55 protein-coding genes and 2 pseudogenes (2 of these 57 cut by a window edge) are annotated in these 56,682 nt (G+C 57.9%); 37 read left to right on the plus strand and 20 right to left on the minus strand.

Translation table 11 applies throughout. The features are described from left to right. Together ACA054_RS14930 and ACA054_RS14935 are read left to right on the plus strand one after the other, a co-directional pair. Positions 1-1,179 carry the 3' portion of a carbohydrate porin gene (locus ACA054_RS14930; protein WP_497690083.1) on the plus strand. Its footprint begins 387 nt before the window's first position, so the window shows 1,179 of its 1,566 coding nt (coding positions 388-1,566); its start codon lies beyond the left edge, outside the window; the stop codon is at positions 1,177-1,179. A gap of 134 nt (positions 1,180-1,313) precedes the next feature. Continuing rightward, the gene (locus ACA054_RS14935) at positions 1,314-2,222 is read left to right on the plus strand and encodes a carbohydrate kinase family protein (protein WP_497690084.1); all 909 of its coding nucleotides are present in this window, start codon (positions 1,314-1,316) and stop codon (positions 2,220-2,222) included. A gap of 301 nt (positions 2,223-2,523) precedes the next feature. On the opposite strand, the gene ACA054_RS14940 is transcribed toward ACA054_RS14935, so the two are convergent. From ACA054_RS14940 to ACA054_RS14955, 4 genes are all read right to left on the minus strand, one after another. Next, positions 2,524-2,982 (minus strand): hemerythrin domain-containing protein, encoded by a 459-nt coding sequence (locus ACA054_RS14940; RefSeq protein WP_497690085.1) that lies wholly within the window; start codon positions 2,980-2,982, stop codon positions 2,524-2,526. 491 nt (positions 2,983-3,473) lie between these two features. Next, positions 3,474-4,016: a histidine phosphatase family protein gene (locus tag ACA054_RS14945; RefSeq protein ID WP_497690086.1), complete on the minus strand. Its 543-nt coding sequence runs from the start codon at positions 4,014-4,016 to the stop codon at positions 3,474-3,476. 17 nt (positions 4,017-4,033) lie between these two features. Then, positions 4,034-5,122: an SDR family oxidoreductase gene (locus ACA054_RS14950; RefSeq protein ID WP_497690087.1), complete on the minus strand. Its 1,089-nt coding sequence runs from the start codon at positions 5,120-5,122 to the stop codon at positions 4,034-4,036. 3 nt (positions 5,123-5,125) lie between these two features. Beyond that, a complete protein-coding gene (locus ACA054_RS14955) occupies positions 5,126-5,545 on the minus strand; it encodes an ester cyclase (RefSeq protein ID WP_497690088.1) in 420 nt (139 codons plus the stop codon). A 116-nt stretch (positions 5,546-5,661) separates the two neighbouring features. Here ACA054_RS14955 and ACA054_RS14960 point away from each other — a divergent pair, with 116 nt between their 5' ends. Further along, on the plus strand, positions 5,662-6,597 hold the full coding sequence (locus ACA054_RS14960; RefSeq protein ID WP_497690089.1) for a LysR family transcriptional regulator: 936 nt from the start codon (positions 5,662-5,664) through the stop codon (positions 6,595-6,597). A 121-nt stretch (positions 6,598-6,718) separates the two neighbouring features. Then, entirely contained in the window at positions 6,719-6,829 is a 111-nt protein-coding gene (locus ACA054_RS14965; RefSeq protein ID WP_497690090.1) for a helix-turn-helix domain-containing protein, read from the plus strand. Between the two features lie 1,355 nt (positions 6,830-8,184). On the opposite strand, the pseudogene ACA054_RS14970 reads toward ACA054_RS14965, so the two are convergent. Both ACA054_RS14970 and ACA054_RS14975 read right to left on the minus strand, forming a co-directional pair. After that, positions 8,185-8,334, minus strand: a pseudogene (locus ACA054_RS14970) (integrase); the annotation flags it as partial. A 258-nt stretch (positions 8,335-8,592) separates the two neighbouring features. Then, positions 8,593-9,240, minus strand: a complete 648-nt coding sequence (locus tag ACA054_RS14975; RefSeq protein WP_497690091.1) for a TetR/AcrR family transcriptional regulator — start codon at positions 9,238-9,240, stop codon at positions 8,593-8,595. A gap of 125 nt (positions 9,241-9,365) precedes the next feature. Here ACA054_RS14975 and ACA054_RS14980 point away from each other — a divergent pair, with 125 nt between their 5' ends. The 10 genes from ACA054_RS14980 (at position 9,366) to ACA054_RS15025 (ending at position 18,291) form a co-directional block, all read left to right on the plus strand. Beyond that, on the plus strand, positions 9,366-11,402 hold the full coding sequence (locus ACA054_RS14980) for an oxidoreductase (RefSeq protein ID WP_497690092.1): 2,037 nt from the start codon (positions 9,366-9,368) through the stop codon (positions 11,400-11,402). 126 nt (positions 11,403-11,528) lie between these two features. Next, a complete protein-coding gene (locus ACA054_RS14985) occupies positions 11,529-12,836 on the plus strand; it encodes a M24 family metallopeptidase (RefSeq protein ID WP_497690093.1) in 1,308 nt (435 codons plus the stop codon). A 13-nt stretch (positions 12,837-12,849) separates the two neighbouring features. Next, complete coding sequence (locus tag ACA054_RS14990; RefSeq protein ID WP_497690094.1) at positions 12,850-13,659, plus strand: amino acid ABC transporter ATP-binding protein; 810 nt, start codon at positions 12,850-12,852, stop codon at positions 13,657-13,659. After that, positions 13,659-14,300 (plus strand): amino acid ABC transporter permease, encoded by a 642-nt coding sequence (locus ACA054_RS14995; RefSeq protein ID WP_020800490.1) that lies wholly within the window; start codon positions 13,659-13,661, stop codon positions 14,298-14,300. Before ACA054_RS14990 ends, ACA054_RS14995 begins: the two co-directional genes overlap by 1 nt. Continuing rightward, positions 14,297-14,956: an amino acid ABC transporter permease gene (locus ACA054_RS15000; RefSeq protein WP_497690095.1), complete on the plus strand. Its 660-nt coding sequence runs from the start codon at positions 14,297-14,299 to the stop codon at positions 14,954-14,956. Before ACA054_RS14995 ends, ACA054_RS15000 begins: the two co-directional genes overlap by 4 nt. A gap of 58 nt (positions 14,957-15,014) precedes the next feature. Next, positions 15,015-15,848 (plus strand): substrate-binding periplasmic protein, encoded by an 834-nt coding sequence (locus tag ACA054_RS15005; protein WP_497690096.1) that lies wholly within the window; start codon positions 15,015-15,017, stop codon positions 15,846-15,848. A 103-nt stretch (positions 15,849-15,951) separates the two neighbouring features. After that, positions 15,952-16,959, plus strand: a complete 1,008-nt coding sequence (locus ACA054_RS15010; protein ID WP_497690097.1) for an Ldh family oxidoreductase — start codon at positions 15,952-15,954, stop codon at positions 16,957-16,959. Between the two features lie 195 nt (positions 16,960-17,154). Beyond that, the gene (locus ACA054_RS15015; RefSeq protein ID WP_497690098.1) at positions 17,155-17,457 is read left to right on the plus strand and encodes a transposase; all 303 of its coding nucleotides are present in this window, start codon (positions 17,155-17,157) and stop codon (positions 17,455-17,457) included. Next, positions 17,454-18,053 carry an IS3 family transposase gene (locus tag ACA054_RS15020; protein ID WP_497690099.1) on the plus strand — a complete coding sequence of 200 codons (600 nt, stop codon included), beginning with the start codon at positions 17,454-17,456 and terminating at the stop codon, positions 18,051-18,053. Before ACA054_RS15015 ends, ACA054_RS15020 begins: the two co-directional genes overlap by 4 nt. A 1-nt stretch (position 18,054) precedes the next feature. Further along, the gene (locus tag ACA054_RS15025) at positions 18,055-18,291 is read left to right on the plus strand and encodes an integrase core domain-containing protein (protein ID WP_438666194.1); all 237 of its coding nucleotides are present in this window, start codon (positions 18,055-18,057) and stop codon (positions 18,289-18,291) included. Positions 18,292-18,479: 188 nt separating this feature from the next. On the opposite strand, the gene ACA054_RS15030 is transcribed toward ACA054_RS15025, so the two are convergent. The 12 genes from ACA054_RS15030 to ACA054_RS15085 form a co-directional block, all read right to left on the minus strand. After that, positions 18,480-19,235: a bestrophin-like domain gene (locus tag ACA054_RS15030; RefSeq protein WP_497690100.1), complete on the minus strand. Its 756-nt coding sequence runs from the start codon at positions 19,233-19,235 to the stop codon at positions 18,480-18,482. Between the two features lie 186 nt (positions 19,236-19,421). Further along, a complete protein-coding gene (locus ACA054_RS15035) occupies positions 19,422-20,099 on the minus strand; it encodes a DUF3313 domain-containing protein (RefSeq protein WP_497690101.1) in 678 nt (225 codons plus the stop codon). Positions 20,100-20,285: 186 nt separating this feature from the next. Continuing rightward, entirely contained in the window at positions 20,286-21,428 is a 1,143-nt protein-coding gene (locus ACA054_RS15040; protein ID WP_497690102.1) for a formylglycine-generating enzyme family protein, read from the minus strand. A gap of 132 nt (positions 21,429-21,560) precedes the next feature. Next, a complete protein-coding gene (locus tag ACA054_RS15045) occupies positions 21,561-24,095 on the minus strand; it encodes an arylsulfatase (RefSeq protein ID WP_497690103.1) in 2,535 nt (844 codons plus the stop codon). A gap of 463 nt (positions 24,096-24,558) precedes the next feature. Further along, complete coding sequence (locus ACA054_RS15050) at positions 24,559-25,830, minus strand: OprD family porin (protein WP_497646072.1); 1,272 nt, start codon at positions 25,828-25,830, stop codon at positions 24,559-24,561. A 72-nt stretch (positions 25,831-25,902) separates the two neighbouring features. Next, positions 25,903-27,111: a 3-(3-hydroxy-phenyl)propionate transporter MhpT gene (gene mhpT / locus ACA054_RS15055; protein ID WP_497690104.1), complete on the minus strand. Its 1,209-nt coding sequence runs from the start codon at positions 27,109-27,111 to the stop codon at positions 25,903-25,905. A gap of 85 nt (positions 27,112-27,196) precedes the next feature. Beyond that, on the minus strand, positions 27,197-28,216 hold the full coding sequence (gene dmpG / locus ACA054_RS15060; protein ID WP_497398784.1) for a 4-hydroxy-2-oxovalerate aldolase: 1,020 nt from the start codon (positions 28,214-28,216) through the stop codon (positions 27,197-27,199). Between the two features lie 10 nt (positions 28,217-28,226). Next, positions 28,227-29,162 (minus strand): acetaldehyde dehydrogenase (acetylating), encoded by a 936-nt coding sequence (locus ACA054_RS15065; protein WP_497690105.1) that lies wholly within the window; start codon positions 29,160-29,162, stop codon positions 28,227-28,229. 32 nt (positions 29,163-29,194) lie between these two features. Then, a complete protein-coding gene (gene mhpD / locus ACA054_RS15070; protein WP_497690106.1) occupies positions 29,195-30,001 on the minus strand; it encodes a 2-keto-4-pentenoate hydratase in 807 nt (268 codons plus the stop codon). 14 nt (positions 30,002-30,015) lie between these two features. Next, on the minus strand, positions 30,016-30,879 hold the full coding sequence (locus ACA054_RS15075; RefSeq protein ID WP_497690107.1) for an alpha/beta fold hydrolase: 864 nt from the start codon (positions 30,877-30,879) through the stop codon (positions 30,016-30,018). Positions 30,880-30,896: 17 nt separating this feature from the next. Continuing rightward, positions 30,897-31,850 (minus strand): 3-carboxyethylcatechol 2,3-dioxygenase, encoded by a 954-nt coding sequence (gene mhpB / locus ACA054_RS15080; RefSeq protein ID WP_497690108.1) that lies wholly within the window; start codon positions 31,848-31,850, stop codon positions 30,897-30,899. A gap of 1 nt (position 31,851) precedes the next feature. After that, positions 31,852-33,510, minus strand: a complete 1,659-nt coding sequence (locus tag ACA054_RS15085) for a bifunctional 3-(3-hydroxy-phenyl)propionate/3-hydroxycinnamic acid hydroxylase (RefSeq protein ID WP_497690109.1) — start codon at positions 33,508-33,510, stop codon at positions 31,852-31,854. Positions 33,511-33,644: 134 nt separating this feature from the next. Between ACA054_RS15085 and ACA054_RS15090 the strand changes: the two genes are divergently transcribed. The 3 genes from ACA054_RS15090 (at position 33,645) to ACA054_RS15100 (ending at position 35,393) form a co-directional block, all read left to right on the plus strand. Then, positions 33,645-34,421, plus strand: coding sequence for a DNA-binding transcriptional regulator (locus tag ACA054_RS15090; protein ID WP_497398772.1), 777 nt, complete (start codon positions 33,645-33,647; stop codon positions 34,419-34,421). Positions 34,422-34,523: 102 nt separating this feature from the next. Further along, positions 34,524-34,655, plus strand: a complete 132-nt coding sequence (locus tag ACA054_RS15095; RefSeq protein WP_497690304.1) for a hypothetical protein — start codon at positions 34,524-34,526, stop codon at positions 34,653-34,655. 111 nt (positions 34,656-34,766) lie between these two features. Beyond that, on the plus strand, positions 34,767-35,393 hold the full coding sequence (locus tag ACA054_RS15100) for a methyl-accepting chemotaxis protein (protein WP_497690110.1): 627 nt from the start codon (positions 34,767-34,769) through the stop codon (positions 35,391-35,393). Positions 35,394-35,860: 467 nt separating this feature from the next. Here ACA054_RS15100 and ACA054_RS15105 read toward each other — a convergent pair whose 3' ends face one another. Continuing rightward, complete coding sequence (locus ACA054_RS15105) at positions 35,861-36,436, minus strand: TetR/AcrR family transcriptional regulator (protein ID WP_497458300.1); 576 nt, start codon at positions 36,434-36,436, stop codon at positions 35,861-35,863. 330 nt (positions 36,437-36,766) lie between these two features. Between ACA054_RS15105 and ACA054_RS15110 the strand changes: the two genes are divergently transcribed. The 20 genes from ACA054_RS15110 to ACA054_RS15205 all read left to right on the plus strand — a co-directional run bounded on the left by ACA054_RS15110 (position 36,767) and on the right by ACA054_RS15205 (position 55,741). Continuing rightward, entirely contained in the window at positions 36,767-37,582 is an 816-nt protein-coding gene (locus tag ACA054_RS15110) for an alpha/beta fold hydrolase (RefSeq protein WP_497690111.1), read from the plus strand. Positions 37,583-37,588: 6 nt separating this feature from the next. Beyond that, entirely contained in the window at positions 37,589-37,885 is a 297-nt protein-coding gene (locus ACA054_RS15115) for an extradiol ring-cleavage dioxygenase (RefSeq protein WP_497690112.1), read from the plus strand. A 4-nt stretch (positions 37,886-37,889) separates the two neighbouring features. After that, entirely contained in the window at positions 37,890-38,744 is an 855-nt protein-coding gene (locus tag ACA054_RS15120; RefSeq protein ID WP_497690113.1) for a DODA-type extradiol aromatic ring-opening family dioxygenase, read from the plus strand. Continuing rightward, positions 38,741-39,082, plus strand: a complete 342-nt coding sequence (locus ACA054_RS15125) for a non-heme iron oxygenase ferredoxin subunit (protein ID WP_497458296.1) — start codon at positions 38,741-38,743, stop codon at positions 39,080-39,082. The genes ACA054_RS15120 and ACA054_RS15125 overlap by 4 nt, the downstream gene beginning before the upstream one ends. Before the next feature lie 52 nt (positions 39,083-39,134). After that, a complete protein-coding gene (locus ACA054_RS15130) occupies positions 39,135-40,484 on the plus strand; it encodes an aromatic ring-hydroxylating oxygenase subunit alpha (RefSeq protein ID WP_497690114.1) in 1,350 nt (449 codons plus the stop codon). A gap of 11 nt (positions 40,485-40,495) precedes the next feature. Beyond that, positions 40,496-41,026 carry a 3-phenylpropionate/cinnamic acid dioxygenase subunit beta gene (locus ACA054_RS15135; protein WP_497458294.1) on the plus strand — a complete coding sequence of 177 codons (531 nt, stop codon included), beginning with the start codon at positions 40,496-40,498 and terminating at the stop codon, positions 41,024-41,026. A gap of 10 nt (positions 41,027-41,036) precedes the next feature. After that, positions 41,037-41,849, plus strand: coding sequence for a 3-(cis-5,6-dihydroxycyclohexa-1,3-dien-1-yl)propanoate dehydrogenase (hcaB, locus tag ACA054_RS15140; RefSeq protein ID WP_497690115.1), 813 nt, complete (start codon positions 41,037-41,039; stop codon positions 41,847-41,849). 41 nt (positions 41,850-41,890) lie between these two features. Beyond that, positions 41,891-42,868, plus strand: a complete 978-nt coding sequence (locus tag ACA054_RS15145) for an NAD(P)H-dependent flavin oxidoreductase (RefSeq protein ID WP_497690116.1) — start codon at positions 41,891-41,893, stop codon at positions 42,866-42,868. 32 nt (positions 42,869-42,900) lie between these two features. Continuing rightward, on the plus strand, positions 42,901-43,683 hold the full coding sequence (locus ACA054_RS15150; RefSeq protein WP_497690117.1) for a 2-keto-4-pentenoate hydratase: 783 nt from the start codon (positions 42,901-42,903) through the stop codon (positions 43,681-43,683). Positions 43,684-43,807: 124 nt separating this feature from the next. Continuing rightward, the gene (locus ACA054_RS15155; RefSeq protein WP_497690118.1) at positions 43,808-45,667 is read left to right on the plus strand and encodes a feruloyl-CoA synthase; all 1,860 of its coding nucleotides are present in this window, start codon (positions 43,808-43,810) and stop codon (positions 45,665-45,667) included. Beyond that, positions 45,664-46,605 (plus strand): acetaldehyde dehydrogenase (acetylating), encoded by a 942-nt coding sequence (locus ACA054_RS15160; RefSeq protein ID WP_497690119.1) that lies wholly within the window; start codon positions 45,664-45,666, stop codon positions 46,603-46,605. Before ACA054_RS15155 ends, ACA054_RS15160 begins: the two co-directional genes overlap by 4 nt. Before the next feature lie 10 nt (positions 46,606-46,615). After that, entirely contained in the window at positions 46,616-47,644 is a 1,029-nt protein-coding gene (gene dmpG / locus ACA054_RS15165; protein ID WP_497690120.1) for a 4-hydroxy-2-oxovalerate aldolase, read from the plus strand. Positions 47,645-47,675: 31 nt separating this feature from the next. Beyond that, positions 47,676-48,680, plus strand: coding sequence for a CDP-6-deoxy-delta-3,4-glucoseen reductase (locus ACA054_RS15170; protein WP_497690121.1), 1,005 nt, complete (start codon positions 47,676-47,678; stop codon positions 48,678-48,680). 142 nt (positions 48,681-48,822) lie between these two features. Next, positions 48,823-50,106: an OprD family porin gene (locus ACA054_RS15175; protein ID WP_497690122.1), complete on the plus strand. Its 1,284-nt coding sequence runs from the start codon at positions 48,823-48,825 to the stop codon at positions 50,104-50,106. 236 nt (positions 50,107-50,342) lie between these two features. Continuing rightward, positions 50,343-51,380: a branched-chain amino acid ABC transporter permease gene (locus ACA054_RS15180; protein ID WP_497690123.1), complete on the plus strand. Its 1,038-nt coding sequence runs from the start codon at positions 50,343-50,345 to the stop codon at positions 51,378-51,380. Next, a complete protein-coding gene (locus ACA054_RS15185) occupies positions 51,380-53,146 on the plus strand; it encodes a branched-chain amino acid ABC transporter ATP-binding protein/permease (protein ID WP_497690124.1) in 1,767 nt (588 codons plus the stop codon). The genes ACA054_RS15180 and ACA054_RS15185 overlap by 1 nt, the downstream gene beginning before the upstream one ends. Then, positions 53,143-53,907, plus strand: coding sequence for an ABC transporter ATP-binding protein (locus ACA054_RS15190; protein WP_497690125.1), 765 nt, complete (start codon positions 53,143-53,145; stop codon positions 53,905-53,907). The genes ACA054_RS15185 and ACA054_RS15190 overlap by 4 nt, the downstream gene beginning before the upstream one ends. Positions 53,908-53,971: 64 nt before the next feature. Next, the gene (locus ACA054_RS15195; RefSeq protein ID WP_497690126.1) at positions 53,972-55,108 is read left to right on the plus strand and encodes an ABC transporter substrate-binding protein; all 1,137 of its coding nucleotides are present in this window, start codon (positions 53,972-53,974) and stop codon (positions 55,106-55,108) included. 228 nt (positions 55,109-55,336) lie between these two features. Beyond that, entirely contained in the window at positions 55,337-55,510 is a 174-nt protein-coding gene (locus ACA054_RS15200; protein WP_497690127.1) for a hypothetical protein, read from the plus strand. 36 nt (positions 55,511-55,546) lie between these two features. After that, complete coding sequence (locus ACA054_RS15205) at positions 55,547-55,741, plus strand: hypothetical protein (protein WP_497690128.1); 195 nt, start codon at positions 55,547-55,549, stop codon at positions 55,739-55,741. 30 nt (positions 55,742-55,771) lie between these two features. On the opposite strand, the pseudogene ACA054_RS15210 reads toward ACA054_RS15205, so the two are convergent. Next, positions 55,772-56,682: pseudogene (locus tag ACA054_RS15210) on the minus strand (transposase) (it continues 462 nt past the right edge of the window).

Here is a 56,682-nt window from a genome sequence, read left to right on the forward strand (position 1 = left end):
GGCGGCCCTTATGCAACCCCAGCCGGTTCAGTCGGTGGTGCAGTCGGGCGACTCGGCAACGAAGACGACACCTACATGCGCATAGACCTGTCGAAAGAAACCTATGCGCAGAACGGCACCCGTTCCAAATTCACGGTGTCCATCGCCGATGGTGTGGAAAGCTCCAATGACTGGACGGCCGACGAGAGTAATCTGAACGTGCGTCAGGTCTTTACCGAACTCGATCATCTCGCCGCCTTCAAGGGCAACTCAGTGTTCGAAAACGCCACGCTGTGGGCAGGCAAGCGATTCGATAGAGACAATTTCGATATCCATTGGCTGGACTCAGACGTGGTCTATTTGGCCGGCACCGGAGGTGGCATCTACGATGTGCAGATGAACAAGAATTGGCGCTCGAATTACTCCCTGATCGGGCGTAATTACGGGGATTTCAGTGAAGGCGGTATCAACGCCGATGTGGAAAGCTACATCCTGACCTCCAACCAGTTCTTCGACAGTGGTCATTGGCAGTGGATGTTCAACGCCGTTGGCTCAAAGAAAAACGACATTGGCACTCGCAGCAATGAAGCAGGTCTGACGCCTGCGGATTCCGGCTTGCACAGCATGCTGGCCAATCATCAGAAAAACTTTTTCGGCAGGGAAGGCTTCTTCAAAACGGCGCTGCTCTATGGGCAAGGTCTGGGAGCAGAGGTCAAGAACGTCGGCTCGGATGGTGAACTGATTGAAGATGCCCGCGCTCTGCGTCTGGCACTTTACGGCGAGACACCCATTGCGCCTGGTTGGCGCATCGGCCCCAGCTTGCTGGCCGAACAAAGCAAGGATAGATACGTCAAGGGTGACAATTACCGCTGGATGACGCTGAACATGCGTTTGGCCAATGCAATCACCAGCAATTTCGAGATGGCCTACGAAATGAGCTGGCAAACCATGAACCTCGACCCCAAGGACTATCTACAACGTAATGCGGTCGACGGTAACTACTGGAAATTCACGATCGCCCCGACATTCAAACCTGACCTTGGAGACCTGCTCACTCGTCCCGAACTGCGTGTGTTCGCAAGCTTCATGAATTGGTCTTCGGACCTGGACAGATACAGTACCTCAGACGCCTTCGGCAAGACGGACTTCAACGCCGGAGGTGTATGGCAATACGGTATACAAATGGAAACCTGGTTTTAATGTTTGAACGCGTCGGCCAACACGCCTTCAGCTCATCGATCCCTGCTTTTCACCAAGCGTATTGAGTAATTGATTACCGGTCAAAACTGATCAGCCAGCAGTTATCCCAACGACAAAAAAATGAGGAAATGACGATGGTATTGCCTCGCGCAGTAGTATTTGGCGAAGCCCTGACCGACCTTGTCCAAGGCACTCCTGGACAGTGGAAGGGCTACCCGGGCGGTGCTCCTTGGAATGTTGCACGAGCGCTAAGTCGCTTGGGTGTTAGCTGCGCTTTTGCTGGGGCGGTGAGCATAGATTCAATGGGTGACGAGATAGCCTCGCAGTCAAAAGCCGCCGGGCTGGATATGAACTTTATCCAACGGGTAGATCGAGACCCTTTGGTCGCCATCGTTCCATCGAGCCGTCCTCCAAGATACTTTTTTGCTGGAGATGCCGATCTTTTTTTTGATCCAGATCAGATGCCCGAAGGATGGGTCACCCAAGCAGAGCTGTGTCATTTCAGCTGCATCAGTTTGGCTCGACAACCACTCGCAGACAGGCTGGTTAAAATTGCTCAGGAGGCCAAAGGAGCCGGTAAACGGATTAGCTATGATCCGAATTGGCGCAATTTAATGGATAGCCATTATCGGGAGCAGACCTTCCCTACGATGACCACCCTTGCTGACATGATTAAGCTTTCCGATGAAGACCTTCGGCATATTTATCCAGGGTTGACCGAACACCAGGCAATGGATGAGCTTCGCGCACTTAATTCTCAGGCGCAGATCCTTTTTACCCGAGGGGAACACGGGATGATGCTCCACACCCCGGACAACCAACTCGATCAGCCGGCTATTGCCGTGAAAGTGGTAGACACGGTTGGTGCAGGAGACGCTTGTATGGCTGGTTGGCTGGCGGCGGAGTTGCTGGGGATTGCAGACTTGAGAGAACGCCTGCGATTTTCAGCAGCTTGCGCATCCATATCGTGCCGCTATGCCGGAGCCCATGCTCCTGCGCTAGCTGATGTAGAAGGTTTACTGAAGCTGCAAATACATACCTGACCGTGGTTGCCGGCGCTGCAAGCTGGAAGCCAGGTTCAAGATACACAAATTGCGCCGACTGCTCGACGAAGCGGCACCAGACCACGACCGGAGGTACATCGATACACCTCCGGCAATGAGTTTCTTTGTGTTCAGTGCACTGATAACGAGTACTCGACGAAGGGACTTACAACGAAGAACAGTCGATATACGGACACGCCGGTGAGTCAATGAAGTGGGGGGGACTTGGTATCCACATAATAACTTCGTTTGGTCACGGATAAGTAGTAGCTAAATTTTGAAGTTGTGCGGTGAGCTCCAATTAATGCCATTGACGCTTTATTTCCTGCCACTGCTCGTCTGACAGCCACTTATCTGCCACCGGAAAGAAAATATTCTCCTCAGAGTCCATATGATCGAAATATTTTTTGATGAAGTCATCGATAGTGTCAGCAATTACTCTCGTTTCCTGAGTTGTGTCCTCCAACATCTTCAATTGTCCAGCAATGCGCCCAAATGCTTGATGATCTCGCTCGATATCCTTGACCCGTTGGTGGATCGGTGCCTCAGTCGCTAGCAATGCCAGCCGAATAAGCTCTTCATTTTCATGGTGGTGTCGTTCTGCATCACCATGCATGGCTTCCAGCATCTTGAACAACAGCTTGCAGTTTTCAGCACCATCGGATTCATGCCTCATCTTCCTCAGCAACTCTTTGATCTGAGTGATTTTTATAGCCACCTCATGATGATAGGCCTGAAGCTCTTTCAACAAGACGTTCATATCAAAACCTCGTCACGACACCAACCCATCACAGGGAAATATTGGTTAATCAACAATCTCCAAGGCAACCCATACCTTTAAATTTTCAAGTTTATCAATGCCTTGCCAAGCGAGCTTACCAGCATGATTTACATTTTCAGTATAGGCGAGCACAGAGCTCACCCCCGAAAATTTGCCGTCCTTTGAAGAAAAATATCAAGTGAATTTTCATATTCACCATTCGTGAATTCGCTCAGGGGTTGTGGAAAAGGGGACAGATTTATTATCCCCTCCCAAAAGACCGTTTTTGGCCGTTTTCAGCCTGTCGCCACCAGCAGCAATAGGTATCTGTCCAGCGAGACAAATCGCCAACCTACACTCCTGGCCCCGGCCTTTGTGCGGGGCTGAGCGGGTAGAAAACGCGGTTTTCGCGTCCCAAAGAATGGATCTCTACAAATGAACGACCACACTGAACTTTCTCTTCGTTTAATCCCCGCGCAAGATGGCACCTTTTAAACACCGCTATATTGATACACCGTCGCACTCCAATACTGGCTGCCGTTACGTTTTTGGCGAACCCATCCATCTGCTACCAGTTGTTTGGCGATCATTCGATTCATAAAGCCATGACCGAGCAGCAGAACCGGTCCTTCGCTGGCAAGGGACTGAAGTCGTCGAGCTGCCGTGCTGGCGCGCATCCTCGCAGTGCCGGCGGATTCGACGCTGCGTGAGTAACCGCACAACCATAAGGCTCGAAGGATAAAAGCCCAGGTAAACGGCGATAGCCGTGGCAGCTTCCAGTGACCATAAGGCAGTTGCGCTTCACAGAAAAGCGCGTCGACGAGGGCGGGCTTCAGGCCAAGAGCCTGGACGGAGGTGAGCGCACGAGGCGCGCTGCTTGAGACGATCACCGTGGCGGTTGCGGCGAGCTGCATGCTGACATCCGGGACGGGTTGGTTGGTTATTTCGGACCGGTTGTAGTGCTCGATCCAGTCTTTCATTTCGAGCGCTGACATTTTGTCGGTTGTGACCAGCTTTGGCTGGCCGTGACGCATCAGGATTATTTCCCTACTCACAGTATGTTTACGTCCTTGTTCAGGTGTGCGGTCAATGTGGAAGGAGTGCGGTTCCGGCAACTTAAGGTTTGACTCTCAAACCAATCGTGATCGCGGTACCACGCCACGGTGTCGGCGATTGTCAGCTCTAGCGACCGGAAACTCAGGCCAAGCTCTTGTTCACTCTTGCTGTGGTTGAAACAGGTGCGGTCCTTCTCTCGTACCAACAGGCGCAACGTGGCCATGCTCAGCAGAATGGGCTTGCCGGAAATACGCGCATAGATCTCCTGCACAGCCGCCAAGGTGTATAGAAAAGGGAGCGGTAGTTGTCGAACGGGGGTCCTGACGCCCGCTATACGTCCAAGAATAGGCACCAGCTCACGCATTGTCATATGCCGGCCCGCCGCGAGATAGCGCTCACCTCGCCGCCCATGTTTGGCTGCGGCAATCTGCGCCAATGCCACATCGCGGGCATCGACAACGGAGAAGCTACCGGGGATCAGTCCGGGCAGTTTGCCGTGCACGACATCGTTAACCAACTGTCCCGAGGAGGTCGGGCCAATGTCGGCAGGGCCCCACATCCAGCCAGGCAGAACCATGCAGGCATGCATCTCGGGATGGACCTCCAGGAACGACAAGACGACACAGTCGGCGAGAATCTTGCTACGGTAGTAGTCATCCGCATCGGCGTCGGCCCGCAGACATGTCTCATCGATGGACGTGCCAGGTGCGCCGTCGAGCACGGCAATGGAAGACGTATGGATGAACCGTCGTATACCGGCGCGGTAGGCCTTGTTTAGCAGGCGCCGCGTACCAGACACATTTATCTTTTCGAGTTCCTTCCAGTGGCTGCCGCCCTTGTAGTTGTCGCGAAAGAACGCCGCGGTATGAAACACCGTATCGCAGCCTTGCAGCGACGCTGCAAATGCGTCGACATCGGCCATGTCCCCAACGACCAGTTCCACACCCGGCACATTGTTGAACTGCTGTTCACCTTTGGCTCTTGAACGGACCAGGGCTTTGACCACGCAGCCACGAGCGACCAGTTCACGCACCAGGTTGTTGCCCAACAAACCGGTCGCGCCAGTAACGAATACACTGTGCATGGCTCAACCCTCAGCCGGATAGGCTAACGGCATCAACACCGCACTGTCGAAGAAGGCCTCTTCACGGATGGCCAGCCCGTCTCTGAAGGTGAAGTGTGCAGCGTAGTACGCGGTAATATGGCGTCCATGAGGTGGAATCACCCGGCCGGGCAGCACCAAGGGTGCGGCGAATGTGCCGGTCAGGAAGGCAGTCAGCGCCAAACGATCGTTACCGATGGCGAATGGGCTGAAGATCACTTGGGCATCGGGGAGCGCTTCGAACAATGCGGTCTCTCGTTTGCGCATGGCTTCGCGACCGGTTTGTATCCCCGTGCCATCGAGGTAGATGAAGTCTTCGCAAACCAGCGCAAGCATCGCCTCCACATCACGGCGATTGAAGGCACTGGCGGCGCGTTCCGCATAGTCGTTGGGGCCAGTAGTCATACAGTCCATTCCATTCTTTTCGAGGGCCTGTAGATATACCTTTGAGGCCTCTCCCGAAAAACAGCGACTCCTGCATAATGGCTTTGCACATATGCAGATCAGGGAGGATATGACGCATGGCGTTGCAGGCAAATTGGGACGATCTTCGTCTGCTGTTGGCAGTCTCGCGGCGTGGCAGCTTTCTGCAAGCTGGCCAATTGCTGGGTATCGCGGCGTCTACCGTGTCCCGCCGGCTGACCCAACTTGAGGTTGCCTTGGGCGAGCCACTCGTCGAGCGGGGCGTTGAAGGATGCTGGTTGACCTCGCGGGGCCAATCCCTCGTGGAAGTTGCCCTGGCGGCGGAAGCAGGCTTGAGGCGTCAAACCGTTGCCGGCATGTCCGGGCTACACACAGAGCTATTTGGCAGTGTCCTGGTCAGTGCAGGAGAGGGATTCTCGTCTTGCGTGCTGGAGGCTGCGAGTCGCTTCACCTCTCTTCACCCGCGTTGCTCGGTGGAGTTACTGGTAACAGCCGACTTTCACAAGATCGTCCGCGGCGTGGCAGACATTGCTGTACGCACAGCTCATCTGGGCGAGCCGTCGCTGATTTATCGACCAATAGGCAGGCTCGCTTACGGTGTCTTCGCCGATGCAGGTTATCTGAAGCGGTATCCAGGGGTGACTCCAGCCACTGCGGTCAATATTGCCTTGCTTCCTCCGCTGGACATGTTGCCGCAAATGCGTGCGGCAAGGGCCGCGGGTGTGGAACGCGCGCAGATCAGCGTGAACTCGTTCGCGGTTCAGCTCGAATCGGTGAGGCGAGGAATGGGTGTGGCAGTACTGCCCCGTATTCTGGCAAAGGACCTGATCGAGTTGTTCCCGGATCTCCAACTTCCAGATATGGAAGTCTATCTGGTGACCCGGCCTCAGGCATTGAAACAGGCTCACATTAAATGTTTTTTTGCCCTCCTGGAGCAGGTGCTGCTCGAAGCCCTTTCGATAGAAAATGTGGAAGGTTACCTCTTGGGGGGCGAGCTGAAATGGGTGCATGGGGGCGCTAGCCAAAATAATTGAGATTGGTTCAGTCATGGCATCAGCTCACGAAGTTAGCAATGAAACCATGACCGGCAGAGATCGACCCAAAACAGGGCATCCACGAAATTGCTGACCTGGCCATCACACGATCCTGGCGCCGGTGCCTGGTTCAGTATCAGCTCGATCCTGCCAGTCGCCGCGCACCTTAGGGATCAGCCGCAATACGCTCTATCGAAAACTGCGTCATCACGGTATTTCACGACCCGGTTGAATGCAGAATGACATAGTCGTGTTTCCTTCCGCGGTGGACTTGGACTGAGGCAATAGATGTCGAGCAGGAGAGGGCGCTAGAAACCATGTGTTTGAGCACGACACGATGCCAGCTCCGTATGATACATATGGCCAGCGGCGCAGGGCCGACTTACGAAAATGTCCGCTTTATTTTGACTTCCTGCTTTCTCGTTTTTTGTCCAGGTTATTGCAAACTGGCTGGAGCCTGAAGAAACGGGCTTATATCTGCGTGTGAAGTAGCCAGGGTTTCGGATTTTGTCTTGAATTTTGTCGCTTTATAGGAAAAGTCTTCCTTTGGCACCATCCAGGGCCAGCATGAACGCTGTAAGCAGGGTGGTTCAAGGGTTGCGGGGATGTAGGGGGCGGTAGTGTCCGAAAATCGCGACGATGACAACAATGCTGGAGGCCCCGAAAGCAGGAGCTATCAGAACTAATAAGTAAAATTTTAGCTAGGAAGAAAAGCAATATAATTCAATGACATCCTACAGCCTGATTGTCGATTTTTCGAATAATTAGTTCGTGACATTGCGCATCTCCAAGGGGGGCGCTTTTGTCTATAACTAAAGTTTCAGAAATGTTCAATTGAAGAAGGAATACTTTGACACTTTCTAATTATAAATTATCCTAAACTACTTTATATATTCCTCTCTCAATGATGGAGGTCAGGGTCGAAAGGTCTGCGGAGCAGATCGTGGACAAGGGCTTACACGGTGGAACGTCCATTGCGATTCGCATCGATAATGGGGCGAAGCCCGAGTCTTGCTTCATAAGTGAAGTAAATTCGATCTAGCAGGCCTAGATTTGTCATCACTCTAAGTATGGAACTCACGCTTTCCAATGACTCGCTTAGTCGGTAAATTGCTTGCTCTAATGTATTTTTAGATAAACTCGAACTCACTAGGCGCGTAGATTTATGCAGCCCCGCGCAAATATATATAGAGTCGGATGCATCGCCTTCAGAATACACGCTGGTAAGTGACGAGTCATGATCGATGGGTGGCGGAAATCTATTAAAAGGACTATATGTTTGTGCAATTACACGAGTTGGCTCATATGGATTTATCCCGCCATCCTCAATAAGATGAAAGTCTTTATGCTTCCATGAGATCTGCCCTTTTTCCGGTCTTGATTTAGGCTTTCGGAATGTATTTGCAAGGAAACTGAGAATCTCAGATTTTCCGGACCCATTTGGGCCTGTTAGTAGGTCAACACGATTGCTTCTTTGATCTGAACTCTCGTCCAGTTCCAGCCAAACTCGCTCCGTCCTAACGCCAAGAATTTCCAACGATGATGCTCCCTGCGCATGGCTGTATTCGCCATATTGAATTTGTAGCAGAGCCCGAAAAGGGCCAAATCTCGTGTCTTCTCTGCGAGCTGGAGTCTGATCCGGATGGCCCAGATATCTCTGACTCGGAGCGGGGCTTTCTGCCCGACAAGCTTTCCCTTGTTCCAAGGCTGATGGCGGGATCTGGTAGTGGTATTCATGGCGTGTCCTCCATGTTGATGGAGGACAAGGGTGGATCAGTCAGAACGAGTGGTGGTCGCTGTTCGACCCACAGCTGACGGTGACGACAGACAGAAATCGGCTAAAAGAGGTCGCTGCAAATGAGCGAATCGCCCTGGCGTTTTTCCAGGACTGCCTCATGCAGCCAATTCAGTCAGGTATCGGGAAGGCCGAGACAGGCTCGAAAACAAGGTGGACCGTGCGCATCTTCAAAGAAGCTGACTTGTGAATCGATGTTTTTAGACGTTCAAATCGGCACCGCTAAAACCGTTGCGCTGATAAAAGCGCTCCAGCTCACGGGCTTCCGGCTCCCTGCCGGTGAAAATCTTCAGGTACTCGGGGATGTAGCGCATGCGCTGGGCCAGGGGCTCCCGGGTTTTCATGCTGATGTAGCCGATTTGCGTGAGGTAGATCGAACGGGCGCGGGTAGTCGCAGCATCGTGTTCAAAGCCGAAACGGTCGAACATCTGCCGCAATGCCTCGACGCGCTGCGCGTCAGCCTGGCCGATTTCCTGCGCCACTTCCGGTGATTGCAGCGCCCAACTGCGCATGGCGAACTCGAACTGCGAGTCGAACAATTCGCTGTTCAGCCAGCAGTCGAAGACGTTGAGAATCGCCTCAGTGATGGACTCGGCATAGGCCTGGGATTTGGTCACCAGGTTGAAGGTGTTCTTGTTTTTCCATTGCTCGATCAAGGCTACGAGCAAGGCATCACGGTCTTCGAAAAACCAGTAGAAGCTGGTGCGCGACAAATTCAGTTTTTTCGCCAGCGGCATCACTCGCACGGCATCGACGCCTGACTCAGTCAGACTTTCGTAGGCCGCATTAAGCCAGCCTTCCAGTGAGCCTCGGCCTGCCGGTTCCGCCGTTGAGCTGGTTGCTTTCATGGGCATTTCTTCCCTGTTTAAATTTGCTTTTCGTGGCCAACTGTACACCAGTGTCAAGAGTATTGACACCTGTGTACACAGGGGCATATTGTCGGCGTGCCTGATGACCTGTTTGCGAGACCGATATGAAAAACGATCCGCTACTTCAGCCTTATCGCCTCAAGCATTTGACCCTGCGCAACCGCATCATAACCACCTCCCACGAACCGGCTTACCCGGAAGACGGGATGCCGAAAAAGCTCTACCGGGCCTACCACGTTGAACGTGCCAAAGCCGGTGTAGCCATGACCATGACCGCAGGCTCCGCCGCGATCTCCCGTGACAGTCCGCCCGTGTTCAACAACATTCTGGCCTACAAGGACGAAGTGGTCGGCTGGATGAAAGACCTGACCGACGAGTGCCACGAACATGGTGCGGCGGTGATGATCCAGCTCACTCACCTGGGCCGGCGTACCCGCTGGGACAAAGGCGACTGGCTACCGGTGGTGTCGCCCTCCCACAATCAAGAACCCGCACACCGCGCCTTCCCCAAGCAGCTCGAACAATGGGACATCGACCGCATCATTCGCGACTACGCCGATGCCGCCGAACGCATGAAAGCCGCCGGCCTGGACGGCATCGAGCTGCAAGCCTACGGCCACTTGATGGACCAGTTCTGGTCGCCACTGACCAACGAACTGGAAGGGCCGTACGGCGGCTCGCTGCAAAACCGCCTGCGCTTTACCTTCGATGTGCTCACGGCCATTCGCAAACGCGTGGGCCCGGAATTTATCGTCGGCATTCGCTACACCGGGGACGAAGTCCTCGCCGGCGGCCTGCAAAAAGAGGAGGGCTTGCAGATCTCCCAACTGTTGAAAGACAGTGGCATGATCGACTTCCTCAATGTGATTCGCGGCAACATCGCCACCGACGCCGGGCTGACCGACATCATCCCGATCCAGGGCATGCGCAATGCGCCGCACCTGGACTTTGCCGGCGAAATCAAGGCGCTGACCGGCTTCCCGACCTTCCATGCAGCGAAAATTCCCGACGTGGCCACGGCGCGCCATGCCATTGCCTCGGGGTTGGTGGACATGGTCGGCATGACCCGCGCGCACATGACCGACCCGCACATCGTGCGCAAGATCATCGAAGGCCGTGAAGACGATATCCGCCCTTGCGTGGGCGCCAACTATTGCCTGGACCGCATTTACAACGCTGGCGCTGCCTACTGCATCCACAACGCCGCGACCGGGCGTGAAACCACCATGCCTCATGAAATACCCAAGGCTGCGCAGAAGCGCAAAGTGCTGATTGTCGGCGCCGGCCCTGGTGGCCTTGAAGCGGCACGGGTGGCAGGAGAGCGCGGCCACGAGGTGGTGGTGTATGAGCTGGCGGACAAACCCGGCGGACAGATTCGCCTGACCGCGCAGTCCGAGCGGCGCAAAGAAATGATCAGCATCATCGATTGGCGCATGGCGCAATGCGAGCGCCTTGGCGTGACGTTTCACTTCAACACCTGGGCAGACACCGCGATTGTTCTCGATGAAAATGCCGACGTGGTGATCGTGGCGACCGGGGGCATGCCGCACACCGAAGTGCTGGAACACGGCAATCAATTCCTGGTTTCAAGCTGGGACATTATTTCCGGCGACGTGAAGCCTGGGCGCAATGTGCTGGTGTACGACGATGCGGGCGACCACGCCGGCCTGCAAGCCGCCGAATTCATCGCCCGCAGTGGCGCCAAGACTGAAATCATGACCCCCGACCGCTCGTTCGCGCCCGAAGTCATGGGCATGAACCTGGTTCCCTACATGCGCACGTTGCAGCAACTGGACACCACCTTTACCGTCACCTACCGGCTCAAGGTTGTGGAGAAACAAGGCGACCAATTGCTGGCTACGATCGGCACCGATTACAGTGACCTGACTAAAACACGCCGGGTGGATCAGGTGGTGGTTAACCACGGCACCCGGCCGCTGGACGAGCTGTATTTCGCACTCAAACCCTTGGCCAGCAACGAAGGCGCCTTGGAGTACATGGACCTGATTGTCGGCAAGCCGCAAACCGTTACAAGCAACCCCGAAGGGCGCTTCCAGTTGTTCCGCATTGGTGATGCCGTGGCGTCGCGCAATACCCATGCGGCCATCTACGATGCCCTGCGGCTGGTCAAGGACCTCTAGCTGCCGTGTGTCGCCCACAACAATAAAGACAGCCGTCACCTGATTTAGAAGCCTTAAGTTACTGCCCCGACAGTTGGTCTGATTGAATTTGATGAACATCAAGCTCTTCCCAGCGGAGGTTGTTGCATGCATACGGGTTCTGATTCCATTGAGCTGCTCACTGCGTTAACCGAACGCGACCTGCGCTTTCGCAGCGATGCCAAGGTCACTGAACATGCCCTGGCGCCGGTCGACACGGCGTTACTCGATGCGTATACCGCCATCGACCGCAAAGCCCTGCGTCATTACCGCCTGGAGCGCATTCGCGAGCAACTGCGCGCCCAGGATTACGCCGGCATTCTGTTGGCCGATCCGATCAATATTCGCTATGCCACCGACACCAATAACCTCGGTTTGTGGGTGATGCACTCGCCCAGCCGCTATGTGTTTGTGGCCACCGACGGCCCGGTGGTGCTGTTCGAGTTCAACAGCAGCCGGCACAACAGCGAGCACGTGGAAACCATCGATGAAATTCGCCCGGCGATTCCCTGGCTGTATTTTCTTGCCGGCCCCCGCGTGCAGGAAAAAGCCGAGCGCTGGGCCCAGGAAGTGGCGGACCTGATGGCCCGCCACGGTGGCGGCAATCGCCGCTTGGCGGTGGACCGTTGTGACCCTTGGGGCGCGCAGCGCCTGATGCATAAGGGCATTGAGCTGTTCGATGCGCAGCCGTTGATGGAGCAGGCACGCTTGATCAAATCGGCTGAAGAGGTCGCCAGCCACCGGGTGTCCATGGGCGTGTGCGACCTGGCGATTGCCCGGATGCGCACAAGCCTGGTGCCGGGGGTCACTGAAAACCAGCTGTGGAGCATCATGCACGGGACTAATGTCGCGCACGGCGGGGAATGGGCCGAAAGCCGCTTGCTGAGTTCCGGGCCGCGAACCAACCCGTGGTTCCAGGACGCCACCGACAAGGTCATCAAGGCAGGTGAGATGGTCTGTTTTGACACCGACATGGTCGGGCCCGGTGGTTACCTTTCGGACATCTCTCGCAGCTTCGTCTGCCCCGGCAAGGCGCCGACAACGGCCCAGCGCGACTTGCTGGAAATCGCCTCGCAGCAGATCAACCACAACGTAGAACTGCTGCGCCCGGGCCTGTCCTTTCGCGAGTTTGCCGAACACTGTTGGCCTGTGCCTAAGCGCTTTGAGCACAATCGCTACATGATGATGCTGCACGGCGTCGGCCTGGTGGACGAGTACCCCAGCGTCGCCAACACCGTGGATTTCGCCGAGTGGGGTTACGACGGCCTGTTCGAGGAAAACATGGTGGTGTCGGTGGAAAGTTACATCGGTGAACAAGGCGGTGGGGAAGGGGTGAAGCTCGAAGAACAGGTGCTGATCAGCGCCAACGGGCCGATAAAACTTTCGCGCACGCCCTTAGTCGACGGCGATCGATAGCTGGAGCAAAACCATGAGCAGTATGACCGTGATCGAAACCGCGCCCTCCTTGGCGCCGCGCCCAGTGGCCAGCGCCGAACCGTTCTTGCGCCTGGAGGGAGTTCATAAACAGTTTGGCCCCTATCCCGTCCTGCACGACGTGTGTTTTGAAATGAGCAAGGGCGAGGTGGTGGCCATTATTGGGCCTAGTGGTTCGGGCAAGAGTACCTTGCTGCGCTGTATCAATCAGTTGGAGCCGCCGACCCAGGGCCGGGTCAGTATGGATGGCGTGCACATCGAAGCAGGCAAGACGTTACCCCGTACAGAGCTGCTCAAGCTGCGCCGGCGCATTGGCATGGTGTTCCAGTCGTTTAATCTTTTTCCGCACCTGACGGTACTGCGCAATGTCAGCCTGGCGCAAATCCGTACCTTGGGCCGCAGCGCCAAAGAGGCCGACGCCCGCTCCATGCAACTGCTCGAACGCGTGGGGTTGGCCGACAAGGCCCAGCATTATCCGGCGCGCTGCTCCGGTGGCCAGCAACAACGGATCGCCATCGCCCGCGCCCTGGCATTGGACCCTGAATTGATGCTGTTCGATGAGCCGACCTCGGCGCTGGACCCCGAGCTGGGCCTGGAGGTGCTGGCGGTGATGAAAGAGCTCGCCTGCGAAGGAATGTCGATGATCGTCGTGACCCACGAAATGCACTTCGCCGAAACCGTGTCCGACCGCGTGGTGGTGATGGCCGAGGGGCGAATCATCGAGCAGGGGCCGAGCCAGCAAGTGATGCGCCAGCCCGAGCATGAACGGGTGATCCAGTTCCTCCAGGCCGTGAGGAATCGCTGATGCAAGACATCCTGATGATGCTGTTGAACGGTGTGCCGTGGACCATTGCTGTCACCGTGCTCGCCTTCTGCGTCGGCGTGGTGCTGGGGTTTCCGATCTGTGCCCTGCGCCTGTCCAGGGTCAAGCCCCTGCGTTTTCTGGCGGCCATGCTGGTGCTGACCCTGCGCTCCATTCCGCCGATTGTCTGGCTGTTTTTCATCTTCTTTGGCATCGGTGGCGGCTATATCAGCCTGTCGCCGTTTACCGCGGCAGTGGTCGGCCTGGGGCTGATTACGGCGGCGCACATGTCCGAGGTGTACCGCGGTGCTTTCGCGGCGATTCCCACCGGGCAATTCGAAGCCGCCTATGTGCTTAACCTGTCGGCATCGCAACGGTTTTTCGATGTGGTGTTACCGCAGTTGGTGCGCATCGCCATTCCCACCTCGGCCACCTACGCCATTGGCCTGCTCAAGGATTCGGCCGTGGCCTCGACCATTGGCGTCGGCGATATCAGCTTCCAGGCCTATCAAGTTTCACAACAAACCTTTCAGGGCCTGAGCGTCTACAGCGCGGCGGCGGTGGTTTACCTGGTGCTCAGCGTGCCGGTGGCCTTGTTCTCCCGTTGGCTCTCGGCCACGTTGAAACAGAGGATTGCCCGATGAGCGAACTGCTGACGATGTGGGCCCAATGGCTGCCGGAGTTGTGGAAGGGCTTTGTGTTGTCGATGCAGGTCACGGCGGTGAGCCTGGGCCTGGGTATTGTACTGGGGCTGGTGCTGGCACTCGGTGTCTCGGCCCCGCGCCGCTGGTTGCGTTACCCGTCTTTGGTCATCGTGGAGCTTGGGCGCGGTGCGCCGGCGTTGATCCTGCTGCAGTATTTTTACTTTGGCCTGCCCAGCGTCAACCTGACCTTGACCTCGTTCTGGGCTGCCGCGCTGGCCATGGCGTACTGCACGGCGGCCTACACCAGTGAAATCATACGCGGTGGCATCGAGGCGGTGGCCCCAGGGCAAACCGAGGCCGCTGAGGTGATCGGCCTCAACCGGTTCGACGCCCTGCGCTTTGTGATCCTGCCTCAGGCCTTGCGGGTAGCGCTGCCGTCGCTGCTGGGGTTCTCGATCATGATGTTCCAGGCCTCGTCGCTGTGTTTCACCATCGCCCTGCCAGAAATTGTCAGCCGGGCGTCCTCCATAGGTTCCTCCACTTTTGAGTACATGCCGGTGCTGATCCTGGCCGGTTTGATGTATGCCGCTGTCTGTGCTCCGGCGACCCTGGGCGTGGCAGCGCTGGAAAAAAGACTGGCACCCAGCCAGCCATAACAACAAATGCCACTCACGCCGTTTTCGGCTGCTGCTCTTTTATTGCAAAGGTGACGTCATGACTCGCTCATTTAAACATTTTACCCGTTGGATGTTCTTGTGTTCGACCCTGGCCGGCGCGCCGTACGCCCTGGCCGAATGCACCCCGGCGAACCAGTTTGAAACCATTACGCCAGGTGTGCTGACCGTGGCGGCGTATGTCTTCCCGCCTTACTCGATACCGGGGCCGAACAACCAGTTGAGCGGCGTGGATGGCGAGATCATCAAGCGCATCGCCGAGCGCGAATGCCTGAAGGTTAAGACCATGGTGGTGGACACCGCAGCTGTGGTGCAGGCGGTGGTGGCAAAGCGCGCCGATGTCGGCATCGGTGACTGGTACCGCACGGCAGAGCGCAGCAAGGCGTTGGGGTTGTCGGCACCGTTGTACCTGGACGTGATGGGCATTATTTCGGATGAGGGTTACACGAAGATTTCCGAACTGGACGGCAAGCGCATCGGCACCGTGCAGGGCTACCTGTGGGTGGACGATTTGAAGAAGGCCTTTGGCGATAATCTGGTGCTCTACCCGAACCCGGTGGCCATGGCCCAGGACCTGGCGTCCAAGCGCATCCAGGTCGGCGCGGACAGCTTCGCGGTGGGGGTTTCTTCGCAGCAGAAGGGCGCGTACCCCGGCAAGAGCATCAAGGTGTCCGAGCCCGATCAACGGGTCAAGGCCACGCTTGAGCCTGGGCAGAGCGCCTTCCCGTACACCAAGTCCAACGCAGCCTTGGGCGAGGCGCTGGGCAAGAACATCCAGGCCTTGCATGCCTCGGGCGAAATCGCTGAAATCCTCGCCTCGTTTGGCCTGGACCGCGAGGCTGCGCAGGTGGGTGAGCCGAGGATGATTCAGTAAAGATAATCAACTGAGCGACACAAATCTTGCAGGAGCGGCTAGCGCCGCTCCTGCAGGTTCTCAAGCTGCGGCACACCTACAATCCGAGAACACTGAAGCCACCATGGACGACGACAAACCCGACAAGCGCCTGTCTCTGACCGATGCCACCACCTTCGCACAACAGCTCTGCCTGGCCCACGGCACCAGCTACGCCGTGGCCTCTGCGCTTGCCAACGCCACGGTATCAGCCCAGGCCCATGGCCAACACGAAGTCGGTTTCGGCCATTTGCCTGACTACCTCAGCGGCTTTGCCACCGGCCGAATCGCCATGGCTGCCGAGCCCATCGTGACCCAGGTCGCGCCGGCCATGATCCGCTGCGACGCGGCCCAAGGCATCGCGCAACTGGGGTTCGATCGCGCTTTCCCAGTGCTGTGCAGCAATGCGCATCAACTGGGTATCGCCCTGTTTGCGCAGTTCAACGCTTTCACCTGTGGCGAGTTGGGCTATTACACCCGTCGCCTGGCGCGCGAGGGGCTGGTCGCGTTGGCGTTCACCAATGGCTCACCGCTGCTCACCGTGGCGGGCCAGAGCCGGCCGCTGTACTCCACCAACCCCATCGCATTTGCCGCCGCCAGTGCTGCGGGTCGTTTACTGGCGATTGACCAAGCCAGCAGCGCCACGGCCTACGTCAACCTGCTTCGGGCCGCTGAAGCGGGGGAGGCGATACCGCCAGGTTGGGCGGTCGATGCACAGGGCAATGAAACGCGTAGCGCGCGGGAGGCATTGCACGGGACGTTGATGGCATTCGGGGGCGGCCGCGGCGCCAACATTGCGTTGATGGTCGAGGTGCTCGCGGCGGGTTTGACGGGGGCCAATTGGTCGTTGGATGCAGCAGATTTCCGTTCCGGCAGCGAATCCCCAGGGGCTGGCATGCTGGTGATTGGCATTGCTCCCAGGTTGCTGGACGAGTGCTTTGCCTCACGGCTGGGCGAGCAGATGACGCGGCTTGAAGCCTTGGGCGTTTACCTGCCGGGCAAGGCCAAAGAGAAAGCCTATGCCCGTGCGGTCTGCGAGGGCATCAGCCTGCCGTTATCGGCGTACGACGCGTTTAAGGCGCAGGTGGAATAGTCAAACCCTTCGCCATCGCTGGCCGCGCCAGAAAACGCGGGCGGTGGTTACCTGTCGCGAAAGGCAACTATTGGCCGATTTCTGCCTGTCGCGACCGGCAGAAAGCGACCCATAGCCGCCGCAGTGAACTGGCCTAATGTTTTTGGACACTTCAATCGGGCGCTATGATGGCGCCCAAATCTGAGGTGTTTGGATATGCGTAAATCTTATTCGAGAGAGTTCAAGCTCAAGGCTGCGAGCATGGTACTGGACGAAGGACAGGCGATTCCCGAAGTCTGTGCCAGTTTGGATATCGGTCCTACGGCCCTGCGCCGCTGGGTCGACCAGGTTCGTAAAGAGCGCTTGGGCTCGACCCCGGTGGGTGCCAAAGCGATTACCGCTGATCAACGTGAGATCCAGCAGCTCAAAGCGTTGCTCAGGCAAAAAGACCTGGATATCGAAATCCTAAAAAAGGCCAGTGCTCTCCTGCTTTTGGACTCCAAAGATCATTCTCGTTGATCAATGAGCTGGACGAGCAGTACGGCGTTAACAATTGCTGTCGGGCGTTTGGAGTCAACCGCAGCAGCTTTTACGCCTGGCGTCAGCGCCAAGGCAAGGTGAAGCCTGAGCGGGAGAAACTTAAAGCCGTGCTGGTCGAGCATTACAAGGAATCCAGAGCCTCTGCCGGCTCGCGCACCTTGGCCAAGGAGCTGCAAGCAAAGGGGCATCGTGTCGGACGGCATATGGCTCGCAGCTTGATGCGCGAAGCCGGCGTCACCAGTCGTCAACGCCGGCGGCACAAGTACAAATCTTCCGGCGTGGAAGCGCTGGTGGCGCCGCACGTGCTCAAGCGCAAGTTTGATGTTACGGCGATCAACCAAGTGTGGTGTGGCGATGTGACGTACATCAAGGTCGGCAAGCGCTGGATGTATTTCGCGGCGGTGCTGGATCTATTTGCTCGCCGGATCGTGGGCTGGTCGTTTTCAATGATTTTCGATGCCACGCTGACCTGCGAAGCGTTGCGAATGGCGGGTGCAATTGCGAGGTCGTCCAAAAGAAGTGCTGTTTCATTCCGATCAAGGCTGCCAATACACCAGCCACAAATTCAGGAATGAAATGCGCAAGCATGGACTCCTGCAAAGCATGAGTCGCAAAGGTGAGTGCTGGGACAACGCCCCGATGGAGCGTTTCTTTGGGAGCCTGAAATCAGAGTGGGTGCCAGAAGATGGCTACAGCTCGGAGCATGAAGCTCGCGTGGATGTGCAGCGTTATGTGATGCGTTACAACAACGTCAGGCTCCATAGCTACAACGGCTACCGGTCGCCGGTAGCTATGGAAAAACTGGCTGCGTGAAAACCTTAACTGGTGTCCAGAATTACTTGACCAGTTCACAGAGCATCCTAGAGAGTGTTCCTAATGTTCCTGAAAATCAGTCATGCAGTCACCGCTGAAGGAGATATTCGAGTGTCTCTGTTCCGGGGATAACGTAGCCTTCGGCTAGGCGAATTTTATGTGCTGACCGTCCCCCTTCGACTAGTTGATCATCGGATGATCTCAGCGAGCGCTTGGCGCATCGGCTGACCGGAGACTTGGACGAGGCCAGAAAAGGGCGAGTCCAACTCCAGAATCATTGTAATACCTCCCGAAACCGCAACCGAACATAGGCAGAAAACGGCGATCGTCGTGGCATTGCGAGGTGCAAACAAGCCGAAGCTGGCGAAAACCAAGCTAAGCCAAAAGATTAACAGGATCAGGAACGGCATCGGAATGTTGCTGGCACGCTGTTCCGCTAGCAGCCAGCGCGCCTGTAAAACATCGTCTGAAAGTGTAAGCGCCTGCGAGCGCAGCCAGCCCTGTCTCGGATCAGTCGGAACAAGCAATAGAATCGATTCTTGTGTCGCCTCCATCATCCCAACAGTCGCATCGGTTGACTGTAACGGTTCACCCGCGGCCGGGAACAACTCCTGCATTTTCGCCCTCGCGTAGTTGCGAAGCTTTACGCGGGCATCCTCAGCCTCTGGTCCGTAACGTTGCATCACTCGGTTCATGCGGACGATGTCGACGGCAATTCTGGATACTTCACTCGACCGTGTCGAGAACGAACTGTTTGCCGTCGAGATCATCAGGCTGATCACCAAGGCCGAAAGCGTGCCGACAATCGCCGCTGAAACGGAGATCGCATTGCGCGACTCAGTGCTGAGGTGATGCTCGGGCAAAGCCCTTGCAGCAAAGATGCCAACAAGAGCGCTGCCGAAGATAGCGACGAAGGCGATGAGTCCGATAGCTATATGGCTCATGATAGAAAAATGCGCATCGAATCACCCTTGGAATTCCTGCGTCTGATATCGGATGGCAATGCCTTTGAGTTTTCGCCCCTGAATCGTTTCTATGTCTCGACTACACAGTGGACTCGAAACGTACTCGGCCACCGGTTGAATATGGTCGTAAACGACCGCTCACCAGTGTTGGCGATGAAGCACGGTTCATTTACGGATGAAAGCCCACAGATCGGCATTCAATTTGTCTATCGCGGCCTTGAAGTCTTGGGCGGTGATTTGCTGGCTAGCGTTTGAAAGTTCGCTGCCGAGCACCTTACGCACCACTTTGCCCACAGTCTGTTGGGTTTTTGCGTCGATGAGTTCGGCTTCGATGAACAAATCCGTGTCCTGATCCCGGTGGCCGGTAGCGGCTTCTGTTGCCCCGACCAGGGCCGCGACCGGGACTATCTCATACCACTTCATACCTTCGTTGGAAGCGCTCACCCCGGTAATGGCTGCACGGAGGATCAAGGGTTTGGACCCATCAGGTGCTGCGGATGTGTTCGATACCAAGCGGTATTTCTGACCTAGTACGCCGCTCACGCTGGTAGTCATATAGTTCTGGATGTCATTGAGTGTTTGTTGGTTGACCCGCTCATTAGGCTTGGGTGCCGGGTACAACTCAAGGCCGTTGAACATTACGGTGTCATAAGCATTCGGGTTCCATGATGGACTAACCCAGCGCAGTGCTTTCTCACCCGTGGTGGTGGTCACTTCTTCCAGGTTGTTGTAGTTGGACAGGAAACCGGAGTACTGCTCGCGCTCAGTGACTTGGGAGGTGCAACCGCCAAGCAAGACACCGGTCAGAGCAGCGCTGACCAAGAATTTTCGGGACAGGTTCATGGTGCTGAACTCCTTGGATTTAAGTCGGTTTTTGTTCGTTGACTATCAGAAGTGCTAGCTAATTTTTCCGGTCACAGCTTGAATCCAGGCACTACCGAATTGACCGGAAATTCGATAGCCCGCTGTGGATTTTGTCTGACCCACCGGCATGTCGCCGAACCAGAGGGTGCCCAACTGAAGTTCACGTCAGTGTCTTAGTGCAGCGCGTAGCTGAGTCCGGTTCTTTTCCCATTGGTCATTACTCATCGCCAAGCGAAAGCCGAGATGCGACATGGAGTTCATGGGGTCCGCACCTTGCCTGGCACTCGTTCGAAAGCTCGTGCAGTAGCTGTCGCTACACAGAAAAGAACCCCCTCGAATCACACGTTGTGGTGCGTTGGCTGTCACCCCGAGTTCGGGGTCATAGCTCTCGGCTGGCCCCACGGGGTTAACCGCTACTTCCCCAGCCGGCTGAAGTTTGAGTCGAACTTTAAATGCATCTGCACGATACCAATCGGCGACCCACTGCCAAACGTTCCCGGACATGTCATACAGGCCATACGCGTTAGGTCTGTAACTGCCTACCGGTTTGGTGCCTATCTTGAATTTATTGCTGGACCCGGTCACGGGAAAGGGTTGTATCTCATCCCAGGTGTTGGCCATCTTTTCTCCACCGGGCGTGAAATTATTGCCCCACGCGTAGTCCGCTTGTTCCAGGCCTCCTCTTGCGGCGTACTCCCATTCAGCCTCGGTCAACAAGCGCTTATGTGCCCACCTTGCGTACGCCTCTGCATCCTCACGGGAAACTTGAACGACTGGATGAGTTTCCTTGCCTTCAATCGTACTGTCCGGACCCAACGGGTGACGCCAGTTAGCCCCCGGGACAAACGCCCACCACTGACTGAAATCATCCAGCGGGATGGGCCTGTTTGTGCCCACGAAAACCAGTGCGCCTGGCACCATGACGCTGTCATCCGGCGCAGGAGTGCCTGGCGGTAGTTGTACTTTCAGATCTTCCCATTCGGGTTTGCGTTCGGCGGTGGTGACGTAGTGCGTTTCAGAGATAAAACGGGCGAAATCTGCATTGGTGACGTCATAGCGGTCGATCCAGTATCCATCGAGTCTGACCTTGTGAGCCGGCCCCTCATTGGCTCGCGCCTTCTTGTGATCGCTGCCCATCAAAAATTCGCCAGCGGGAAGCCAGACCATATCCCGGGGGCCATTATTTCCATCACCCAGGGTCAGGGCCACTGGATCGCGAACATGCTGATGCACAGCAAAAGCCACGCAGGCAGACACTATCCCTACTGCGACTAAAGCGATGCCCAAGCGCCGTTTACTGACAAGCATTTGCGCTCCCCTTGGTGCCTGTTGGCGGTGACCACTGCAAAACCATTGGCCATCGCCCGGTGTCACGACTGAAAAGTTCTCCAGCGCCGCGTGCCCCTTGAGGGCTGTGATCCGGATCACCATCGGCACCCGTTACTCGCTGGCCTTGTTATCCCGTTGCGCCTGCAACAGCTTCTGTTCGTCTTCAGGCGTCAGCTTGGGCCGATTGATTGTCAGCGTGATCTTGTCAATCTTGCCAGTGAAGGCGAATGGTGGCTGGTAGTCCTGGTCGGCCACACCGGTAAGCGTGTCTGAACCAATGTCGAGGCTCTCGTCCCATTGCAGGATCAGCGGGATGGTGTGCTCCATCTTCTGCTCCGCGACGGACTTGCCGTCTACGTTCAGCACTCCGGTGCCACCGCGCCCGATGCCGGACATATTGTTGAACGCCAGCGTCCCCATACCAAGGCCGTCGTACTTGAAGTCGAACTCCAGGATGTGTTTGCCGGGCGTGAGCTCGGGTCCCTCCCAGCGCTGACGCTTGAGGTCCACCAGATTCCATAGGAACACCGGTTTGTTCTTGAGCAGGTAGAAACCGTACCCACCAAAACGACCACCCTGGGTGATCAACATCCCTTCGGCACCGCCGGTTGGCACATCGACCTCGGCCTTGAAAGTGTAAGAGGCATTGAGAACAGAGGGTGCATCACCGTTCGGAACACCCGTCAGCGGCAACGTCCATGTGAACACGTTACGTCCGGCAGTCAGGCTCGGCCGCGGCGTCACCAATCGCGTCGCAACCGTCGAGTCGAGTGGCAGCACCTGATATTTCTCCGCTTCTGCCCAAAAGATATTCTGCATTTCCTTAAGCTTCTCTGGATATTTGGCGGCGACGTCTTCCGATTGCGTCCAATCCTTGTGCAGGTCGTAGAGCTCCCACGGAAAAGCGGCCGGGTCCTGGCTCACGTTACCGACGATGATCCATGGTGGTCGCATTACTTTCGAGCTGGCGATCCAACCGTCGTTATAGATCGCGTGGTCGCCCATCATTTCGAAGTACTGGGTTTTGTGGGTCGAGGGCGCGTCGGCATTTGCCTTGTTGAACGTATACATCATGCTGGCCCCCTCGATGGGACTCTGCGTGATGCCATCGACCACTTTGGGCTGATTAACTTGCGTTGCTTCGAGGATTGTCGGTACGACATCGATGACATGTTGGAACTGGTTACGGATACCACCTTTGTCTGTGATCACCTTCGGCCACATGATCGCCATGCCTTGCCGGACACCGCCGAAATGTGAGGCAATCTGCTTGGTCCATGAGAAGGGGGTGTCAAATGCCCAAGACCACGCCACCGACATGTGGTTGTAGGTTTTGTCGGAGCCCCAATCGTCGTAGAAGTTCTTGAGCTGGTCGGCGACCGGCACATCCACTCCATTGAAACTTGCGACTTCATTGGGCGTGCCGAGCAACGTGCCCTCAGCGCTACCGCCATTGTCGCCGCTGATGTAAATAACCAGGGTGTTGTCTAGCTTGCCCATGTCTTCGATTGCCTGGATGACACGGCCGATTTCGTGATCGGTATAAGCGACGTATGCGGCGAATACGTCGACCTGGCGGATGAACATTTTTTGCTCGTCCGGCGATAGCGTGTCCCAATCTTTGAGCAAGTCCTTAGGCCAAGGCGTGAGCTTGGCGTCGGCTGGAATCACACCGAGCTTTTTCTGGTTTTCGAAAATCTGATCCCGCAGCTTGTTCCAACCTTGGTCGAACAACTTCATCTTGCTGATTTTTTCGATCCACTCGGGTGTCGGGTGGTGTGGCGCGTGGACACCGCCGGGGGCGTACTTGACGAAGAACGGCTGGTCGGGTGCAACGGCATTTATGCGGTTTACATAGGCAATTGCGTCGTCGGCCATCGCCGTGGTCAAGTTCCAGTCTGGTTTGCCTATAAACGGATAGATCTGAGTAGTGTTGCGAAATAGGTTGGGCGCCCATTGATTAGCATCGCCGCCTATGAATCCGTAGAAGTACTCGAAGCCCATCCCGATCGGCCACTGGTCGAAAGGTCCGTCTTGGCTCGCTTGAAAGGTTGGGACATTGTGATCTTTGCCGAACCACGCAGTGCGATAGCCGTTGTCTTTAAGCATCCGTCCGATTGTCGCTTTATCGCGTGCGATGATGCTGTTATAGCCGGGGTAGCCAGAAGACTGCTCGGAGATGACGCCGAAGCCAGCTGAATGGTGGTTACGACCAGTAAGTAGCGCCGCGCGAGTGGGCGAGCACAATGCTGTCGAGTGAAAATTTGTATAGCGCAGTCCATCCCGAGCGACCCGATCAAGAGTCGGAGTGGGTATTACCCCACCGAAAGTGCTGGGTGTGCCAAAACCTGTGTCGTCAGTGATGATGAGCAATACGTTTGGCGCTCCCTTGTGTGGCTCGATACGAGGCGGCCAGTAGGGTTTGGATTGCGCAGCGTTACGCTCGATCTTGCCTTCGAATTTTGAGGGAGGTGCAGGGATCTGTTCACCGCTGATAGTCACCGTAGCGCTGGGCGAGCCCGGTACACCGTTAATCTCGTCGGTGTCCGCACTGGCCTGCTGCATGACAAATCCTGAAATAGCGAACACCAAGATGCTGAGCAGCCCGCCTGTTGGTGAGCCGATGTCCAGTTTGACGTTGCGCATAGAACCTCCTAGATGTTTGATCCATCACCCAGGCGGCGTGCGACGCCGAACCAGGCATCACACTTAAGTCGCTATAGCTTTAATTCTGTTTTGGAATTGATGGGCCTGAAGAAGGTGCGTTACGCATACCGCGCGTTTATGTGACGCTGAGGACACGATCAACGCAAACATCGAGTATCACACCTGCTTGTAAGCGATGCTGATGATTGAGCATAGATCAGCAATCTCACTCGTCCAGCCAAGTGGCCCGCGCTCGTTTCGATTGCTTTTCGTCATAGCCAGACAAATGACCGCTTTTGGCCGATTTCTGCCGGTCACGACGAGCCGAAAACGACCCGCAGCAAGCGCTTGGCGCTACCTGCAAACCATGAATCTGGCCTATGGAGGCGGCTTGATCCAGTAACGGTGTACGCGCATCTTCGTGATGCAAGTATTGGCGCCTCACCCGGGAACCGGCGGGAACTCACCATAACTTCCATGTGTAATCGACATTCACCCGCAGCTCATTGTCATCCCGATGGCTGGCCTGGGCGCTGAAGTCGTTGCGGTACCAGGCGTTGCGCACCCGCAGGGCCAGGCCTTTGAGAGGCGTGCCCTGAAGCACATAGTTCAGTTCGATGTCCTTTTCGCTTTCTTTCAGGTTGCTGCCGCCCAACTTGGGCAACTCGATATTATCGCCGCTAACGTAGCGCAGCACGCCATTGAGTCCGGGCAGACCCAGGGCGACAAAGTTGTAGTCATAGCGCACCTGCCAGCTGCGCTCCTTGGGATTCAGAAAGTCGGAGCTCAGGGAGCCCTCGGTGATCACCAACGGCTCGGTGCCGAACAGGTACGGCATGCCTGTCTTGCCGCTCAGTTGCATGTAGCCGGCGCCGAATTTGTGGGCTCCCAGGCTGTACGTCAGCATCAGGGCGGCGTTGCGGTTGTCGACTGTGCCTGCTTTGGCCGCGCCGTCCTCACCCGTGACAAACAGGCGGAAGTCGCTTTTCAGGCTGCCGGGGCCCATCGGCCGATTGTCGACAAAGCCATAGAAGTCCTTGCGGTACAGGTCCGCGAGTTCTGCGTGGTAGTACTTCAGCGTCAGTTGCGGTGACCAGGCGTAGTCGCCTCCGAGGAATGAAAAGCGGTCGGACTCAGCCGCACCCTTGAAGCGCCCGTTGGGCGAGGCCACCGACATTTTCTGGTAGTCGGTGGAGTCACGTAGGTTGATGCGGTCGAGCCAGCCGACGTGCAGGGTCAGCTTGTCGATTTCCTGGGACTTGAGGTACGCGCCGCGAAACGTCTGTGGCAGCAGGCGAGTAGGGCTGGCGAAAGCGATCGGAAGGAACGTGCTGATGGTGCCCAATTGCAGCTCGCTTTTCGACGCCCTGACTTTGGCCGTCAGGCCCAGCTCCGAATATTCATCGGCCGGCTCACGGGTGGTGCCGCTAAACGGTAGCAGGCCGGTACCGGTGCGAGCGCGTGAGGAATCCAGGCGCACACCCAGCAAACCTTGAGCATCAAGGCCGAACCCCACCGGCCCTTCCGTAAAACCGGAACGCACATTGAGAATGAAGCCCTGCGCCCATTCGCGGGCGGCGGCCTGAGGCGTGGCATTCACGTAATTGCGGTCAAAGTAATAGTTGCGCATCACCAGATCGGCGTGGCTGTCGTCGACAAAACCGCTGGCGCAAGCCTGACCAAGGGATAAAACGCAGGCGCAGGCGCTGAGCGCCCCAAGAGAATTCCTGAGCATGGCAGTGTTCACTTTTATTGTTGTTGGAATAAGCCCGCGCCCATCGCGACGCGGGGTGTAACGGGTAGAAAGTCAGTCGGCTTGCGAGCCGTTGCGCCGCACTGACAGGTAAAACATCGCCAGCGCCGCTATGACAATCCCCGGTGCCGAGGCCAGCATCACCCCGGTGGTGCCGGTGCCCAAGGCGAGCATCTTGCCGGCCACCAACGGGCCGCTCATGGCGCCCAATCGGCCGATGGCGACCGCGCAGCCGACACCTGTCGCACGCACGGACGGACGATAGAAATGCGGTGCCAGGGCATACAGCACGCATTGCCCGCCCGTGGCGAAAAAGCCGGCAACGAACCCGGCCACCAGCATGCTCTGCAGCTGACTGGCCAGACCCAGGGCGGTCAGCGAAGCGAGAATGCCGAGATAGATCAGCGCCGACAGCGCCCAGGCCGGCAAGCGGTCCATGACCCAGCCCAGCAGCAAGGTGCCGGACGCTGCGCCAATTTGCAGCGCCAGCATCACCCAGCTGGCCTGGGTACCGCTGAAGCCCTGGCCGATCAACAGGCTGGGCAGCCAATTGATCAGGATGTAGACCACCATGAGCGTGAAGAAGTAGCTGACCCAGATCATCGCGGTCGGCACTGCCGCGCCCTCACGAAACAGGCCCCGGACCACGCCGACCGGAGCGACGTTCTGGCCGCGCTGGAGAAACTGTGCCGACTCGGGCAGATAAAGTGCCAACAGCGGCACAATCAACAGCGGCACCACTCCGCCGACATAGAACACCACTTGCCAGCCACCGGCCAGATCGGCGATGCCAATAGTAGCTGCGAGCGCAGCACCCAACGGCACGCCGCAATACATCAGGCTAACGGCTGTGCCACGCAGGCGCGGGCTCGCCACTTCACTGCTCAGGGCGATCAGGTTAGGCAACGTGGCGCCCAGGCCCACGCCCGTGAGGCAGCGGGCAACCAACAGGCTGTTGAAGTCCCAAGCCATGGCGGTGACCAGCGAGAACAGCCCGAACAGGGCTACCGACGCCATCAATACACGTTTACGGCCGATACGATCAGCCAGCAAGCCGCCTAGGAAGGCACCGGGCAGCAAGCCGAAAATGCCGGCGCTGAAGACCCAGCCCATGTGTAATTTATCCAGTTGGAAAGCCGCCGCCATACCTTGGGCGGCGATCCCCGAGGCTTGCAGGTCCAGGCCTTCCATTAGGGCGACGAGGAAACACAGACCGATGGTCCGCGCCATGTGTAACGGTGTTATCACGTTTAGCGATGTCATATGGAATACCCGTTTTATTGTTGTAGTGGGCAAAGCAAACCCGTCCGGCCGCTGCGTGGGCGACCAGCCGGGGGTGATGCACGGTTCAGCGTTTGAGCAGATCCAGCGCCACGTCGACGATCATGTCTTCCTGACCACCGACCATCCGGCGCTTGCCCAGCTCGACGAGGATGTCGAGGGTCTTGAGGCCGTACTTGGTAGCGGCGATTTCGGCGTGGCGCAGGAAGCTTGAGTAAACCCCGGCATAACCCAGCGCCAGGGTTTCGCGGTCGACCCGCACCGGCCGGTCCTGCAACGGGCGCACGATGTCGTCAGCGGCGTCCATCAGCGTGTACAGGTCGGTGCCGTGGTTCCAGCCCAGGCGTTCGGCGGCGGCGATGAACACTTCCAGCGGGGCATTGCCGGCCCCGGCGCCCATGCCGGCAAGGCTGGCGTCGATGCGGTCGCAGCCTTCCTCGACCGCGGTGATCGAGTTGGCCACGCCCAGGCTCAGGTTGTGGTGCGCGTGCATGCCGGTTTCGGTTTCCGGCTTGAGCACGGCTTTGAACGCGCGGAAACGGTCGCGGATGTCCTGCATGTTCATCGCGCCACCGGAGTCGGCCATGTACACGCAGGTGGCCCCATAGCTTTCCATCAACTTCGCCTGAGCGGCCAACTGCTCGGCCGGGATCATGTGGCTCATCATCAGGAAACCGACGGTATCCATACCCAGCTCGCGGGCGTATTCGATGTGCTGTTTCGAGACGTCGGCTTCGGTGCAATGGGTGGCGATGCGCACCACCCGAGCCCCGGCGTTGTAGGCCGCTTTCAGGTCATGCACCGTGCCGATACCGGGCAGCAGCAACGTGGTGATTTTGGCGTGGCTGATGACATCGGCCGCCGCTTCGATCCATTCCAGATCGGTGTGCGCCGCGAAGCCGTAGTTGAAGCTCGAGCCTTGCAGGCCGTCACCATGGGCGACCTCAATCGAGTCGACCTTGGCCTTGTCCAGGGCGCGGGCGATGTCCTGCACATTCTGGATCGAATACTGGTGGCGAATTGCGTGGCTGCCATCGCGCAGGGTCACGTCGGAGATATAGAGTTTTTTGCCAGGATTAAAAGTCATGTCAGTCTCCTCAGGCGTTCAGCATCGACTGCGCCATGCGATCGGCGGTGGCCAAGGCAGCGGAGGTCATGATGTCGAGATTGCCGGCGTAAGCCGGCAGGTAATGGGCGGCGCCTTCGACTTCGAGGAACACCGAGGTCTTGAGCCCGGAGAACGTGCCCAGGCCCGGAATGTGCAGCGGCGCCTCTTCGGGAATGACGTCGAACTGCACCCATTGCTTGAGACGATAGCCGGGCACGTAGGCCTGCACAGCGGTCGCCATCTCCAGGATGGACGCTTCGATTTGGGCCTGATCGGCCGCCTCGGACAGCACAAACACCGTATCGCGCATCATCAGTGGTGGCTCGGCCGGGTTCATCACAATTATCGCCTTACCCTTGGCTGCGCCGCCGATCACTTCGATGGCTTTGGAGGTGGTTTCGGTGAACTCGTCGATGTTGGCCCGAGTGCCAGGGCCAGCGGATTTGCTGGCAATCGAGGCGACGATTTCGGCGTAGTGCACCTTGGCCACGCGCGACACGGCCGCGACCATCGGGATGGTTGCCTGGCCGCCACAAGTGACCATGTTGACGTTGAGCTGGTTGAGGTTCTGCTCCAGGTTGACCACCGGCACGCAATATGGACCGATGGCTGCCGGGGTCAGGTCGATCAAGCGGATGCCGGGTTTGATCGAGCGCAGGAAGGCGTCGTTCTTGACGTGGGCACCGGCCGAGGTGGCATCGAAGACGAAGTCGATGTCCTTGAACACGTCCATGCGGGTCAGGCCTTCAACGCCTTCATGGGTGATGGCTATGCCCATGCGCTGGGCGCGGGCCAGGCCGTCGGAGGCCGGGTCGATACCGACCATGACCGCCATTTCCAGGTGCTTCGCATTGCGCAGGATCTTGATCATCAAGTCGGTGCCGATGTTGCCGGAACCGATGATGGCGACTTTGAGTTTATTCATTGTTATTGCCTCATGTGCACGCAAGTCGCCGATCACTCGGCGCTACTGTCTACCGTGAAGTCCACACCGACTCGGCCGATGCCTTCAATTTCAGCTTCGAAACGATCACCACCGGCCACCGCCACCATCGGCCCGAGTGCGCCGGTCAAAATGATGTCGCCCGCCCGCAGCGGATCGCCCAGGCGTGCCATGGTCCGGGCCAGCCAGACGGCCGCGTTGAGCGGATGCCCGAGGCATTCGGCGCCACTGCCGCTGGACACTTCTTCGCCGTTGCGGGTCATGCGCATGCTGGCTTGGCGCAGGTCAAGTCCGTCGATGCGCCGGGCCGGACCGCCCAGCACAAAGCAGCCGCTGGAGGCGTTGTCCGCCACGGTATCGACGAAGCGGATGTTCCAGTTCTGTACTCGGCTGCCAACGATCTCCAGCGCCGGGACCACCCAGCCGGTGGCCGCCATTACTTCAGCAAAGCTGGTGTCGGCGCGGGGCAGATCACGTTCGAGGATCAAGGCGATTTCAGCCTCGATCTTGGACTGCAATACGCGACCTACGGGCACGGTTTCGTTGTCGCCGTAGCACATGTCGGCGAACAGGGTGCCGAAGTCTGGCTGGTCCACGCCCAACTGGGCTTGGACCTTGGGGTTGGTCAGGCCGATCTTGCGCCCAATCACGCGGCGCCCGTTGGCCACGCCGTGGTCGACGTTGAGGCGCTGGATGGTGTACGCGGCTGCTGCGTTGTCTTCACCGATCTGCTCGCGCAGCGGCCCGATGGCTTCGCCATGGGCTTCGGCCTGGCGCAGGTCGGCGGCGAGCTGTTGCAGTGTGTCTTGAGTCAGATTCATGTCAGCCTCGGTGATCAGTGGGTCAGGAAGTCCAGGACCATGCGGTTGAACTTCTCGGCGTGTTCCCACTGCGCCCAGTGGCCGCAACGGTTGAACACGTGCAGTTGCGCTTTGGGCAGGCCGGCCAGCAAGCGCAAGCCGGTGTCCATCGGCACGAAGCGGTCCTCACGGCCCCAGACGATCAGGGTGTCGGCGGTGATTTCGTGCAGGCGGTGGCTGAAATCCGGAAATTGCTTGGGGTTGAGAGTGCTGCTCTTGACGAAGTTTTCCAGGTGATCGCGGCGCGCCAGAATATTGTCCAGGCGGGTCTGGAACAGTTCGTCGGTCAGGCCACTGGCATCGAAAACGAAGACGTTCATCATCTTCTTCAGGTTCTCGATGGTCGGCTCGCGGTACAGCGCGCCGATCAGCTTGATGCCTTCAGTGGGCTGGGGAACAAACGCGCTTGGGCCGCCGGTACCGCCACCCATCAGGATCAGTTTGCCGATCCGCTCAGGATATTCTAGGGCGAAGGCGACGGTGCTGTGGGCACCCATCGAGTTGCCGATGATGTGTACGCGGTCCAGGTCCAGCACATCGATCAGGCCCTTGAGCGCTTGCGCATTGAGGTTCGAGCGCGAGCCTTCGCTGACGATCGTGTCGCTTTTGCTCCAGCCTGGGCAATCCATCAGGATCACGCGGTAACCGGCATTCAGCAGCGGCTCGATATTGCGATGGAAGTTGGCCCAGCCGCTGGCGCCCGGGCCGGAGCCGTGCAGCATGACCACGGTTTCGGCACCTTCTCCAACGTCGTTGTAGTGCAGTTGCAGGTCCAGATCGCCTTCCTTGATACGGGCAAAGCGGCTGGTGGAAGCTTCGGTGAATGCAGTGGCTGTCATGGCAGTGTTCCTTGAATTCAATGGTGGTTGTTCAGCGGCTGTGCGCCGAGGGCGGCGAAGCCTGCAATCCACTCGGGAATTGGACGGTAATAGCGACCTTCGGTTTGATACGGGCCGAAGGCACTAAGGGCGGCGAAGGCGGCGACCCAGGTTTTCACTTCATGTGTGGACTTGCCGGCCAATGCCGACAGCTCGTCATTGCCCAGCGCATCGAGGTCGCTCAGGCGGCCCTGTTCAAGGGTGTCGAGAAACTGCTGGTCCCAAACCGGATTTAGCGGGTGCAGACTGCGTTGGTCTTCAACGAAATCCCGGGCAGCCTGGATGACTCTTTCCTGGCGCGCCTGTCGCTCATTAGCTGGCAATTGGCGACCGCTTCCCATCAGCCGATCGGCCATGCGCGCATCGACTTTGGCCAGTTCCGGCACCGGAGGTTGATGGGACAACCCTCCGGAAGCCAGGAACAGCACGCGCTTGTTCAGCGACTGCGCCCACTGGCCAATCGATTCACCGAGCAGACGGGCACGCTTGAAGCCGGGCAGGGGCACGGCGACCGAGTTGATGAACACCGGGATCACCGGGCAACCTTGTAAGCCACCCAGCAATAGTTCCAGCGGTTGGGCGAACGCATGGTCGACCTGCATGCGATAAGACACAGCGGCGTCGACACCGGCATCCAGGACAGCCTGGGCGCAGGATTCAGCCAGCGCTTTGGGCACGTCCAGGGGACCGGCGGCGGTGTCGAAATCGCCGATGGCGTCGGCCGCCATGCCGATGCAGAAGGCCGGCATCATGTCGTAGAAAAAACCGTTGTAGTGGTCGGGGCCAAACAACACCACCAACTCCGGGTCGAAGCGGGCGATGCGTTCACGGGCATCGCTGATCATGCCATCGACCTCGGCCAGTACTTGTGGCTCTGGGTCTACGTAGCCCACCAGTGGTGTGTGAGACAAGCAATGCAGATAGGCGCTCATGTCAAGCCACCTTGCTGACAACAGCTTTCGCAGCCGGTTGCGGCAGGACGTTGAGCGCCCGGGCCAATTCATCGCAGGCATGGTCAACGGTTTGGGGGATGGCCAGGCCGGCGAGGAAGCGGTCTGGACGTACCAGGGCGATGGACGAAGTGCCGCGAGCGAACCATTCCTTGAGACGACCGGTGCTGTCTCCGACGCGGATCACGTCGGGGCCGGCATCACTCGATGCTCTGAGCTGGACATCCGGCAACACTTGAATAAAGCGTGTGCCCAGGGCTTTCCATTGCGTAATTTGCGCCGGCGTCAGGCCCCAGGTCGGATCGCAGCCCCAGGCGATAATCGCAAAGTTTTCGCCGATCACTTCATCCAGCAACACAGTGGTGCCGGCGTCAGTCAACACCTTCGGCTGAATGAACATCTTGCCTACCGGAGAGCCCCTTTCACTCGGCACGATCAAGGCGCCCCGGGTGTATTGCGGCATCGGTTTGAAGCGCATTTCCACGAAGTAGCGTTTGACCGGCGGCAGGTAGTTGAGCAGCCACGACACGCCATCGCGCAGGGTGCCTTGCCAGCGTTTCGGCGGTGCCAACACGTGGCCGGCGAGCACGGAAAGATTGATCATCGCCTTGGCGTGGTCGCGGCGCTCCTGTTCGTAGCTGTCGAGCAGGCTGTCGGCCGCCAGCCCCTTGATCACCAGCGACAGCTTCCACGCCAGGTTCGAGGCATCGCGCATGCCGCTGTTGTACCCCTGGCCTTGCCACACCGGCATGATATGCGCGGCATCGCCCGCCAGCAGCACCCGGCCCTGACGGAACCGACCGGCCAGACGAGCGTTATGGGTATAGACGCGGCTGCGGATCAACTCGATGTGGTCCGGGTTCGGCAACACCTTGGCCAGTAGCTTGCGCATGTTTTCGGGCTTGCTCAGCTCAGCCTCTGTTTCGCCGGGCATCACCATGAACTCGAATCGACGCACGCCATGGGGCAGGGCGGCGGACACGTAAGGACGCACGGGGTCACAGCATAGATAAACATGGGGCGTGGCCAGCGGGTCGTTGGCAATGTCGACCACGATCCACTGATTGGGTGCGGTCTTGCCTTCGAAACTGATGTCCAGGCTGCGCCGCACCAGGCTGTTGCCGCCGTCGCAGCCAATCAGGTACTTGGCCTGCAAGCGTTCGCCGCGACCCTCTGAATTTTTGAGGGTGAGCGCCACACCACTGTCGCTTTGCTCGAAGCCTTCGAGTTCGCGACTGAATAACACCTTGACGTTGGCAAAGCGCGCCAGACCTTCGAACAAAACACGGTCGGCCAAGGGTTGAATGAACGCGTTGCGACGTGACCAGCCGAACTCGTCGGTTTTGGGCTGAATATCGGCAAAGCAGCGACCCTTGGGAGTCAGGAAGCGCATGGCGTGCCATGGCGTGGTGTGCGGCAGCACGTTGTCGGCCAAGCCGACTGCTTGAAAAGTACGCAGGCTTTCGTCGTCCAGACCGATGGCGCGGGGATAGTCGATCAGGCTCTCGAGCTTTTCCACCAAGGTGACGTTCACGCCACATTGACCCAGATAGTTGGCGATCATCAGGCCAACCGGGCCGGCGCCGACAATCGCGACATCGGTGGTCAGGTCCAATGAGGAAGGAGTGGGTGCAGAACTCATGGTCATCTCCGTACAGCGCTTTTGGATTTCTTATTGGGCGTAGTATGGAAATCACAAGGCTGGTCGACAACGACAACTCTTGTTGGTGTGCGCTGAGTGCACATGATTGATTTACAACGATAAAGGATCCAGCCATGAGCGAGACCGAATACAAAGCCGTACGTGGCCTGATGCGAGGTTTGGCACTGATTAATGGCTTGAACCGCTTCGACGGCGGCGCCAGCACCGCGCAACTGGCTGAGCAGAGCGGGCTGCATCGCACCACCGTGCGCAGGCTGTTGGAGACCTTGCAGGCTGAAGGTTATGTGCGGCGTAGCGAGTCGGATGACAGTTATCGTCTGACGTTGAAAGTGCGCGAACTCAGTGAAGGTTTTCGCGATGAGCAATGGATTTCCTCCATCGCCGCGCCCTTGCTCGGAGAGTTGTTGCAGGAAGTCATCTGGCCCACCGACCTGTGCACGCTGGACGGCGATGCCATGGTCATTCGCGAGACCACTCATCGCTTCAGCCGCCTGTCGTTTCACCGCTCCATGGTTGGCCGGCGCCTGCCCTTGCTAATGACCGCGACCGGGCGTGCGTACTTTGCGTTCTGCCCACCCGCCGAGCGGGAAGAGCTGATCGAATTGATGATCAGCCGCGAAGATGAACAATCGGTGCTGGCCGCGGATCGTCGTTTTGTCGATCGGCTGGTGGAGCACACCCTGGCCAAGGGGTATGGCGAAAACAACTCGCACTGGGGCCTGGAACGCAAGATCGCCGCCATTGCCATCCCGGTCATGCACGAGGAACAGGTGATGGGCTGCCTGAATCTGGTGTACATCGCTAAAGCGATGCCCATTGAGGAAGCCGCTCGTCGCTACTTGCCGGCGATGCAGGGCGTAGTGAAACAGATCCAGGCTCAATTGGGCTGATGTTGCCTGCGTCTGAAAGCCAACTCACTGGGTAAGGCTTACTGGTGTTGGGGTAGTAAACGTCAGTTGCCTGCACGCTATGCCGACTAGGAGTACTTTTTCATCCAGGACCTGCGCCCGGTCATGATCATGAATCCGGTCAACACAAAGTTGGAGGGGCAGAATGTCGGCGGCTTGAAGGACAGCCACGACTTCGCGTTTAGCTCAGAGATGATGCGCATCGTCCGAGAGTAGGGCTTGGGAATGCTTGCCTACACCTGGCCAAAACCGGGTCACGACGCAGCAGTGGACAAGGTTTCCTAGGTCGCCCTGTTCAAACCCTGGGATGGGGTGCTTGGCACGGGTATGTACATCGATGATATCAACGCGCAGTTTCGCAAAGACCTGAGGCAGATGGCGCTGTTGGGGTTAGTCATCGCTCTGGTGCTGGCTACCTTTATCAGCCTGATCGTACGCAGCATTTCGCGCCCCCTCAGGCAAACAGTCGAAGCCTTGGCCAATATCGCCAGTGGCGAAGGCGACCTGACTCTTCAATTGCAGGTCAGCGGTCGTGACGAGCTAAGTGCGTTGGCTAGGCACTTCAACGTGTTCACTGACAAACTGAGCCGCGTCGTTGCAGAGCTGCTGGGCGTGGCGCAGCTACTCGAGCAGGCCGCCCATTCCCTCAGCAACAGCGCCAATACGGCGCAGCAGCAAAGCGGCGAGCAATCCCGGCAAATGGAAATGGTGGCCACGGCAATCAATGAGGTGGCCTACAGCGTGCAGGATGTTGCCAGGAATGCTGAGCACGCCTCCAATGAAGTGCGCAGTGCCGAGCAGCAGGCTGAGCGCGGTTTGGTCAGTATCGATCGCAGTTTGAATCAGATTGATCAGTTATCCACGACCATTGCGCAGGCCGTCGATGCGATTCAGGCGCTGGTGCTGGACAGTAACCGCTACAGAACATCGACTAAATCACCCCTGATTAAGTAGGCACTCGGGACCGTCTGCTTTTGGCCGATTCTGTTGAAAAAGTCGGTTTCGGTTTCTATCGCAGAAAAGTACGCGTCTGAGATTGAAATCCTTACCTTCAGCAGAGGCTGCCCTGAGTCGATTTCACGTAGCAGCGTGCAAAAAAGGGGATTTCACCCATCAATATTCGAGCAGTTTGGGCAAACCGACTTTTTCAACAGAATCGGCCGATTGCTGCCTGTCGCGACGGGCCGCAAACGACCCAATGCCAAACTTTGAAAGTACGCGAACTCAGTAAAGGTTTTCGCAACGAGCAATGGATCTCCTCCATCGCCGCGCCCTTACTCAGTGAGATGCTGCAGGAAGTCGTCTGGCCCACCGACCTGTGCACGCTGGGCGGTAACGCCACGGCTATTAGCGAGACCATTCACCGCTTCAGCCGCCTGTCGTTTCACCGCTCTATGGGCGGCGGGCGTCTTCTGTGCGTGTCACGCAGGTAGTGCTTCAGGTATCAGAATGTTCGCCATGCGAGCGCTGCGATCCTTGCGATCCTGCGCAGTGTCTTCGCTGTGCAGCAATGACAAGCTGATTTGATAGGCATAGATCAGATAAGCGCGATCGCAGGCTTCGCTCTGCGTCACGTCAGCTTGTATCAACAGACCCTCGATATAGTTCAGGCGATAGCGGTCGACTTCGTCGATGGCTTGTCTGGCTTTATCGTCCCTGCGTGCCCAGGCGCGTATCCCCAATTCAATGGCGGCGGCTTCGCGAGCGGTCTGGCCATGGGAGGGCAGCTCCAGCAGGCGTTGCAGTTGCTGGAGCGGTGAAGTGTGTGCGGTACGCAGTTGAAGGATGACATCCTCGGTCGCACGGGACCGCCAGTTGCCGAGAATGCCTTCGAGTAATTCACCACGGCTTTTGAAGTGGTAGTAGAAGCTGCCACGGGTGATCTTCAACTCTTTGGCTAAAGTGTCGACCCGAACGGCGTCTACGCCGCTGGTAACCAGGACATGCTGTGCGGCATGAATCCAATCTTCTCGAGTGAGACTGGTGCGTGTTGACATTGTGCTAGGGCCTTGTCCAACCAACTGAATGAGTGCCGGGGGCGAGTAGGGCGCCTCGGGTAGGGAAAAACATTCTAACGCCTGGCGGCATTCCAGGCAGCCGCAATTCACACGTGTATTGAACAGCTCTTTGTTGTAGCAGGCTGACCGTTCGTCATAAAGATACAGATATGTATCCTTTTAGGAAATTGATTTCCCCGCTCTAGCGCCTTATTTCGCGCAAGATACTGAGATACATGTCTGTATTTTGAGTGTTGACGCGCCTTGGTTTCCTCTCTAGCATACAGATACACATCTGTATCTTCATAAATAAAAACAACCGGAGGCCTTATGGACGGTATTGGAAAAACCCTGCTGGCAGCAGGACACAAGACCAACTATCACGAAGCAGGTCAGGGCGATGCCCTGTTTCTGCTCCATGGCTCCGGTCCTGGCGTTTCGGGCTGGACAAACTGGTCGCGAAGCATGTCGGCCTTCTCTGATAAGTGGCGGGTCATCGTTCCGGACATTGCCGGTTTCGGTTTCACCGAGTTCCAGGAAGAGGCCAAATACGATATCAAGCTGTGGGTCAGCCACCTGGTCGGCATCATGGATGCGCTGGATATTGCCAAGGCCTCTTTCGTCGGCAATTCCTTTGGTGGCGCGGTCGCCATTGGCCTGGCGGTGTTCGCCCCGGAGCGGGTCGACAAACTGGTGCTGCTGGGCACGCCTGCTGGTGAATTCGTGCAGACACCGGGGCTACGCGGTGCCTGGGAGTACGAGCCATCGCTGGAAAACATGCAGCAGCTGATGGAGTTGTTCCCTTACGACAAGACCTTGATCACGCCCGAGCTGGTCAAGGCGCGTTACGAAGCCAGCGCCCGCACCGGTTCCCAGGAAGCCTTGCGCAAGCTCATTCCCAAGCCTGCCGCCGAGGGTGAAACGCTGGTCAAGGGTTTCCCTGCTGCGGCCCTGGCCAAGATCGTCGCGCCGACCCTAGTCGTGCATGGTCGTGAAGACCGCGTGGTGCCGCCAAGCTGCGGCATGCTGATCGCCAACAGCATACCGAATGCCGATTTGCATTTGTTCGGCCGTTGCGGCCACTGGGTGCAAAGCGAGCAGCCGCGACGCTTCGTGGCGTTGGTTCGCGACTTCCTGAGCGAGTGATCCGACATGAGCCGAAATCTACTGGAGCGAGCGCTGTGGCAACTTTCAGTTGATCGCGCCTCCAAAGAGCGTTTTCGCGAAGACCCCAGAGGCTTCCTTGGGCGTTTCGCATTGAGTGAAGAGGAAGTCGAAATGGTCGTGGGCTTCGATGTTGCCGCCCTGCAAGCGGTCGGAGTCAATCCGATGCTGACCATGGGTTTCTGGCAGGAGTTGGCACCTCAGCGAAGCATGTCGCTGTACAAGCAGCGCCTGGGTGCAACCGACGAACAACGCGCGGCGTTCTCCGCCGCACTCAAGGGGTGATCCGATGGGCAAGATAGTAGGCGGTTTCTGGATGCCCCATGATCCGGTCATGTTCGTCGCCCCCAACGCACCGCCGCAGGCCCAGGGTGATGCGGTCTGGGGTGCATACGAGCAATGTGCTCAGCGCCTGGCGCAGTTGGTGCCGACCTCGGTGATCATCGTGGGCTGCGATCATTACATCCTGTTCGGCACTCAGTGCCTGCCGCGTTATGTCATCGGTACCGGTGATGTCGATGGTCCACTGGATCGCTTGCCGGGGCTGGAGCGAGGTGTGGTGCGCAACCAGGAAAAACTGGCCGGTCATATCGTCTCGCATGGCGAGGGGCAGGGCATCGACTGGACTGTGGCACGCAGCTTCACCGTGGACCATTCGTTCTCGATTCCACATCAGCTGACGGTCAAGCCGGCTGAGCACATTCTCGGTCGAGAGCTGCCGACCATTCCTGTGTATCTGGCCTGTGGCGTGGATCCTTTCATTTCGCTTAAGCGAGCTGCCGACCTGGGTCGCCAGATCCGTGCTGCGGTGGAGTCGTTCGATGCTGACGAGCGCGTCGTCATTATCGGTAGCGGCGGCATCAGCCACTGGGTAGGAACGGCGGAAATGGGCCGGGTTGCCGAGGACTTCGACCGGGAGATTCTCGCCCACGGCGTCAACGGCGATCTGCAAGCGCTGTGCGCCTATTCCGATGAAGAGATTTTGCGTCGCGCCGGCAATGGCGCCATGGAAATCCGCAATTTCGCCTGTGCCATGGCTGCCGTCGCCAATCCGGCCGGTGAAGTCATCGCCTATGAAGCCGTGCCTGCCTGGGTCACCGGGTTGGGTTTCTTGCAATTGTTTTCCGCGGAGGAAAGGTCATGAGCCGTGTATTGCTGTGCCAGCGCGATGAACTGTCGCCGGGCGAATTGAAAAAAGTCAGCCATGGCGCTGCCGAAGCTATCTGCGTGTACAACCTGGGCGGCACGTTCTACGCCACATCGGACATGTGCACGCATGCCACGGCCTCTCTGGCGGAAGGTGACCTGGAAGACGATCTGATCACCTGCCCGGTGCATTGGGGGCAATTTCATATTCCGACCGGCAAGGCGATGACTTTTCCTTGCGAAAAGCACCTTCGAACGTATCGGATCATCGTTACCGACAAAGAGGTCTTTGCCGACCTCGAGCACGCCAGTGATGCCGCTCTTGCCGAAGCCTGACGCTCGACACGAAGGCCTGTCGTACCACCCGTATTCCTTGTGAGTCTAGAGCATGGATAACTGCAAACACATACCACTCAGAACCATTGAAGCCACACCCAGCCTGCCGAACCTTGATCGGGTGTGCGACATGGATGAAGGACGCTTGTCCGGCAAGGTGTTCTGGGACCAGGCCATCTACGAGCAAGAACTCGAGAAGATTTTCGCGCGTTGCTGGCTGTTCGTAGCCCATGAATCCCAATTGCCCAAGTCTGGTGACTATCTCGCCACCAGCATGGGCGAGGACGAGGTTCTGGTGGTACGTCAGAAGGACGCATCGCTGAAGGTGTTCCTCAATGCCTGCCCACACCGTGGCAACAAGATATGTTTCGCCGAGGCGGGCAATGCACGGGGCTTTATCTGCAACTACCACGGCTGGTCATTCGGCACCGATGGCGGCCGGTTGCTGGGTATGCATGAATCCAAGTGCTATGAGGAAAGTAATTTCGACAAGTCCAAACATGGACTGCGCGAAGCGCGTGTTGCGACTTACAAGGGTTTGGTGTTTGCCACCTTTGCCGACGATGCACCGACACTTGAAGAGTACCTGGGGCCGATGACCTGGTACCTGGATGTCATGCTCGACATGGACGAGGGCGGCAGTGAGTTTCTCGGTGGCTGTATCCGTTCCACCATCGAATGCAACTGGAAAGTCGCGGCTGAAAACTTCGTCGGCGACATCCTCCACGGTGGCTGGACTCACGACTCCGCGGCCAAGGCCATGCTGGGCGGACCGGTGGCCAACGTCGGCGACCTTCCTGAGTCCTACTCGGTGAACTGGAATGGCCACGGCTACGAGTTCGCCACCGATGTGGTCGGCAATGCCGCAACCCTGGGCGAGAAAGACATCAACAAATACCTGCACGTATTGCGCCCGAAAGTGGCGGAGCGACTGGGTGAGTTCCGCTCCAAGCTGATCGGTTCGATTTCGTCGTTCACCGTGTTCCCCAACTTCTCCTTTTTGCCAGGGCAGAACACGGTTCGTATCTGGCAACCGCGCGGGCCACACAAGATCGAGCTGTTTACCTGGGTCATCGTCAACAAAAATGCACCGCAGGACATCAAGGACAAATGGCGCCGTGGCGCGATGATGACTTTCTCCCCGACTGGCGTGTTCGAAATGGACGATGGTGAGAACTGGGAATACTGCACCAAGACCAGCCGCGGCATGGTCACGCGCTATCAAGATCTGTACGTCGGCCTTGGCATGAACACACGCATCGAAAACAGCGAACTGCCTGGCAATGTGTTCAAGGGACAACTCAACGAATGCAACTCCCGTGCGTTCTACCAGCGCTGGAAAGACCTGTTGCAATCGCCCACCTGGGCGGACGTACCAGATCGTAACGGCACGATGCGTTGAGGGGACCGAAGATGAATGCTTTGCCTATGGAACAACCCGTTGCAGTCGAAGACACGCGCGCCGTCGAGGCCTTCTTGTTGCGTGAGGCTCGCCTGCTCGACAACGAGTGCTGGGATGAGTGGCTGCAGTCGCTCAGCGAGACCATCCACTATTGGATGCCCGGTATCGAGAACCGCCGACGCGAAGACAAGTCGGGCCCCTACAGACTGGAACACATGGCCTTCTTCGACGACGGCATGCGCGATCTGCAGCGCCGGGTGGCGCGGTTCAAGCAGCCGTCGGCCTGGGCTGAAAACCCACCGACGCGCAACGTTCACCTGATCAGCAATATCGAGGTGTTTGCCGGGGAACAGGAAGGCGAGCTCATTGCGTTCTCGTGCTTCATGAACATCCGCAGCCGTGGTCTGGACGAGTCCCATCAACTGGTCGGACGCCGTGAAGATGTGCTGCGCCGCGAAGCCGACGGGCTGAAGTTGTTCAAGCGCAAAATCCTGATTCCAAACGCGATGTTGTTGTGCAAGAACATCAACACTTTCCTCTGAGGACACGCACATGGGTTGGCTCGAAGGACAAGCAGCATTGGTCACTGGCGGTACCGGCGGCATCGGTAGCGCCATCGTTCGGCGCTATGTGAACGAAGGTGCACGGGTGTGCGTCATGGCGCGTGACGACGAACAGCTGAGCGCACTGCGCAGCGAATTGGGCGACGCCATTATCACGGTGCAGGGCGATGTCTCGAAATATGAAGACAATCAACGCGCGGTGGCGGCCACGCTGAATGCGTTCGGCAAGCTCGATACGTTTGTCGGCAACGCGGCGGTATTTGACTACTTCACACGTCTGGACCGCATTGCCCCTGAAGATTTTGAGAGCGCGTTTCAGCGCTTGTTCGCCATCAATGTTCAAGGCTACATGCTGGGCGCACGATGCAGTACTGATGCCTTGCGCGCCAGTCGCGGCAGCATGATCTTCACCCTGTCCAACAGTGCTTTCTATGCCGGCGGTGGGGGCATTCTCTATGTCACCGCCAAACATGCGCTGGTCGGCATGATCCGTCAGCTGGCCTACGAACTGGCACCGGATATCCGCGTGAATGGCGTAGCGCCCGGGGCGACCAATACGCCTATGAAGAGTCTTGATGGGCTCAATGCGCGAAGTGTTCCGCTCAACCAGATCCCGGGTTTCGAGCAAGGCGCTGCGCAGGCGGTGCCGCTTCAGCGCATCGCAGAACCCGAGGATCACACGGGCCACTATGTGCTGTTGGCCTCCAGTGAAAACTCCGGGTTGACCACCGCCAACATCATCCACAGCGACGGTGGCTGGGAAGTCCGCAGCCCGGGCGCAGCCAGTCACAGAAAGGTCTGAAGCCAGACCTGCACGTGTACCCATAACAAGAGAAATGACCGATGAGCGTCTACAGCCGTTCCTTGAGTGCACCCCAACAGAAGTTGCTGGAACTGTTCACTGGTTTACCGATGCCGATCCTGGCCGCTCCGATGTTCCTGGTTTCCGGGCCGCAGCTGCTCAATGCCTGCTGTGAGGCGGGCATTGTCGGCAGCATGCCGGCGCCCAATGCGCGCACCGTCGAGCAACTGCAGCAGTGGCTGGCACAGATCGTTGCCGAGCGTGAAGCCGCGCAAATCCGGGGCCAAGTCTGGGCTCCCTGGATGCTGAACATGATCGTGCACAGTACTTATGATCGGTTCGAGGCCGAGTTGGAACTGGTCAAGCGCTACCAGCCGCAAATCGTTTCCACGGCCTTGGGCAGCCCCAAGCGTGTGATGGAAACTGTCCATGGTTATGGCGGTGTAGTGATCGCTGACGTCATCACCCCGAAATTGGCACGCAAGGCGGTCGAAGCCGGTGTCGATGGCCTGGTGTTGGTCTGTAACGGTGCCGGCGGCCACACCGGCAGCTACAACCCTTTTGCCTTCGTCGCTGAAGTCCGCGAGTTCTGGGACGGGCCGCTAGGTCTGGCCGGTGCTGTTTCGAATGGGCGCGACATCCATGCGGCGCAAGTCCTGGGGTGCGACTTCGCCCTGGTGGGCACCCGTTTGGTTGCGGCCCACGAGAGCCTGGTCGAAGACGCCTACCGGGACATGCTGGTGGACTGCTCCATGGATGATGTGACGACCACCAAGGCCGTCAGTGGCGTACTCGCCACTTGGATGAAACCTTCCCTGGAAAAGGCTGGCATTGATCCTGGCGCCGAGAACAACACGCGTATCGATTTTTCCGGTGACATTGCCTCTGCCAACAAGGCCTGGAAACACGTGTGGTCGGCTGGTCAGGGAGTAGGGCAGATCAAGCGCAGCTACAGCGTCGCCGAGTTGGTCGATGAGCTGCATCAGGGTTACCTGACCAGTCAGCAACGCTCGCATTGAGCGGTGACTACCAATTGTTGAGGAGCTACTCCATGAACCACGATTCCATTCAGGCTGCCGCCTCGGTTCTGGCGCAAGCGCGCATGACACGAACCCCGTGCGGTCGTATCTCCGAGCGCTTCCAGATTTCCACTCTGGCTGACGCTTATGCCGTACAGGAACTCAATACCCAGGCCGCGCTGGCCGCCGGGCGCCGTCTCAGCGGGCGTAAAATCGGTTTGACCTCGCTGGCCGTGCAAGAGCAGTTGGGCGTCGATCAGCCAGACTTCGGCATGTTGTTTGCCGATATGGAATACGGCGATGGTGAGGCCATTGACAGCTCCCGCCTGATTCAGCCCAAGGCCGAGGGTGAAATCGCTTTCGTGTTGGGGCGTGACTTGCCCAATCCGGACACAACACTGGGCGAGCTGATGAGCGCGGTGGAGTACCTGGTGCCGGCGCTGGAAATTGTCGATTCGGCGATTGAGAACTGGAAAATCACCCTGGTCGATACGGTGGCCGACAATGCTTCCTCGGGCCTCTACGTCCTGGGCAAGAGTCCCGTGCGCCTGGCCAATCTGGACCTTGCGCTGGAAGGCATGCTGCTGGAAAAAAATGGTGCTCAGGCGTCGATCGGTGTGGGCGCAGCCTGCCTCGGCAACCCGCTGGACGCCTGCCTGTGGCTGGCGCGGACCATGGCCGAATTTGGGCGGCCATTGCGCGCAGGCGACGTGCTGTTATCCGGAGCCTTGGGCCCCATGGTGCCCGTGACCACCGGTGACAGCCTGCGCTTGAAACTGACCCGGCTGGGTGAAGTGAGCTGCCGATTCGTATGAAGTGAAGGTCGCTGATCGTTTGGCGTCATGCGAAAGGGTGCCGGGTTGATAAACCGGCACCGTAACAACAAAAATAATGATGATGAGACAGCAGACCTGTCTGTTGATCTCGTGAGGGCGTGCCGTGTACGACTTTTTCGACGATCCTGCCAAGTTGGCACCTGCTCACGTGACTGTCGAGCCAGGTGAGGCGGGTAGTTTCATACTGCGATCCGCTGAACAACTGCAACCCTATGCCCGTTGTATCGGCGAGTGGCTGGAGCAATGGGCGCGCGAGGCTCCACTGCGCCCTTATTTGGCCGAGCGTCGCAATGGCGTCTGGTTCACCTTGAACTACAGCGAGGTTCGCCAACGCGTCGGCGCGCTGGCCCAGGGTTTACTGGAGCTCGATACGGTGCCCGGTCGACCGGTGCTGGTGTTGTCGGAGAACGACATCGACCAGGCTTTGATTACGCTTGCAGCCATGCATGTCGGGATTGCGGTGGCCACCGTTTCGGTCGCTTATTCGCGCAATACACAGAGCGGTTGCAGCAAGCTCAAGTCTATCGTGGCGCAGCTGCAACCCGCGTTGATCTTCATCAATGATGGAGACACCTATCGCCGCACCATCGAATTGATCCAACCGGACTGTCCCGTCGTGGTTGCGCGCAACGCCCAGGCCGTTCCTGGCGCGCTACCGCTGCCCATGCTTTACCGGGTCGAAAGTGCGCAGGTCATGGAGACTTTTCTGCGTCTCGATGGCGATGTCCCCGCCCGCTATATGCTGACCTCCGGCTCCACTGGCACGCCTAAGGTGGTGATCAATACCCATCGCATGCTGTGCGCCAACCAACAATCGATCGCCCAATGCTGGCGCTTCCTCGAAGGCAGTGAAATGGTCGTGGTGGATTGGCTGCCGTGGAGTCATACCTTCGCCGCGAACCATAACTTCAATATGGTGCTGCGCAATGGCGGCACGCTCTATATCGATGATGGTTTGCCGGTGACCGGGCGAATCGAGCGGACGGTGGAAAATATCAAGTCCGTCCAGCCAACGGTGTTTTTCAACGTCCCTCGTGGCTATGAAGCGCTACTGCCTTACCTGGAGCGCGACGAGGAGTTGGCGCAAGCACTTTTCGGTCGCCTGGACATGCTGTTCTATGCCGCTGCGGCTTTGCCACAGAACACGTGGGACCGGTTGATGGCCTGTGCGGAAAAGGTGCGGGACAAGCCCCTGTTCTTTACCAGCGAATGGGGCGCGACCGAGACCTCTCCAGTGCTCACCAATGTTCATTACCGTTTGGACAAGCCAGGCAACATCGGCCTGCCAGTACCGGGCGTAGAGATCAAGTTCGTGCCCAGCGGCGACAAGCTGGAAATGCGTGTGCGCGGACCCTCAGTGTTTCAGCAGTACCTCAATGACCCGAAAGGCAGCCTTGAGGCGTTCGATGAACAGGGCTTCTATCAGATTGGCGATGCCGGTCGACTGCTCGATCCCGAGCGCCCGGAGAAGGGCATCGTGTTTGACGGGCGGGTCACCGAAGACTTCAAGTTGACCACGGGCACGTGGGTTTCCGTCGGCACGTTGCGCCCACGCCTGGTGAGTGCCTTGGCACCTTACGCTTCTGACTGTGTGATTTGCGGTCACGATCGAGACGTGATCGGCGCATTGATCTATCCGACGCCGACGTTGCGCGCCTTGGCCGGAGCCCCCGGCAAGCGCATGACCGCTGAGCAACTGGCTCTGGAACCTGCCGTTCGCAGGGCCCTGAGTGCGGGCTTGCAAACACTGGCCCAGCAGTTTCCTGCGTCCTCGCAGCATGCCGTGCGCATGGTCATCCTCGACTCACCGCCGAGCCTCGATGATGGGGAGATTACTGACAAAGGTTACATCAACCAACGCGCTGCACTTGGCCTGCGTGCTGATGCGGTCAAGCGTCTGTATGCCGAGACGTTGGACCCGGCCGTGATCCTTCTCGACGAAGCTTATGGAGAAAGAAAATGAGTTCCAGAAAAATGAAAGTCGCCATCATCGGTTCCGGCAACATCGGCACCGACCTGATGATCAAGGTTCTGCGTAATGCCAAACACCTGGAAATGGCGGTCATGGTCGGCATCGACCCGGCTTCCGACGGTCTGGCCCGTGCCCAGCGCATGGGCGTGGCGGTGACCCACGAAGGCGTTGAAGGCCTGACCCGCCTGGACGTGTTCAAGGACATCGACTTCGTCTTCGATGCCACTTCGGCCGGTGCCCATGTGAAGAACGACGCGTTCCTGCGCTCGATCAAACCCGGCATCCGCCTGATTGACCTGACGCCTGCCGCCATCGGCCCGTACTGCGTGCCGGTGGTCAATCTGGAGCAGAACCTCGCTCAGCTCAACGTCAACATGGTCACTTGCGGTGGTCAGGCGACGATCCCGATGGTTGCGGCCGTGTCGCGCGTGGCCAAGGTGCACTACGCGGAAATCGTCGCCTCGATTGCCAGCAAATCTGCCGGCCCCGGCACTCGCGCCAACATCGACGAGTTCACCGAAACCACCTCCAAGGCCATCGAAGTGATTGGCGGTGCGGCCAAGGGCAAAGCAATCATCGTGATGAACCCGGCCGAACCGCCGTTGATGATGCGCGACACGGTGTTTGTGTTGTCCGAGGCAGCTGATCAGGCTGAGGTCGAGGCGTCCATTCTCGAGATGGCCGTAGCCGTACAGGCTTATGTGCCAGGTTATCGCCTGAAACAACACGTGCAGTTCGACGTTATCCCTGGAGACGCTCCGCTGCACATTCCGGGCCTGGGCACGTTCTCCGGGCTGAAGACTTCGGTGTTCCTCGAGGTTGAAGGCGCCGCCCATTACCTGCCGGCCTACGCCGGCAATCTCGACATCATGACCTCCGCTGCCTTGGCCACCGCCGAGCGCATGGCGCAGTCGATGCTGAACGCCTGAGGAAACCGACATGACTTTTAATCCCGGCAAAAAACTCTATATCTCCGACGTGACCCTGCGCGACGGCAGCCACGCGGTGCGTCACCAGTATTCGCTGCAGAACGTGCAGGACATTGCCCGCGCCCTGGACAAGGCCAAGGTCGACTCGATCGAAGTCGCCCACGGGGACGGTCTGCAAGGCTCGAGCTTCAACTATGGCTTCGCCGCGCACACCGACCTGGAGTGGATCGAAGCGGCCGCCGACGTCATCAGCCACGCCAAGATCACCACCCTGTTGTTGCCTGGCATCGGCACAGTGCATGACCTGAAAGCCGCGTACAACGCCGGAGCCCGGGTAGTGCGCATCGCCACTCACTGCACCGAAGCGGACGTCTCGAAACAGCACATCGAGTACGCCCGTGAGCTGGGCATGGACACCGTCGGCTTCCTGATGATGAGCCACATGATCCCGGCCGAGCAGTTGGCCGCGCAGGCCAAGCTGATGGAAAGCTACGGCGCCACCTGCGTGTACATGGCCGACTCCGGTGGCGCGATGAACATGCAGGACATCCGCGACCGTTTCCGTGCCTTCAAAGCCGTGCTCAAACCGGAAACGGAAACCGGCATGCACGCTCACCACAACCTGTCGCTCGGCGTGGCGAACTCGATCACTGCCGTCGAGGAAGGTTGCGACCGCATTGACGCCAGCCTCGCCGGCATGGGTGCCGGTGCCGGTAATGCGCCGCTGGAAGTGTTCATTGCCGCCGCCGAGCGTCTGGGCTGGAACCACGGCACCGACCTTTACGCGCTGATGGACGCCGCCGACGACATCGTGCGCCCGCTGCAGGACCGGCCGGTGCGGGTGGATCGTGAAACCTTGGCGCTGGGTTATGCCGGCGTCTATTCGAGCTTCCTGCGCCACGCTGAAATCGCCGCCGCGAAGTACGGCCTGAAGACCCTCGACATCCTCGTCGAACTGGGCAAACGCCGGATGGTCGGCGGCCAGGAAGACATGATCGTCGACGTCGCGCTCGACCTGCTGACGGCCCAGCGCCGTTAATTTTTCATCACACAGCGAATGAGCAACTGCCATGACCTATCACGTAGATATTCAACCAGCTGGGCAACAATTCGATCTGGATGCGAGCAATACCATCCTGGATGGTGCGTTGGCGGAAGGGCTGATGCTAAAGCACAGCTGCCGTGAAGGGACGTGTGGCAGTTGCAAGGGCAGGGTGGTAAGCGGCAGTGTCGATCATGCTAATAGTCCGCTGGAGGTTCTGAGCGAAGAGGAACGTGCTGCCGGACTCGCTTTGTTCTGCTGTGCCAAAGCGACCTCGGACCTGGTCATCGATGCTCCGGAAGTAACCGAACTTCGCGGTATTTCGATTCAGCAGACGGCCGCCCGCGTGGCCAGCATCGAAAAGGTCGCCGACGATGTCATCGTCGTTCGACTGATGTTGCCGCCTACGGTCACGTTCAACTATTACCCCGGCCAATATGCGCAAGTATTGCTCAAGGACGGCAGTCGTCGCAGTTATTCAATGGCTACACATTCGACAGTGGACAATCAACTTGAGTGGCATATCCGTCATATGCCAGGGGGCAGTTTTAGCGGGCATGTATTCAATGCGTTGAAGCCGCGCGAACTGCTTCGTCTGGAAGGTCCTTACGGTTCTTTCTATCTGCGTGAGAACGATCAACCGATGATCTTTCTCGCCAGTGGTACCGGTTTTGCGCCGATCAAGGCGTTGCTGGAGCAACTGCGTGAACAGGGAAATAACACACGTCCGGTTTATCTCTATTGGGGAGGACGGCAGCGCAAGGATCTCTACCATCACGAGCAGTTGCTCGAGTGGCAGGCCGAATTACCCTGGTTGAATTACATCCCGGTGCTCTCGGAACCGAACGATGCCTGTCAGTGGCAAGGCGCTTGCGGATTTGTACACCAGCAGGTCCTGTCCGACTTTGCTTCGTTGAAGCGCTTTGAAGTGTATGCCTGTGGGGCACCGATCGTTGTGGATTCCGCCCGTCGAGACTTTATCGGGCAGCGAGAGTTGCTGGAAACCAATTTCTACGCTGATGCATTCGTATAACCGCAACAACGTTAACTAACGGATTAGAACGAGCAACACCCGAACTTTATTGGGCACGCCTGCGTGGTCGCTCAACAGGTTCGGGGGCAGGGACACGCCAGCAGTAAGGACCCGTTCAATACTAATAAAAATAGAGAAAACCATGAAAGCTCAAGTTCGCGTTCCCTCGAGTATCGCTGTTTGTTTTGTTCTCTCCGTTCTTGCTGGGCAAGTAAGGGCAGCCGGTTTTGTCGAAGACAGTAAAGCCAGTCTGACGATGCGCAATTACTACTTCGATCGCGACTACAAAGGCACGTCCGCGCAATCGGCAGCCCGCGAGTGGGCCCAGGGCTTTATTCTCAAATACAGTTCGGGGTTCACCCCAGGACCTGTGGGTTTCGGTATGGATGCCGTGGGGCTGTTGGGCGTCAAGCTCGATTCATCGCCGGATCGTACTGGCACAGGATTGCTGCCGTACGACGTCCCCAGCCGAGAGCCGCGCGACGATTATTCGGAGCTTGGCCTGACTGGCAAAATGAAAATCTCGAAGACGGAACTGCAAGCCGGCACCATCAGTACGTTCCTGCCAATCGCCTTCGCCAGCCCCACGCGTTTGTTGCCGCAGACCTTTCGTGGTGCCTATTTGCGCTCGCAGGATCTGGACAACCTGACGTTGAATGCAGGCTGGTTGGACCGCATTAATCTGCGCGATTCCACCAGTTACCAAAAAATGACCGTCGCATCGCCCAACGGTCGTTTCAACCCCACCGCAGAATCGGACCGGTTCGTCTTTCTGGGCGGTGATTACAAATGGTCCGATAGCCTGACCCTGAAGTACTACCACGCTGTGCTGGACGAAATGTATCGCAAGGACTACTTCGGCTTCGAGCAGATACAGCCTATCGGTCCCGGGAAGCTGAAGACGGATGTGCGCTATTTCATCACAGGGGAAGACGGCGCGGCCAAGGCTGGGCACGTCGACAACCGCAATCTGGGGATGATGTTCACTTATTCGGTGGGCGCCCACAGCCTGGGGGCCGGTTATATGCAGCTCAACGGCGCTACCGCCATGCCTTATCTGACCGGGACCGAACCCCTGGTAGTGTCCGAAGGGGCGCTCAGTTCCGAGTTCCTCAACCCCAAGGAGCGCAGTTGGCAAGTGCGCTACGACTACGATTTTGCGGGCGTCGCAGTGCCGGGCCTCAAAGGCATGGTGCGCTACCTGGAAGGCAGCAATATCCAACTGCCGACGGCTTTGGGTGGCGATGGCCTCAGTGAAAGCGAAAAAGATGTCGAACTGTCCTATGTCGTGCAGTCGGGCACTTTCAAAGGGGTCAGCGTACGTCTGCGTCATGCCTGGTATCGCAACGATTTCGCCCCGGCGGCTTCCTTCCGAGATGACAACGAGACACGGGTGAACATCGACTACACCTTGGCGCTCTGGTAGTCCAGGCAGCGACTGGCCGAACGGGCGCCATCAAGCGCCTGGCCGCTCCCAACCACCACAACAAGAACAACAACATTGGATTACTGATCATGCAGCAGCGTGTATACGACGTTCCGACACATCGAAATCGAATGGCCGCGGCGCCTCTCCCTAGCCGTCCTTCCGGTTATTGCACCTACAGCGCTCCGCACTCCGAAGCCACATCCGTCCTGCTCGCATTCCACTGAGGATCACTCATGGACTTTTCAATACTGGCATTTCTTACCCAGGACGGGCTGACCACAGGCGCCATTTATGCATTGGTGGCTCTGGCACTGGTTCTGGTGTTTTCGGTTACTCGCACGATCCTGGTGTTCCAGGGCGAGTTCGTGACCTTCAGCGCCCTGACACTAGCCACGCTCCAGTCCGGCCTTTTGCCTGGCACGTTGTGGTTGTTGATCGGTTGCTCAATCGCGGCATGCCTGCTAGACAGTGCAATCGCATTGAAACACCGACAGCCATGGCAATTGCCACGAATCGCGCTCAGCTACCTGGCACTGCCACTTGCATTGCTTGTAATACTCAGCACTTTTGACCTGCAAAGCCTTCCAGGACTGATAAAAATCATTGTTGCACTGGCGATCGTTACACCGTTGGGACCACTGCTATACCGGCTGGTCTATCAGCGCGTTGCCCAAAGTTCGGTATTAGTGCTGCTGATCATTTCGGTCGCTGTGCACATCGTGCTGATCGGGGCCGCCCTGTGGATGTTCGGTGCTGAAGGTGTACGAACTGAGGCCTACAGTGATGCCGGTCTGATGCTCGGTGAACTCTCGATCAGCCTGCAAAGTCTGCTGGTGGTTGGTTGTGCGTTGCTGTTGATCGGCCTGCTTTACGTTTTCTTTGGCCACAGTTTGTATGGCAAAGCCCTGCGAGCCACTGCATTCAATCGCACTGGCGCGCAACTGGTGGGCATTCCCACTCAACTCGCCGGCAAAAGCGCTTTTGCGCTGGCAGCCTTCATTGGGGCAATTTCCGGAATCCTCATCGGCCCACTGACAACCTTGTATTACGACTCCGGTTTCCTCATCAGCCTCAAGGGCTTCGTTGCCGCAATCATTGGCGGTCTGATCAGCTATCCATTGGCCGCCGCAGGTGCCTTCCTGGTAGGCCTGCTAGAAAGTTTCGCGACCTTCGGGGCATCGGCTTACAAGGAGGTCATCGTTTTTACACTGGTCATACCCGTGTTGCTCTGGCTCTCGCTGAATCACCCCAACATTGAGGAGCAACACTAATGGCCCGTCGTCTCATACCGCTGTTTCTTCTGCTCTTGGCGGCCTGTATCGCCCCTCAGATATTGCCGTCCTTTTACGTCAGCCTGTTTAACTACATCGGCTTGTACAGCCTGGTTGCGTTGGGCCTGGTGTTATTGACGGGGGTCTGCGGCCTGACGTCGTTCGGCCAGGCAGCCTTCGTCGGCATCGGGGCTTATGCCACCGCAGTACTCAGTACCACACTGGGGTTATCACCTTGGCTAGGGCTTCTGGCCGGCTTGAGTATGACCCTTGTTGTTGCCTTGGTACTCGGCCTGCTGACCTTGCGCCTGGCGGGTCACTACTTGCCCATTGGCACCCTGGCTTGGGGGTTGGCGATCTATTACCTGTTTGGCAATTTGCCGGGGCTGGGAGGTTTTGGCGGCATTCAAGACCTGCCAACCATCGCTTTGTTTGGCTGGCGGATCGACAGCGCAGCGGATTTCAGCCTTCTGATCGGAGTCTTGCTGATCGCCTGCATCTGGCTGCTCGACAATCTTCTGCACAGTCGTCAGGGGCGCGCCATCCGCAGTCTCAAGGAAGCTGGCGGCATGGCCGAGGCGATGGGGGTGGACACGGCACGCAGCAAATTGATCGCATTCGTGCTGGCAGCCCTGCTTGCTTCGCTATCCGGCTGGCTCTATGCGCACATGCAACGAGTGGTCAATCCCACACCTTTTTCGGTGAACATGGGTATCGAATACCTGTTCATGATCGTCCTGGGTGGCACTGCGAGCCTATGGGGAGCGCTGGTTGGCGCGGCGCTTGTGACTTTGATCAAGCAGGTGCTGCAAGACGTGTTGCCGATGTTGTTCGGGCATGCCGACAACTTCGAAATGATTTTCTTTGGTCTGCTGGTGATTCTTGTACTGCAGTATGCCCGAGGAGGTTTGATGCCACTTTTGCGCAATCGCCTGCCGACACTTCGCGCTTCCATCCTGCCCCTCGCCGATGCAACTGCATTGCCGCGGCGCCAGCCACCCACGAATGGCTCCCCGCTGCTGATAGCCGAAGGCCTGGTGAAGCGTTTCGGCGGGCTTGTCGCAAATAATGATATGAGCCTATCGGTCAAATCAGGCGAAATCACAGCGCTGATCGGCCCGAACGGCGCGGGCAAGTCCACATTGTTCAACCTATTGTCCGGGGTATTACCTCCCACTGCCGGACAGATCCTGTTTCTGGGCCAGCGCATCGACGGCCTCCCACCACGCAAAATCGCCAGGCTGGGCGTGAGCCGCACCTTCCAGCACGTGCGGCTGCTACCGGAAATGAGTGTTCTGGAGAATGTCGCTCTTGGCGCCCATAGCCGGGCAAATGCAGGACTCCTGCGTTCACTGCTGCACGCAGAGCGCGAGGAAGAAAAACGCATTCTGGCCGAAGCAACGCGACAAATCGAACGCGTGGGACTCGGTCAATTCATCCACACCCCTGCTGGCAGCCTCGCTCTGGGACAGCAGCGCATTGTCGAGATCGCTCGTGCCCTGTGCAGCGATCCCTTGCTGTTGCTCCTCGACGAACCCGCAGCGGGTCTGCGATATGGCGAAAAACAAGCGTTGGCCGGTCTGCTCGAACAATTGCGAAGCGAAGGCCTGGGCGTGCTGTTGGTGGAGCACGACATGGACTTCGTCATGCGTCTGGCTGACCACGTCGTAGTGATGGAGTTCGGCCAGCGCCTTGCTGCCGGGACCCCCGATGAAATACAGGACAACCCGGCGGTGCTGGCCGCTTATCTCGGAGGGGTGGAATGAGCCATCTACTGCAAGTTCGTAATCTCTCGGTCAGTCATGGCAAGGTCGAAGCCGTGCGCAAGCTCGACCTGCATGTCGAGGAAGGCCAGATCGTCAGCCTGATCGGCCCGAATGGAGCGGGTAAAACCACCTTGATGGCAGCCCTTATGGGTTTGCTGCCCGCTACCGGCGAAGTGCGCTACTTGGGCCAACCGCTGTTGGCCCACAAGGGCGTTGCGCAACGTGTTGGCATGGGCATGGCGCTGGTGCCGGAAAGCCGCGAACTGTTCGGCCCGATGAGCGTGGAGGACAACCTGCGGCTGGGCGCATTCAATCGCCACCGTCGCGGTCTGCGGGATCACGACCAGGGACTGGATGAGGTGTTCGGTTTGTTTGCGCGACTGTATGAACGTCGCCAGCAGGCAGCCTGCACCCTCTCCGGCGGCGAGCGGCAGATGCTTGCCATTGGACGCGCATTGATGGGCAAACCCCGATTGCTGATGCTCGACGAACCCAGCCTGGGTCTTGCTCCGAGGGTGATCAACGAGACGTTCTCGATTATCGAGAACCTGCGGCGCAGCGGCGTTTCGATTCTCTTGGTGGAGCAAAACGCAAGAGCTGCGCTCAAGATTTCGGACTACGGGTATGTCATGGAACTAGGCGAATTGGTTCTGGAAGGTCGAGCTGAAGACCTGGCGCAGAATCCAAAAGTCATTGAGACCTACCTCGGCCGTAAACCCACTACATTCGGCCCCCCAAAAACTGAGGCAGTAGATGCCTGAGTAAGCAAAACCTGCTGATCAGAGTTCCCTCGCACATAGAACAACAAAACCACCTGGAGCTTCCATGAAACGCCACATCGCCTTGTTTTTTACTGCATTGATGACAACAGCAGCTCATGCCGACATCTCTATCGGCATCATCCTTTCGACAACCGGGCCTGGAGCCTCTCTGGGCATTCCAGAACGCAATACCGTGCAACTACTGCCCAAACAGATCGCTGGGCAAACCGTTAATTACATTGTCCTAGACGATGCTAGCGACAGTACCGCGGCCACCAAGAACGCTCGCAAACTGGTGAGTGAATATGCTGTTGACCTGCTGATCGGCTCCACCACGGTGCCAACCTCCTCGGCGGTCGCCCAAGTCGCCAAGGAAAGCACTACGGCGCAGATCGCCCTTGCTCCTTACGTCCCGCAAAACAACGAAAATCATTGGATCTTCACTATTGCTCAAACCAATACCCTCATGGCCAAGGCGCTCATTGAGCACATGCAGAACAACGGCGTAAAAACACTGGGCTACATCGGTTTCAACGACGTCTGGGGCGAGGACTGGTTCAAGGCCCTCGGCGAACTGGCTCCCGCAGCCGGCATCACACTGGTGCGAGACGAGCGTTTCAACCGTACTGACTCCTCTGTCAGTGGCCAGACATTGAAAGTTATCGGCACACGACCTGACGCAGTGCTGATCGGCGCTGCCGGAGCTCCCGCGGCGCTCCCCCATACCGAACTGCGCAGGCTCGGCTACAAGGGCGCGATTTACCACACTCATGGCGCTGCCAATAGCGCCTTTCTGCGGATCGGCGGCAAAGCCCTCGACGGGGCCATCCTGCCCGTCGGTCCGGTAGTGGTCTGGGACAAGCTACCCGACAACCATCCCTCCAAGGCAATCGCGAGCCAATACGCCCAAAGCTATGAAGCGCAGTTCGGCCCCCACAGTCTCTCGCCTTTTGGCGCTTATCTATATGACGCCATGCGCCTGGTGGAGGCCGCAGTACCTGGCGCACTGCAAGTCGCCCAGCCCGGAAGCCCCGAGTTCCGCCAAAGCTTGCGTGATCGGCTGGAAAAAACCGACAACGTTGTCGGTACCCATGGGGTTTACAACTTAAGCCCAACTGACCACTTCGGGCACGACCAACGCGCCCGTGCGCTTGTCAGCGTGCAAAACCAGCAATGGGTTCTGCTTAACGTTCCTCAATAAAGATAATTGTCTAGTCCTGAAATAGGTATGCACCTGTTTCACCACAATGCCCGATGCACTGCATCGGGCATTTTTTTCTGGGCGCCAGGCATGGTGGTGGCCACATTGGTAATGCGCTACCAGACCACGGACGACCGGCAAGGCGGTGATCGTGTCGAAGACAATAAGGGTAGGGCATAGCGATCGCCCCCTATGTGAAATTTGCGCTCGCAGGATCTGGACAACTTGATGTTGAGTGTCGGCTGGTTGGACCGCATCAGCGCGGTTCCACCAACTATCAAAAAGCCCGTTGCATCGCCCAATGGCCGTTGCAACCCCAAGGCCGAATCAGACCAGTCTGTCTTTCTGGGTGGTGATTACAAATGGTCCGATAGCTTGACACTGAAGTACTACCACGCGTAGCTCGACGAAATGGTTCCGAGTTCATTAACTGGCCGTATGAACGCCGTAGCGCTCATGTTAGATTTCTCTGAAATGGCCCGTTTTGAATGTCCGCTGGTGGCCGATTTTGTTGAAAAAGTCGGATTTTCAGCTCGCCTGAACTCAGGCACGACCACCACCGGAGAACCTGCTCACCACATTGAGTGGTTTCTCGGCCCTTCGTTGACCTTTGCTGCTCTGTTATTGGGTTAGTTTGAGGTTTTTTGCTTCGTGCAGGCGCACCTATCCCGTAGCAGGTGGCCCTTGAGATGCAAGTTTGGCCAGACGCCGGAGGTTCTGTACCGCGGCCGCCAGCGTGAACTCATCGGTCGCGCCACTCATGCCACGTAGTCGCAAGCGATCCAATTTCAGGATGCGCTTGAGGTGGGCAAACAACATTTCGACCTTCTTACGTTCGTGGCGAGAGCGCACGTACGCAGGTGTCGCTGCGATGCGCCGAGCCACATCACGAGCAGCTTCATGGACGCTGCGGGCGATCTTGCGAAACGCAGTGTTCGGGCAGCACTTGGCTTTCATCGGACACATCGCGCAGTCGGTCTGCCTGGATCGGAAGATGATGGTGTTGGCTTTGGTGACGTGCGAACGCTCGTTCTTGAAGGCTCGCCATTCGCTACGTAATGCATTGCCGGCCGGACAGCGGTATTCCTCAGCCTCTTCATTCCAGTGGAAATCGTTGCTCGAAAAACTGTCGTTCTTGCGCTCGGTTTTGTCCCACACCGGCACATGCGGCTCGATGTCCTTTTCCTCTACCATCCAGGCCAGCATCGGCGCGGTTCCGTAAGCGGTGTCGCCAATAAGGCGTTCCGGCTTGATGTCGAACTGCGCCTCGACCCGGTCGATCATGATCTTGGTGCTCTCGACCTCGGCCGTGCGATGAGCCGGTGTGGGTTCCACATCCACGATGACACCGTGCTCGGTATCGATCAGATAATTCGTGGAGTAAGCGTAGAACGCTGGGCCACCTGGAGCTGCGGCCAACGGGCTTGAGGATCAGTCAGCGATAGGCGCTTCGGTAGCGTTTCGGCCAGAGCCTCGTCATCGAGTGCCTCAAGATACTCACGCACGGCGCGGGTGCTCAGGGCCGGATCGCTCCAGTTGACCGGCTCATCACCCGGTACACCGCGCTGCCGGCT

This window comes from Pseudomonas sp. LBUM1653 (assembly GCF_059716115.1).

Excerpts from the sequence above, each read along its gene's own strand:
- ACA054_RS14935 (WP_497690084.1), top strand. The coding sequence starts at position 1,314 with ATGGTATTGCCTCGCGCAGTAGTATTTGGCGAAGCCCTGACCGACCTT.
- ACA054_RS14940 (WP_497690085.1), bottom strand. The coding sequence starts at position 2,982 with ATGAACGTCTTGTTGAAAGAGCTTCAGGCCTATCATCATGAGGTGGCT.
- ACA054_RS14945 (WP_497690086.1), bottom strand. The coding sequence starts at position 4,016 with ATGCGTCACGGCCAGCCAAAGCTGGTCACAACCGACAAAATGTCAGCG.
- ACA054_RS14950 (WP_497690087.1), bottom strand. The coding sequence starts at position 5,122 with ATGCACAGTGTATTCGTTACTGGCGCGACCGGTTTGTTGGGCAACAAC.
- ACA054_RS14955 (WP_497690088.1), bottom strand. The coding sequence starts at position 5,545 with ATGACTACTGGCCCCAACGACTATGCGGAACGCGCCGCCAGTGCCTTC.
- ACA054_RS14960 (WP_497690089.1), top strand. The coding sequence starts at position 5,662 with ATGGCGTTGCAGGCAAATTGGGACGATCTTCGTCTGCTGTTGGCAGTC.
- ACA054_RS14975 (WP_497690091.1), bottom strand. The coding sequence starts at position 9,240 with ATGAAAGCAACCAGCTCAACGGCGGAACCGGCAGGCCGAGGCTCACTG.
- ACA054_RS14980 (WP_497690092.1), top strand. The coding sequence starts at position 9,366 with ATGAAAAACGATCCGCTACTTCAGCCTTATCGCCTCAAGCATTTGACC.
- ACA054_RS14985 (WP_497690093.1), top strand. The coding sequence starts at position 11,529 with ATGCATACGGGTTCTGATTCCATTGAGCTGCTCACTGCGTTAACCGAA.
- ACA054_RS14990 (WP_497690094.1), top strand. The coding sequence starts at position 12,850 with ATGAGCAGTATGACCGTGATCGAAACCGCGCCCTCCTTGGCGCCGCGC.
- ACA054_RS14995 (WP_020800490.1), top strand. The coding sequence starts at position 13,659 with ATGCAAGACATCCTGATGATGCTGTTGAACGGTGTGCCGTGGACCATT.
- ACA054_RS15000 (WP_497690095.1), top strand. The coding sequence starts at position 14,297 with ATGAGCGAACTGCTGACGATGTGGGCCCAATGGCTGCCGGAGTTGTGG.
- ACA054_RS15005 (WP_497690096.1), top strand. The coding sequence starts at position 15,015 with ATGACTCGCTCATTTAAACATTTTACCCGTTGGATGTTCTTGTGTTCG.
- ACA054_RS15010 (WP_497690097.1), top strand. The coding sequence starts at position 15,952 with ATGGACGACGACAAACCCGACAAGCGCCTGTCTCTGACCGATGCCACC.
- ACA054_RS15015 (WP_497690098.1), top strand. The coding sequence starts at position 17,155 with ATGCGTAAATCTTATTCGAGAGAGTTCAAGCTCAAGGCTGCGAGCATG.
- ACA054_RS15025 (WP_438666194.1), top strand. The coding sequence starts at position 18,055 with ATGCGCAAGCATGGACTCCTGCAAAGCATGAGTCGCAAAGGTGAGTGC.
- ACA054_RS15030 (WP_497690100.1), bottom strand. The coding sequence starts at position 19,235 with ATGAGCCATATAGCTATCGGACTCATCGCCTTCGTCGCTATCTTCGGC.
- ACA054_RS15035 (WP_497690101.1), bottom strand. The coding sequence starts at position 20,099 with ATGAACCTGTCCCGAAAATTCTTGGTCAGCGCTGCTCTGACCGGTGTC.
- ACA054_RS15040 (WP_497690102.1), bottom strand. The coding sequence starts at position 21,428 with ATGCTTGTCAGTAAACGGCGCTTGGGCATCGCTTTAGTCGCAGTAGGG.
- ACA054_RS15045 (WP_497690103.1), bottom strand. The coding sequence starts at position 24,095 with ATGCGCAACGTCAAACTGGACATCGGCTCACCAACAGGCGGGCTGCTC.
- ACA054_RS15050 (WP_497646072.1), bottom strand. The coding sequence starts at position 25,830 with ATGCTCAGGAATTCTCTTGGGGCGCTCAGCGCCTGCGCCTGCGTTTTA.
- mhpT (WP_497690104.1), bottom strand. The coding sequence starts at position 27,111 with ATGACATCGCTAAACGTGATAACACCGTTACACATGGCGCGGACCATC.
- dmpG (WP_497398784.1), bottom strand. The coding sequence starts at position 28,216 with ATGACTTTTAATCCTGGCAAAAAACTCTATATCTCCGACGTGACCCTG.
- ACA054_RS15065 (WP_497690105.1), bottom strand. The coding sequence starts at position 29,162 with ATGAATAAACTCAAAGTCGCCATCATCGGTTCCGGCAACATCGGCACC.
- mhpD (WP_497690106.1), bottom strand. The coding sequence starts at position 30,001 with ATGAATCTGACTCAAGACACACTGCAACAGCTCGCCGCCGACCTGCGC.
- ACA054_RS15075 (WP_497690107.1), bottom strand. The coding sequence starts at position 30,879 with ATGACAGCCACTGCATTCACCGAAGCTTCCACCAGCCGCTTTGCCCGT.
- mhpB (WP_497690108.1), bottom strand. The coding sequence starts at position 31,850 with ATGAGCGCCTATCTGCATTGCTTGTCTCACACACCACTGGTGGGCTAC.
- ACA054_RS15085 (WP_497690109.1), bottom strand. The coding sequence starts at position 33,510 with ATGAGTTCTGCACCCACTCCTTCCTCATTGGACCTGACCACCGATGTC.
- ACA054_RS15090 (WP_497398772.1), top strand. The coding sequence starts at position 33,645 with ATGAGCGAGACCGAATACAAAGCCGTACGTGGCCTGATGCGAGGTTTG.
- ACA054_RS15100 (WP_497690110.1), top strand. The coding sequence starts at position 34,767 with ATGTACATCGATGATATCAACGCGCAGTTTCGCAAAGACCTGAGGCAG.
- ACA054_RS15105 (WP_497458300.1), bottom strand. The coding sequence starts at position 36,436 with ATGTCAACACGCACCAGTCTCACTCGAGAAGATTGGATTCATGCCGCA.
- ACA054_RS15110 (WP_497690111.1), top strand. The coding sequence starts at position 36,767 with ATGGACGGTATTGGAAAAACCCTGCTGGCAGCAGGACACAAGACCAAC.
- ACA054_RS15115 (WP_497690112.1), top strand. The coding sequence starts at position 37,589 with ATGAGCCGAAATCTACTGGAGCGAGCGCTGTGGCAACTTTCAGTTGAT.
- ACA054_RS15120 (WP_497690113.1), top strand. The coding sequence starts at position 37,890 with ATGGGCAAGATAGTAGGCGGTTTCTGGATGCCCCATGATCCGGTCATG.
- ACA054_RS15125 (WP_497458296.1), top strand. The coding sequence starts at position 38,741 with ATGAGCCGTGTATTGCTGTGCCAGCGCGATGAACTGTCGCCGGGCGAA.
- ACA054_RS15130 (WP_497690114.1), top strand. The coding sequence starts at position 39,135 with ATGGATAACTGCAAACACATACCACTCAGAACCATTGAAGCCACACCC.
- ACA054_RS15135 (WP_497458294.1), top strand. The coding sequence starts at position 40,496 with ATGAATGCTTTGCCTATGGAACAACCCGTTGCAGTCGAAGACACGCGC.
- hcaB (WP_497690115.1), top strand. The coding sequence starts at position 41,037 with ATGGGTTGGCTCGAAGGACAAGCAGCATTGGTCACTGGCGGTACCGGC.
- ACA054_RS15145 (WP_497690116.1), top strand. The coding sequence starts at position 41,891 with ATGAGCGTCTACAGCCGTTCCTTGAGTGCACCCCAACAGAAGTTGCTG.
- ACA054_RS15150 (WP_497690117.1), top strand. The coding sequence starts at position 42,901 with ATGAACCACGATTCCATTCAGGCTGCCGCCTCGGTTCTGGCGCAAGCG.
- ACA054_RS15160 (WP_497690119.1), top strand. The coding sequence starts at position 45,664 with ATGAGTTCCAGAAAAATGAAAGTCGCCATCATCGGTTCCGGCAACATC.
- dmpG (WP_497690120.1), top strand. The coding sequence starts at position 46,616 with ATGACTTTTAATCCCGGCAAAAAACTCTATATCTCCGACGTGACCCTG.
- ACA054_RS15170 (WP_497690121.1), top strand. The coding sequence starts at position 47,676 with ATGACCTATCACGTAGATATTCAACCAGCTGGGCAACAATTCGATCTG.
- ACA054_RS15175 (WP_497690122.1), top strand. The coding sequence starts at position 48,823 with ATGAAAGCTCAAGTTCGCGTTCCCTCGAGTATCGCTGTTTGTTTTGTT.
- ACA054_RS15180 (WP_497690123.1), top strand. The coding sequence starts at position 50,343 with ATGGACTTTTCAATACTGGCATTTCTTACCCAGGACGGGCTGACCACA.
- ACA054_RS15185 (WP_497690124.1), top strand. The coding sequence starts at position 51,380 with ATGGCCCGTCGTCTCATACCGCTGTTTCTTCTGCTCTTGGCGGCCTGT.
- ACA054_RS15190 (WP_497690125.1), top strand. The coding sequence starts at position 53,143 with ATGAGCCATCTACTGCAAGTTCGTAATCTCTCGGTCAGTCATGGCAAG.
- ACA054_RS15195 (WP_497690126.1), top strand. The coding sequence starts at position 53,972 with ATGAAACGCCACATCGCCTTGTTTTTTACTGCATTGATGACAACAGCA.
- ACA054_RS15200 (WP_497690127.1), top strand. The coding sequence starts at position 55,337 with ATGTTGAGTGTCGGCTGGTTGGACCGCATCAGCGCGGTTCCACCAACT.
- ACA054_RS15205 (WP_497690128.1), top strand. The coding sequence starts at position 55,547 with ATGAACGCCGTAGCGCTCATGTTAGATTTCTCTGAAATGGCCCGTTTT.